Raw genomic sequence first — 56,224 nt, forward strand, 5'->3', positions numbered from 1 at the left:
AGGGCGATGCCGCTGAGATGGCCTTCATTGAGCTGCTCGGCGCCGAGCAGGAGCTGAACGAGAAGGCGCAGAAGCGCGCTGAGGTTCGCACGAAGAAGCGCGAAGAGCTCCAGAAGCAGCTTGAGGAGCAGAATGCCCAGGGTGGCGAAGAAGGCCAGGAGTCGTAAGACCTCCTGAATCACAATCGAAAAGGCGCACCTTCAGGGTGCGCCTTTCTCTTGCGTGATACGTTATTTCGCCACCAAAGGGTCTTCTCAAGGCGGCAAGTGTAAAGTAAAAGACGTGGCTGATACGAAATCCATTGCACTCTCCGAGAAGCAGTTCCAGATGATCTCCCGGGCCCTGGCTGATCCGCGCCGTTACGAGATCCTCCAGAAGCTGGGAAGCAAAGGGACCTGCGCCTGCGGTGATATCCGGGAGTGCATCCCAGTGACTGCGGCGACGCTCTCCCACCACATGAAGGAGCTGGAAAACGCCGGTCTCGTCGAGCCCGAACGCGACGGCAAGTTCGTTAACTACACCCTGCGACGCGAGGTTCTGAGCGCCTACCTGGAGAAGCTGGGCAGCATCTGATTCGTTGTCGGATGAGCCCCCTGTTCCTGTGGCGTCTGTGAATCTCTCGCGCTATGCTCATGAAGAGAAAGATTGGTAAGAGGTTCTTCCGGCATGGCGACGAAGCGTAAGAGCAAAGGGGCCTACATGATCTCGGCGGTTGCCGAGATGTACGAGATCCACCCGCAGACGCTTCGTCTCTATGAACGTGAGGGTCTTCTCAGGCCATCGCGCAGCGAAGGTAACACCCGTCTTTATACCGACGAAGACCTTGAGCGTCTGGAGTTCATCCTGAATCTTGCACGGGACCTTGGGGTGAACATCGCCGGGATCGCTATCATCCTTCAGATGCGCGAGCGCATGGAAGAGATGAATCGCCAGATGCAGGGCTTCGTCGATTACGTTCGCACGGAGATGTTGACCCACATCCAGCAGCAGGCTCCGACCCCAGGCCTGGTTCCCATGCGCCGTACCGTGGTTCCCCCGGCTACTCCGATCAAGAAACGATAGCCGGTCGAGATCTTCTGACGGACTCCCCAGTGCGATAAACTTACAGTTTGTGGGCGTTGAGATGAATCTATTGCTGCACATCCTGTTCTGGATCGCCGTTCTTGGCACCGTTACGTCTTCCATTTATTGCCTGATGGTGATTGCAGCTGCGATTCGTTTCGGCGTCCGCCGCCGCCGCGAAGAGCGCGCCGCGATGACGTCGACGTTTCTGCCCCCGGTCAGCGTCCTCAAGCCGCTGCACGGCACAGAGGACGGCATGGAGCAGAATCTCGAGACGTTCTTTCAGCAGAATTATCCGGAGTTCGAGTTGCTGTTCTGTGCCCGGCACGACAATGATGCCGGCCTGCAACTCGCACGCAAGGTCGCCGAGCGTTATCCGCATGTCGATGCGAAGTTTGTTACCTGTGGAGAGCCGACACCACAGTTTCACAACGCCAAGGTCTTTTCCCTGGCGAAGCTCAACTCTGTCGCACGTCACGACCTTTTCATCACCAGCGATGGCGACGCTCGGGTCACGCCGGACTATCTCCGCAAGATGGTGCAGAACCTGCGCGATCCGCACGTCGGACTGGCCTCAAGCATCTACCTGGGGACGGTGCACAAGGGAATGGCCGCAGGCCTGTCCTCGCATCTGGATGCCGTGGGGAAGAGCGTGGAGATGAGCTCCGGCGTCATCGTCGCCGATATGCTCGAAGGCACCAAGTTTGCCCTGGGAGTGACGATGGCGGTGCGCCGCCAGTCCTTCGCAGAGGTGGGCGGGTTTGAAGAGTTGGGTCAGTTCTATGCAGACGACTTCGTGCTGGGAAACCGCCTCGCCGAAAAGGGGACAGGAGTTCTGCTCGCGTCCCATGTAATCCGCCTTCTCGTAGAAGACACTCCGTTCGGTATTTCTTTCCGCAATCAGCTGCGCTGGATGCAGAGTACGCGCCGATCCCGCCCGTGGGGCCATCTCGGAACCGGCCTGACCTTCGCCCTGCCGTTCGGCCTGCTTGGATTGCTCTGGGGCGTGTTGAGCGGCCACGTTCTTCTTGGAATGCTCTGGCTGGTTGGCATGATTGCCAATCGCTGGCTCCAGGCCGGAGCCGTGCTTAGCGTGATGGGAGACTCCGGCTGGGCCTACAACACGCTGATCTACCCCCTGCGAGACCTGCTGGGCAGCATTCTCTGGCTTGGAAGCTATGGTGGCGACAGCTTCTACTATCGTGGCCGTACCTACCGTATGCGAAATGGCGGCCGTGTCGAAGACTCCCATACGGGCGCGGCTCACTAAGCAGCACAAGCCGGCTTCAGCGGTTAGCGAGAACAGTCTTTCCACCAGCGGCGGCGATAACGTGTGCCCCTCCAAAAGAGGAAAGATCCTGCATCCGCTTCTTCGGCGCATAGGTTAGTAGAAAGACACGCGAGGCCCCCGCCCAAAGCTTGCGAAGAGAGTCTTCACTCTCAAAGATCTGCGGAGCGTCCGGCCACAGTCCGCCGTACCAGAGGCCATTGACGTTGCCATTGATGAGGTGGACCTGATGCTTTGTATAGAAGATCAGAGAGGATCCGGAGGTCAATTCACCGTCGAGGATGATGGAGTCATTGGCCGTGAGTCCGGTGTTATTGATCGCCTCTGCAAGCTCCTTTGATCCGAGGATCGGATAAAAACGGGCAAGGCCTTCATGAGCCGCCAGCAAGGTAACGATCATCGCTCCGGCAAGAGTCATGTTTGCAGCGAACTTGCGCCTATTGCGGCGCAGCAGATAGCTTCCAGGCCCCATGGCTAACATGCTGATCGAGACGACTGCCAGCGGGCCCCGGAAAAGCCCCATCGCATCGCCTGTGAGATCGAAGATATGTCCGAGCGACAGATTGTAGAACTCAGGATTGGCGGCCAGCAGCGAAGCGATATCGGCTCCCGGCGAGGGATGTGGCGCCACCACGGCAAAGTATCCGGAGATCAGCGAGATCACCGTCGTGAAGGGGACAAGAAAGTAGAGCGACCAGCGTTGTGCGCTTTGACTCGCCGCATTCGCCGCTCCTTGCACAGGCACATCGGCGCGGCATAACAGGCCCGCAGCCATCAAGGCCAGAGCTGGAAGTGCCGGGAGATTGTAGTACTCCTGCCTGCTCGACAGCGTAAAGAAGAAGAGAACCGTTCCGGCCCATACGATAAGCGAGAGAGCTGCCTCACGGCGCCGTTCGTCTGCAGTCACGCGTTGGCGAAGATCGCGAAGAGAATCGCTGAGAGCAGGGAACAGGAACGCGGTCCACGGCATTACCCACAGAGCGCTCAGCAGCCAGAACAGAGGAATTGGAACCTGCCCGTAGTCATGCGGGATGCGCTTTCCCAGAAAACGGGCGATGTGCTCGTTGTAGAGATAAAACCAGGCCCAACCTCCGCGTGCCGGGAGGCCTAATCCTGTGGGAAGGGCGATTGCTGGAGTGCGAAGCGCGGCGAGGATATGCCACGGCGCCGCGATAAGTAAGAAGGCAGCCATGCTGGCCAGCAAATGGAGGCGCAGAAGAAGGCGAAGCCGACGTGTGATCAGGAGATAGAAGAACACGAAGCCGATTGGAAAGACCAGGCCGATCAATCCCTTGGTCAATACATTCAGCGCCATGACGGCAGCGAATGCCAGCGATGGTGCAAGTGCGGAGCGCCCCTCACGAATACGATCGAGCGCGATCAGGAAGAGGTGAACCGCAAGCGTCATCCATAGCGCAAGCAGGATGTCGGGGATGTAGAACCTCGTATAGAGATAGGGCCCAATGCTGGTCGCCATCGCCAGCGCCGCATAGAAGCCTCCACGGTCGGGCGCATGCGCAGGAGAGACTGAAGCGAAGAGCCGTATGCCCAGCGCATACACCGCGAGCAGAAGAGCCAGTACGCCAAGAGCAAGCGGAAGGCGTGCAGCCCAGTCATGCACCCCGAAGACATGCATGGAAGCTGCAGCCATCCAATACATCAGCGGAGGCTTATCGAAGAAGCGTACGCCATTGATATAAGGTGTCACGTAATCGTGACGCAGCATCATCTCGCGGGCAATCTCGATGTAGATCGAATCCACGTCATCGAGTAATCCAGGACGGAACAGGCCTCCCACCTGCAGTACCAGCCAGGCGGCGAAGATCATGGCAAGCGACCGCACACGCCAAAGCTGTGCTGAGGGTGTGGCCGTCGCGGCAACAGATGGACGCAGAGCCTGATCCGCTCTGGTCGTGGTGGAGGTTTCGGGCTGGGAGGACTGCTTCACAATGCCTTATTCACGAAAGACAGCAGAGTATGTGTGGATAAAAACCGTTAATCGCCCCGCGAGCAGGATCGCGGCATTCTATGACGAGCATGCGCTTAACGGTCGAGAGGACGGTCGGTAAACAGCGCTTTCCCCGACGCCTCCTTGAGCACAATTTTGTTGTTGCCAAGCAGCCGGTCCACGTCGTCCCGCTTTTCTAACGGTACGAAGAGAATCTTGCGCGTGCCTGTGCCCCACTGGTGTACGAGATCTTCTCCCGTAAGAAAGATCGGAGGCGCATCGGGGAAGGTTGAGCCGAAGAGCATCGACGTCGATCGGCCATCAACCAGGTACACCATACGCCCCAGGTAAAAGGCGATCGATGATCCATACGATTGATCGCCGTAGAGCATGATCTTGCTGTCGGTCCCGACTGCGTGATCGTTCTCCAGTTCGATGATGCGGTCAGCAAAGCTGGACGACGACAGCATGGGCGCAAACCGGATCAGTGCTATGTGAGCCGCAACCAGGAAGACCGTACTCGTAAGGGCAATTGCTGTCGTGGAAGCCAGATGACGTTGTCTCGAGCGGAGCAGCCACGCGATCGCCGGGCCAAAGGCAAGCGTGATCGCCGCAAGCGCAGCAGGCAGACGAAGCGCCGCAAAGCTTGGCCCCGTCAGGTCAAAGAAGTGCGACATGGAGAGGGTATAGTCACCAACTCCACGGTGAGCCAGCAGTTCACCGATGTCAGGAACAAACGGAAGAGCCCTCGAACTCCACAGCCCATATCCCAGCGCGATGGCCGCTGCAACGCCGATAACCGCGAAGATCCCATGCGCCACGACGATCCAGCGCCGCAGGTTGGCGTCTTCCTCATAACGGAGCTCCGCGCGATTCAGGGCCGCTGCCATCAATGCCAGCATGGCAAGATAGGCCGGGAAGGTGTAGTACTCCTGGTTGGTTGAGATGGAGAAAAACACGAGCACCAGCCAGGCATAGATCCCCAGCAACAGCGCGGAACGCGATGCAGCATCGGGAGCGTTGAACCGGCCGCGCTTTCTCCATGCCTGTATGACTGCGACGGGAGCGAACAGGCTCCAGGGGAAGAGCCATACAAGATGCAGGCTCCAGAAAAGATAGCCCGGCAGCTTGTTATAGTCCTTCGGATATCGCTTGCCCAGGAAGCGGAGGAAGTGCTCGTTGACAAAGTAAAACCAGAAGAAGCCGTGGCCGTTCATTCCTCCGGTGTTCCGCAGCCCGGCAAGAATGTGCCAGGGGGCCGCGATCAACAGAAAGAGTGCTAGCCCGCTGAAAGGCTTGAGCGCGCGCCATTGCCTGTAGCCACCCGTCAGTGCAAGGTAAACGATAGCAGTTCCACCGAAGAAGACCAGCACGACGAGACCCTTGGTGAGAACGCCGAGCGCGAGCGCAACCCATATGCCGTAGGCATAAAATTTTGAGGAGCGATTACCTTCGTCCAGCGCTCGCATCATGCAGTAGAGCGCGCCTGCAAGAAACAGCGACAGCAGAACTTCAGGGATGTAAACGCGGGTAAACAGAAAGACGCCAATTGAGGTCAATATGCCAAGGCCGGTGTAGAAGGCCGTCCTTGCACCCCAGGTGCGAAAGCTCCAGTGGTATCCAAGCAGGGCCAGGAGTAGAACACCGATCGCCTGCGGCAGATGGGCGGCGAAGGTGTTGAAGCCGAAGATGCGAAAGCTGATGGCGTCGAGCCAGTAAGGCAGGGGTGCCTTCTCGAGGTAACGGATTCCGTTCACCGTGAGGGTAACCATGTCACCCGTAGTGACCATGTGGCGCGCAGCGTTGGCGTGGGTGGCATCGGCATCATCCAGCAGGGGCGGAGCAAAGAGTGCCGAAAAGAAGATGACCAGCCAGAGGCCTGTTAGAAAGAGCAAGGCGTGCTTACGCTGAGGCCCGATTCCGGCAGAGCGGTTGGGGGATGTCGGCAGTGGAGAACTAATCGTAGGGCTGGTCATGGTTGAGCTTCTTCGTCTTACCTCCTTCAAGGATAAATGGAGCGCCGATTATCGTTGTCCCGACGGTCATTGGGGCTCCAACGGGGAGCGTGAACGGTAGATAGTTGTATCTTGGTGTCTGAGTATTTCTCTCCGGTGGGGGCGCAAGACAATCATGCCGACGTTTGCAGCCATTGATATCGGTTCGAACTCATGCCGTCTGAAGATTGCATCGGTCCATTTGCACCGGCTGAAGACCCTGTATGAAGACCGCGAGGTCACTCGCCTGGGGGAGAGCGTCTTTCAGACCGGTGTGATTTCGCCGGAGGCGATGGCCGCAACCATCCGCGCCCTCAAGCGCTTTCACAAGTCGGTTCAGCTGCACGTTGTGGATAAGGTACGCGTCGTCGCCACCAGCGCCATGCGTGATGCGCGCAACGCACAGGCCTTCATCGAGTGGGTGCGCTCAGCGACAGGATGGACGGTTGAGGTGATCTCCGGCCTGGAAGAGGGGAGGCTCATCCATCTCGGTGTGGTAACCCATGAAGTCGGTGCTCGTGGCCGTTGCGTCCTGATCGATCTGGGCGGAGGCAGCTGTGAGGTGACGCTCTCGGATGGTGGGCGAGTGAAGGCGATGGCTTCTCTGCCGTTAGGTGCCGTTCGCCTGCAGCAGGAGTTCCTGAAGAGCGATCCGCCTTCGCGCGAAGACATTGCCCGGCTAAAGCAGTACATCGAGCGGGAATTGAATAAGGCCGAACGCAGGTTCGGCTCGCTGCGGGCGTCGTTGGTCATCGCGACCTCAGGCACCGCCTCTGCATTGGCGGAGGCTAGTCTCGCTGGTCGCAGCAAAAAGACGACCGGCAAGGCTGCAGGAAAGAAGATAGTCGTCAAAGCTCCGGCGGCAAAAAAAACCGGGGTTGCGGCAACAACCAGCGAGATACGCGCGCTTGCCGACCGGCTCGCCAAGATGCGCGATGAACAGAGGGCTGCGATCGCGGGCATCGGTCCGCGGCGATCGGAGATTATCGTAGGCGGCGCCTTCGTGTATGCCAGCCTGATGGAGCGCTTTGCGCTGAAGTCGTTCCGCTATTCCTCCCTCGGCCTGCGCGATGGCATCCTTGCGCAGATGCTGGGCGATGTGGACCTTCGCGCATCCGTTCATCAGAAGATCGAAAATGAGCGCTGGGCCGGCGTCTTAGAGGTCTGCCGACGCTACGGCATCGAGAAAAAGCGCGTCGAGCCGGTGCGCCAGCATGTCGGAGAACTCTTCGATGCGCTCACTCGCGTGCATGAGCTTCCGCTGGAGTATCGCCTCTGGCTGCAGGCTGCGGCGATGATGCAGGACGTCGGCAAGTTCATGAACCACCAGGGCCATCACCGTCACACGCAGTACATCATCGCGAACTCTGAGATCTTCGGCTTCTCCCCAGAGCAACGCGCCGTCGTGAGCGCCTTGGCGCGCTACCTTGGCAAAACACGTCCTGACCCGATGGATCGCGTGCTGCGTGGGATCCCGGTCGAGGAGCATACAAATGTAGTGCGTGCGGTTGTCCTGCTTCGTCTCGCCGTCGCTCTCAATCAGGATCGCGCCAGCGCTGTCGTGAATCTGCGCTCCCACGTGTATCCCAAACGCGTGCTGCTCGAGCTTGTTCCCGGTCGCGGCGGTGCTGCACTTGAGGCCTGGTCTCTAAAAAAGGAAGCAGCTTACTTTCGGGAGATCTTTCGGCGTGAACTCTTCGTCGAGGTCGTGTAGAGAGCGCGCACCATTCGTGGATCGAGCAGCCATTGCATGCTCGCGGCCGGCCTCGCCATCGATACTCTTGCCACCGACCCCTTGCGCATGCGGATCAGCGGCATCGTCGAAGACGATGCCGGAACCAGGAGCTGGGCCAGGAACTGAGAGATATTCGGATTGTGGCCGACGACCAGAAGGTTTTCCTGCAGCCTGCACTCTGAGAGCAGTTTCTGGAAGTCACGAAAGCTGGCATCTGGTGCCAGCGCGTTCGACAGCAGGATCCTGCTCTCGTAGCCAGTCTCTGTCCCAATCAGCGACGCTGTTTGCACGCTGCGCTTGAGCGGGCTGGAGACGATCAGATCAAACTGAATCTTCAGCGCGTTGAGCGTCTGGGCCAGCAGAATGCAATGACGTTTGCCGTCCTTATCCAACGGCCGCTTTACATCCAGCAAAGGATTCGCGCGCCGTACGCCAGCTGATGCATGTCGAAGGATAAAGAGGTTCATCATTTCATTCTTTATTTTAGTCGACTCTTCCGACAGAGAAATGTTAATGCTGGGGCTTACCGGGTTCGTGATGAAAGACGCCAGGGTCAGGTTCATCCAGTGACGGTGCCGCGGGTTCCGGGTTCGGTATCGGGTCAGGTTGGACGATCTTGTCTGGAGGAGCTGTCAAAGGAGATCCGGCGAGGGAATCGTCTGCCGACAGGGGCGCAGGATAGATCGGCGCCAGAGGATCTGCGTTATAGATCATGCCGATGTGCCTGGGACGCTCCTCGACGAGAGGTTGCGAAGGCGGCGACGACTTTGCCGCAAAGGGGATTCGCGCTGCCTCGCGAAGGAAGGGAAGCGGATGCTGATGCACGAGCGACGCCTCGGCTCCACGCTGCCAGAAGCGAGTGAACATCATCAAAAGAATTCCTGCCTGTGCCACCAGAAACATGGGCCACGCCTGTGGTTTAGCGAGCATGTGAAACGCAATGCGGCTGAGCAGAAAGGCGCCAGCCCACCCGATGACGGCCAGCAGGAGAAAGACAGACCACGCCCGAGCGAAGTACCTGCGGAGCAGGTGGAATGCGGGGAGCAGCGTTCGTCGTACACGTCGATCCGAACGGCCGTCCGGTCGCCGTTCTGCACCGAGCTGCACTGTATAGGCCTCGACCAGATCGAAGTAGAGACGCACGACCGACGCAACTAGAAGCACAATCGCTGCACCACTCAGACGAAGGACAACAGCGCTGGAGCCGACAAAATGTTCCGAGACGAAGCTTGCCCAATGGCCCTGCAAGATCGCAAGCGGCCCGACGATCACCAGAAACGCTGCGACGGCGAGCAGAGCAACGCGCACAAAGCGCCAGAAGTAATTCACTCCCTGGCGTAGCAGGATGCTTAGATGAGCACGGGACCGCGTGAGGTAGCAGTAGAGCGTTCCCGGCACGAGGACGAGGGAGAGCAGTAGATAAGCCGGAATCGAACCGTGGCTTGCCAGCAGCGTTGCATGGCCGCTTGCCCCTTCGCTTACACTCAGCGCTGCATTGGCTGTTGTCGCGAGATCGAAACCTGATACCAGCCGCTGTGCTGCCAATGATTGATCGAGCAGGCTGGAGAGCGCGAACTTAAGCGGATAGCAGAAGACAATCGCAAGTAGGAGGCTGAACGCGTAGGCCCAAAGCAATGCGCCGGCTCGCCGAAGCGTGAGGCCGAGGCCGTAGATAAGAATGCTGCGGGTTCTTGCCATAAAGCCTCTCCGCTCCTTTCGCTAAACCAGCCACGCCACCAGCTGTTGGCCCCACTGCTGCACCGTGAGCCAGATCGCAGTCAGCTTGTTCGAGGGTACGGTGACGGGGTCCGCCGTCCAGCTGTTGTTGAACAGGTTGCGATCCAGCGGAACCTGGTGATCGGGATCGATCTCAACCGAAACGACCTTTGCTTACGCGTGTATCGATAGCTCATCCAGCGGTCTCTTCCATCCCAGTATTCTCTGAGCTTCGTTCCATCATCGAAGATGACCTCTGCTGTAACCGGAAAGAGGAAGTCCCCTTTGCGGCGAAGCGTAACCGTAGAGTTCCACTGCTTCTGCTTGCCTTCGTCCTGCGGCTCTGAAGTCACGCTGTCGATGGCGTAGTCCAGCACCTGCGTGCCGTATACGGCTTGATCGAGGAATGGTCGCAGGCTGGAGTTCACCGGAGGCAGAGACGATGTGTCGGGAATCCCGCTGCTGGTCAGAGGCGGTCGATCTTCCAGTGGCGAAGAGGATGGTGCTGTGGCGATGGCCTTGCCACGCTTCACCGCAACCTCTTCCATTGTGCGAAGAAAGTCCTCCGTCGTCGGATGCTTGAAGCGGAATCGCTGGAAGTACGTGCGCATGGCTTCTTCCATGGTGTCGCGTCCCAGCATTCCTTCCAGTGTCATGAGCAGGGTCGCCGACTTGCCGTAGGTCACTGCTCCATATGACAGGCTGTCGCGAAACTTCCATGCCCTCCGTGTCACTGGGTCGAAGTCTGGCGATAACAGATAGGACGCGCGCTGCAGCATCGCATCGCCGAGATTTGCGTAAGGCTGATTGACGACCGACGTACTCGCTCCTGCGATCGATCCCAATGTTGCGACTTCGGTGTAGCTGTTGATGCCTTCATCCAGCCACGCCTCCTCAAATTCGTTGCTCGCAACCATGCCATACCAGTACTGATGACCGAACTCGTGATTGACCGTCACCTCTGCAAGGTTGAAGATACCCGTCCACGAACCGTCTCCCGTGACGAGTGTGGGATACTCCATTCCCTCCATCTGAGATCCCGGCTCTGGGTCGACGACGGTGATGATCCTGTAGGGATATGGTCCATAGCGCCGTTCGAACTCGGCCAGCGACTTGCGCGTGATCTCGACGTAGCGGGAGGCGATCCCCGGATGCGCCGCCAGCGCGAGTACATGAATCTGCACAGGGCCCATGGCCGATACATAAATTGTGTCGGTAACCTTGAAGTGTGGACTGGCCGCAAAGGCGAAGTCGTGAATGTCTTCGCCGCGATAACTTAACGTACGCGTGCCGTCTGCATTCGTCTGCTGGCCCGTGGGAACGCCGCTGGCCCCGACGACATAGTTGCGCGGTACGGTAAGCCGGACATCGTAGGTTCCGAAGTCCGAGAAGAACTCCGTCGTCGCATGATACTGATGGCAGTTCCATGCACCATGCCAGAAGACGCCGACCTTCGGGAACCACTGTCCTCCCATGATGAAGTCACGCTTATAGCCGTTACGTGCAACCGACAGTGGAAACTGATCATGGAAGACCAGGTGAAAGGTCACGGAATCGTTCGGCGCCAGAGGCCGCGGCAGCGTGATCTCTGCGACCGTATGATCCTCCATGTTGCCGTCATCCGGTGCGGAGAAGCGTAACGTCGGCATCAGGTCGCCATAGCCGTCGGCATCGATATGCGAGACGGTGATACCGCCAATCTTCTCTCTGGGATAGTCGTCGCTGATCGAGTCGCGGGGGCCGCCACCGGCGCGCATCTCATAGGTAAAAGTGGACTGCGGACGAAAGGCGTTCAGGTAGAGGTGAAACGGAAATGTCGTCAGCGGGTGACCCGTCAGGTTGCGATAGGTAAGTGACTCTGTCGCATCCAGACTTTTCTTTTCCGTGTCCAGGCGTGCATCCATGGAATACATCACGACGCGCTCCGACAGAGGAGCACCATTCGGCGAGTTCGTCGCGATACTCAGTTGTGCTCGAAGCGTCAGAGGAGAAAGCGCGAAGATCGCGGCAACAATCCAGCGTCGCAACATAGTCTTCACCATCCAGTGCAGTCCATGTGATGCGAAAACTATATGCCAGGTCAATCAGTTATGCGAATAGTTTTGCCTTGTGGCACGATCTGCTCGGCGCTCCCAGCGCTCGGCAGAGAGGATGCCGCTTAATCGCCGTCTGTACTCCAGACGCACAAACCCGGAGGCCTCCAGCGCAGCGGCGTGATCCGGCAACTGCGTCACGGTGAGGCCTGTCAGAATTCGGAATGCAGCATACAGCCCACGCACGAGGGTCTTTGCGGGCAGCTGCATGGCTCCGTGTGGAATGCGAAACTCCGACACAATCCATTGCGCGCCGGCCTCGGTATTTCGAGAGGTAAGGGCCGTCAACTCGTCGACCTCCGCCTGCGAAAGGCAATCGAGAAAAAAATGGGTTGCGATTAGATCGTAGCGACGCTTGTCGGTGCGACAAAAGGACAACGCATCGCACTGCACCGTCTCCAGGCGATCGCCATACTCGGCGCAGCGTGTCCTCAATAGCCGTAGCATCGCCGCGCTGAGATCGACAGCCGTGACGTGGATTGCCGGATTCTGATGCAGCAGCCGCGAGACAAATCGTCCATCGCCATCGCCCAGCACCAGCGCTCTGCGCGCCTGTTTTGTCTCAGGCAAAAACGAAAACCGTGTGCGTTCGAGCACACGCCCCATCGTCAGATATTCGAGGATGCGGTATGGACGTGCAACGCGGTCAAAGTCTGGGGCAGGCGCTCTCATAAGCGCGTCGCCAGAAGAGCGGGAGTCAGCAACACCAGGTCTGCTGCAGCGCGAAGCGTGAGTGCATGGTGGTGGCTGCGGCGTTGATGCAGGATAAGCAGGCCGGCGGAGGAGATCGAGATTGCGGTACCGATCGGCCAGGGCGCCCGGTGATCGATCAACGCAATCAGGGTGCTTGCGATTGCGAGAATTGTGCAAAGGAGGTCCAGATGGCGAAGGGCTGCGACCGTGAGCGGATGCGCCGTGTCTTGCCACGTCTCGGGGTGCTCCCACGCATAGATAAACAGGCAGTTCAGGCTGCAGAGTGCAGCAAACAGAAGTGCAGGAGCCAGCAACGGGATGCGAAGACCAGGATTGCGCGCTACCGTCGGAATGAAGACCGCAGCCGCAAAGCAGACGCCGACGGCGATCTCCTTCGGAAGACGGTGCGCGCTTTGCGTCGCATGAATGACGACGAAATACCCGAACACCAGACCTCCCAGGATCAGGTAAAGCCGAATCGCATCTGTCGGAATCTGCGGCAGCACAATCGCGAGGATGACCGAGGCGACTGCTGTACCGATGAGAAAGTCCCGCCGATGGCGCTGATGAAAGTAGTGTCTCTCTTCCAGTTGGCTCTCTTCCGATCGTTGGACGTCCAGCAGCCTGTCTGCCACGTACAGCATCCATACGGCTGCTGCCATGGCCACAAGGGAACTGTCGGAGAGGTGGATGTGGTTGGCCCTTGCAATGAACCATGTCCAGAGAGTAGCCACGGTCGGCGCATCCAGCGAAAGCAGATGCCAGTACGCCAACGCCGATCTAGTCTTGCCGCCCACCCTCTTATTCTAGAGGCACGGCTCAAGCCGCTTCAGCTTTATGCGACGGGCTTGGACTGGATAAGCTCCGGTTCAGCTGCCACCCCCGAAGGAGGCTTCGGGGTTTCGTCGGAGACCGAGCTGGTGTGCTGCTGATACGCGCCCGCAGCCCAGAAGCTCGGATCGATATCCGGAAAGACATTGTCTCTGCGTTCAATAGCACTCAGCCGCTTCTCTTCTTCGTCCGTGATGGTGTCATTGTCCTCGAACGACTTCCAGATCGCCTTCACCTCGTTGAACTGATCGTTATGTGTGGTGAAGCGTGCCTCGGCATAATCGCGAGCGGCTCCGGTCGTGATCAGAAACTGCCAGTCAGAGGATTCCAGCAGAAGAAGTTCGCGGCAAAGCTGCTTCGCGATTCTGCTTCCCAGCGCAGACTCGCTCCACAATCCGGCCGTCGTGACCTCGCGAGTAAAAAGCTCTGCCGCATAGATGTGCGTGTACGTCCAGCTGGTGTCCGGATTCATCCAGACCTCATTGTGGCCGCCTGCGCCCCATGAACCTTCCGGCAGAGCAAAGAAGCCGGCGCGCGGATACATGTCCAGATACTCCCCGCACGAGATCATCTCAATTCCGGTGTCGTAATCATGCAGCGTGCGCGCAATCGCCTCCAGCCAGAGCGGGCCTTCGAACCACCAGTGACCAAATAACTCGGCATCGAAGGGAGCGCACAGGATGGGGGGAATCGCATCGTCGAAGCCAGACTTCAGTGCCTCGTAGACGAGATGCACAAAGTGCGAGGCGTGTGACTTGACCCTCTCTGCGGCCTCCTGCGGGTAATAGGGCAGCTTGTCGCCCATGTTGACCTTGGTGCCCGTCACGCGCCAGTAGCGATGGCCTCCCGGCCAGCGCTTCTTGTGGAAGTCGAGATAGACGCCGTCGCCGGGATAGCCGGTATCCCCGGACCACACTTGAATGCCCGTCCTGGGGTCGCGCGGAAAGACGGAGGTGGCATAACGCTTGTCGTACGGCCCATCCACGTAATACGGCTGGTAGAGCGAGCGGTGTCCGTTATGCGTCATCGCGACGGTCAACTCATCCGTTGGCACTTGACCATTCGATAACTCGTAGGGCGAAGGGACACGATGCCCCTTCTCGACCAGGTGCGTATCGACAAAGAAGAATTCAATATCGGATTCAGAAAGTGCCTGCTCGACGCCGATGCGGTCAAAGCCAGATGGTGCTGGCGAGCCGTCCGCCATGCCGACCGGATAGTTCCAGAATCCCGCCGGACGATAGCCGCACTCCGGTGCCCAGATGCCGCGAGGATGCTTACCCAGATGTCGCACGTGCGTCTGTACCGCGGTGCGAATCTGGGCGCGCACGCTCTCGTCGGTTCCCAGCAGCGGCATATAGCCGTGCGTCGCGCCGCAGGTGATGATGTCGATCAGGCCAATATCGTTGAAGTGCCGGAACCCGGCAATGATGTTGCTGTCCAGCGCGCGAAAGTCCTCGAGTGCCTGAGAGAAGAAGCGATGCCAGAATCGGGCCGTATCCGCCAGGTGAGCCTCGCCGGACTGCAGAAAGAAGGCTTCATCTTCACGCGCTGCAACGACCTTCCGCGTAAGGTACTTCGGAAACTCCGCGATGAAGACGGGGTGTGAAAGCTGCTCCAGCAGAATCGGCGAAAGATTCAGATTGCACTGGAAGCGGATTCCATCACGCTCCAGGTTGCCGAGCACTCGCAGCAGGGGAAGGTAGGTCTCGGCAGCTGCCTCGTGAAGCCACTCCATGCCATGCGGCCAGGTTCCATGATTCACAACATACGGCAGATGAGCGTGGAGCGTGAAGGTCAGGTAACCTGACGCACGCTTCGCCTTGGAAGAGGAGTTGTTCAAGATCCATACCTCAGACCGTTACCGGCCGGTAGAACTGCATTGATGCGATTGCACAATCTCTCTATGCGCTTCTGCTGGGTATGATGCAGGAACCTCAGTCTAGCACCGCTAAATGCTGTGCCAGAAAAACAAAAGATGACAGCAGGAACGTGCATTCCTGCTGTCATCTTTTTTGACTAAAGCCGTTTTTGTTCGGTTAGCGGTTACTGTGGCTGATTGTTGTCGGGCGGGTTCATCGGGCGCCGTCCGTTACCTGAGCCGCCTGTGCTCAAAGTGCTTGAGGTGGATGCCTTCACCGTAAGGGTGTTGTTGATCTTGAAGTTCACCAGGCTCTCCGAGGGAATCTTTACCTGTTCGCCGCGTGTGACTGTGTTTGCGCCGGCGCCGACACCGCCGCCTGCAACCGAACCGATGGCTGCTCCCTTTCCACCGCCCGCAAGAGCACCAATAATTGCACCAATCGCGGCGCCGCCACCTACCTTGGCCATCGTGTTCTTGCCGCGGCCCTTGCCTTCGACGGAATAGGGATCCGAGCTGACAGCCAGTGGCTCACCGCGTCGATCGATGCTGACCAGCTCAATCGTCAACAGGGAGTTTCCTTTGTAGTGAGCGGCTTCCTGTACTGCGGATACGCGGCCACTTACTGTCGTGCCCTGCCGGATGGCAACCAGTCCATCGGCCATGATGTCGGTCGCCACGGTGCCCGAGAAGGACTGGCCCTGCTGCGTGGTGCCGCTGTCCAGCGTCTGCGTGAGGCGGACGGGGATCGTCGTGCCGGAGGGAATCGTCACTGTCCTGAATGCTGGCGGAGGCGGAGGCGGTGGGGGAGCCACTGGAACCGGCGCAGGAGCCGGTAGCGGAGCTGGCGCCGGGGCCTCAGCGATGGCAGGATGGCGTTCCACCGGGGCAGGCTTGGCCTTCTTCTCGACAACGTGCTTCGGCTTTACTTCTTTCTTCGGCGCCCGCTCTTCCACCGGAGGCGGCGCTACCGGAGCGGGTGCCGCTGCAACAGCCGGAGCGACGGTCAGGTTGTTGACGACGGTCTTGATGCCTGCGACCTGGGCCACATCGGCCGCCGCCAGCGAGCGGGCTGCGTCGTTGCTGACGTTTCCGTTCAGCGTGACGATTCCATTCTGCACCGCAGTCTGGATCTGCTCCGTGCTCAGGGCACTGTCGGAAGAAAGGCGGCTCTGAACCGCGGAGGTCAGGGAGGCGTCATCTGCCACAGGAGGCTTGCTGCTCTTGCAGCCGGCGATGCTAAGTGTGGCTGCGAGCGCAGTTATGGCAACAAGGTGGCGTGGGGAAAAGGATTCTGGCATGGTCATGTACTTGTTCTCTTTCCGGCTGCGGTCGCTCATGGAACTCCTTGTGAGTTCAGAGGGATACGATGTGATGCGAGTGTAGATGATGGCCACCCCAATGAAGTCGCATTTTGTCGCGCCGAGCACAAGATGGCCCAACTATAGGACGGCAAAAGTAGCGCCAGGGAAGCCGCCCATTTGCGGACTCTGTCACGGACGTTCCCGGCTGTCAGTCGGCGCGCAACCCAATCGATCAGAGGGGCATCCACATTTAGTTAGAACGTGCTGCGTCATTTGGATGAAACACGAAGGCCCGACAACGAATTCGGTCCCGGGAACACAATCCATCGGCGTGGACTGGCATACGTAAAGATTGGCGCCGTCTGCTGGTAAAGTTGCAGTGCGACCGCTCTTCTGCAAAGCTTAAGTTGCAGAAGAAACAATAGAAAGGGCGATACCATTCGCTCGACGACCCGAAGGAGATACGACATGGCTGACAACGATAACGGCGCGAGCGGACTGGGATGGTTTCTCGCAGGTTTGGGTCTTGGTGCGCTGGTAGGTGTTCTCTACGCGCCCAAGGCCGGTAAAGAGACACGTGACGATCTGCGGGCGAGTGCGCTCGAGGCCAAAGACAAGGCCTCGGCCTATGCCGCACAGGGTCGTGAGCGTGCTACCGAATATGCCGCGCAGGGCCGCGAGCAGATCAACGAGTACGCCGATCGAGGACGCGAGTACTACGACCGTGGACGCACACAGTGGTCGGAGTATGTTGAGAAGGGCAAGGGACTGATCCAGGATCAGCAGGGGAAGATCTCCTCAGCAATCGATGCTGGCAAGCAGGCCTACACCAGCGCGACTCAGGAGACATCTTCCTAAGCTGCACCACCGTGTCCGGGGTCCGGACGTACATGCAGCACCCCGGACAGCTGGGCAGTTTCAGGAGGAGTTCCCATGATGATTCTTGGACTTTGGTTGCAGGAGGCAGGTTCGATCTCTGCCGGAAACTCGCGCCTGTTGATGTTCTTCGTCGGTATGGTCGCTTTCGCCATGCTCGTGCAGGCGGTTGTGGTCGTCATCGCGGCAATCGGCGCCGCCAAGGCGCGTAGCCGTGTGATCGCCATCGTGGAAGAGGTCCGCTCTAAGACCATGCCGGTGCTCGACAGCGCACAGGAAATGGTCAACGATCTTCATCCCAAGGTCCGCATCATCGCGGAAAACCTGGTCGAGACCAGCCACGTTGTTCGTTCCAAGGCTCAGGAGTTCGACGCCACCATCTCCGACGTCAATCTGCGGGCACGCGCACAGACTGAGCGTATGGATGATATGGTCTCTTCCGTCCTGGATAGCACGGTTGGCATTGCCTCAACGATTCAGAGAAGCGTGACCGCTCCCGTTCGTGAATTTAATGGGCTGATGTCCGGCCTGAAGGCGGGAATCGATACGCTGGTTGGACGAGGCAGAAACGGCAACCGTCCTCGCGACGACCAGGATGAGTAGGACGGGCACCGCCAGCTAGACGATCCAGCCTCCGCCTACAACCTCGTCATCCTGGTAGAACACTGCAGACTGCCCCGGCGTAATCGCGCGCTGGGGCTCGTCGAACTGCGCATGGACCAGGTCTCCCCCGGTGCCCGTAAGTGTCGCCGCCGCCGGCGTATGGCGATGCCGGATCTTCGCGGTGACGCGAAGCTCTTCTCCCTCACCAAGACCGGCGATCGAGATCCAGTTCAGCCGGTTTGCTGTCAGATCGCGTGACATCAGACCCTCGTCCGCTCCCACTGTCACCTGGTGCGAATCAGGGTGAATCGCGAGTACATACAGCGGATTTGGTGCGCTGATTCCGATGCCCTTGCGCTGACCGACCGTAAAGCTGTGAATGCCCTGGTGATGCCCGATGACCTCACCGGCCGGCGTCACCAGATCACCGGAGAGATCGGGCATCTCCTCGCCCTGTTCGTCGAGGTAGGCCTTCAGGAAGGCACTGTAGTCGCCGTTCGGGATGAAGCAGATCTCCTGCGAGTCGGGCTTCTGGGCCAGCGCCAGCCCGGCATCCGCCGCTCGCTGCCGTACCTGGGGCTTCACCATCTCGCCTAACGGAAAGAGCGTGCGCGAGAGCTGCTCCTGGGTGAGGCCGAAGAGAAAGTAAGTCTGGTCCTTCGACTTGTCTTCCGGACGCGAGAGAATCCATCGCTTACGCGCTTCGTCGTAGCGGTTGCGCGCATAGTGGCCCGTTGCGATGCGCTCGGCGCCGATCTGCCGCGCTGTCAGCAGCAGCTGATCGAACTTCAGATGGTTGTTGCACAGTGTGCAGGGAATCGGTGTACGACCGGCAAGGTATTCGTCGACGAACGGCCGCACCACATCAGCCTCGAACCGCTCCTGCTGGTTCACGACGTAGTAGGGAATGCCGATCTGCTCGGCGACCGCTCGCGCGTCGTAGACGTCGTCGATCGAGCAGCAGCGCCCCTGGACCGCCTCGGGCATGCCTTCGTGCCCGGCGAGCCGGCGCTGATTCCACAGCTGCAGCGTCAGGCCGACGACCGGATGCCCTTCGGCGCGCAGCATCGCCGCGACTGCCGAGGAATCAACTCCTCCCGACATGGCGACTGCGATCGTGCTGTTCGTCTCGACGGCCATCCTCATCTCCACACTCTATTTTCGCAGAGTTTGACGCCGATCGTGCAGTTTGCAGCGTATCTCTCCTGTCTTGTTCGGCTTCCGCGTGTGTCCGGTTTGGCTTCGGCGCATCGAATGGGATAGAAGGGTGATGATGAAGATTCTGACGGCAGAAGAGATGGGAGCGGCCGACCGCCGCACCGCTGAGCAGGCAGGCATTCCAATGGCGCAGCTGATGGATGCTGCAGGCACTGCGGTCGCCGCCTTTTGCCTGCGCCGTTTCCCGGATGTCAGGAGCATCGTCGCTCTCTGCGGGAAGGGCAATAACGGCGGTGATGGTGTGGTCGCGGCGCGTGTGCTGGCTGCAAGAGGAATCACTGCGCGCGTCGTCCTGCTGGGCAGCTCCGCTGATGTGAAAGGCGATGCCGCAGGTGCGCTCGATCAACTCCGCCGTGAGACGCCGCAGGTTGCGATTACGGAGGTCTTCACGGAAGAGGAGCTTGCTGCGGCGATTCATGCGCAGCCTGCGGATCTCCTGCTCGACGCCGTGGTGGGAACCGGCTTCAAGCCGCCGCTGCGTGGACTGGCCGAGGCTGCCCGCAAGCTGATTGCGGAGATGGCTACACCGGTCGTCTCGGTCGATCTTCCCAGCGGCTGGAACGCGGACTCTCTGGAGCAGACAGGCGATGGAGCCTATCGCTCCAACGCTGTCGTCACCTTTACCGCTCCCAAGCGAGCCCATATCTTCGGCTATCTCACGCCTGGTCCCGTCGTCGTTGCGCCTATCGGTTCGCCGGATTCGGTTGTGCTCTCGGGCGCGAATCTTTACTGGACCGGATCGTCCAAGACAATCGCTGAGAAGCCGCGCGATGCCAACTCGAACAAAGGTAAATACGGACACGTTCTGCTGATCGGCGGAAGCTATGGAACGGCGGGCGCACCATCGATGTCGTCGCTAGCGGCCATGCGTACAGGCGCTGGACTGGTCACGGCGGCGGTGCCGAAGTCGGTGGTCGATCTGGTGGCAGGCATCGCGCCGGAGCTGATGGTCAAGCCGCTCGAGGAAGGTCCGGAAGGTGCCATTGCACTCTCGAATGTTCAGGGTGCCCAGCTGGAGAAGCTGATCGAACGAATGTCGGTGCTGGCCATCGGCCCGGGCCTCTCGCAGAGAGGCGAGGCCTCTGCTGCCGTGCGTGAATTGATTGCCAGGACGAAGCTGCCTGCTGTCATCGATGCTGACGGCCTCAATGCATTTGCAGGCGCGACCGATCTGCTCGACGGCAGCGGCCGCACGCTCGTGCTGACGCCGCATCCCGGCGAGATGGCTCGTCTGGCTGGAATGACAGTGAAGGAAGTTGAGGCCGATCGCATTGGTTTGGCGAGGAGCTTTGCGACCAAGCACAAACTGACGCTGGTGCTCAAAGGCTGGCGAACGCTGGTGGCTCATCCTGACGGCAGCATCGGCGTCAACACGACCGGCAACCCCGCGATGTCGAAGGGCGGCAGCGGCGATATTCTGACAGGCATCGTTGCGGCGATGCTGGCACAGTTTCCCGACGATGTTGCCAGGGCGGTGGAGACCGCGGTTTATCTGCATGGCCTGGCGGCGGACTTTGCCGCCCGCGAGATGGACGAGCACACGGTGCTGGCGACCGATACGGTGGCACATCTGTCGAACGGGTTTCGCTACCGTGTCCGCGATGAAGATAACCTCACATGGCTGTGTGGCCTTCGCTAGAGAAAGAGGAGAGCAGTTGACGACGTATAACCGAGAGAAGCGATTCAAGACGCGCAGCGTGGCCGGAACCCTGGCACTGGGCGAAAAGATCTCTGAGATCCTGTCCCCCACGCCGAAGCTGGTGGTGTTGCGCGGCGAGGTGGGCGCTGGCAAGACGACCCTGGTGAAGGGTATTGCCGAGGCGCTGGGAGCCGCGACCGAAGAAGACGTTACCAGCCCGACCTTTACGCTGGTGCATGAGTACCAGGGGCGTAAGGTGAAGCTCTACCATCTTGATCTTTACCGGCTGGAGACGGAGCGCGAGATCGAGGCGCTGGGCATCGATGAGATGGCCGCCGATCCCAATGCGCTAGTCCTCGTTGAGTGGGGCGAGCGCTTCGAGAGCATCGCCTCGCGTGCGGATGCTGAGATCGCCATGGAGCACGGCGAGGACAATGAGCGTTCGATGATGGTGCGCTGGCGCTAGGCTCTCAGGCGAGCTTTCCGCGGCCGGTATAGCGATAGAGGGCGCATAGCTCGTCGCCTGTGGAGCCGTATTCGGCCTGTTGGGCGATGGCTTCGAGATCGGCTGCGTGATCTTCTGGCGTCATGGGCACGGAGCCCTGCCAGAGCAGGTGGAAGGCAGGATGCTTCTCCAGCATGGAGCCGTGTTCGGCGTTGACGTAGAGCAGATCGACTGTGCCGGGATGCGCGGCGAAGGCCGCCTCGATGCGACGGAGAAAGAGCTTCATCACCGGCGCCTCGAAGGGATGAAAAAGAAAGACCACCGTCGGCGTCGTGGGCAGCTCGAAGCTGAGTGCATCTTCCAGAACGATGCGAGTCGGAGCGATGGTTCCGGCGGTCGGGTCAGCCTTGTGCGTTCGTTTCCAGAGGGCAACATTGGCTTCGGCTATCTTCGCCATCGCCGGGTTGAGCTCAACGCCGATAACCTGGCGGAAGGGAAGCTCGCTGGCCAGCATCACGGCGCGTCCCTTGCCTGCTCCGACGTCGAGGAAGGTGTAGTCGGTGATGTGAGCCGGTGGGTCGGTTCGACGCCAGTGATCGACGAGTGTGCGCAGGATGGAGGGCGCGACGCCGTAGTAGGCGGTGACGTGCTCGTCGTTCTCATGGCCGGTGACGAGATCGCTGGCCGGAACCAGACCGCTGGTATCGGTGCCATGCATCTGGTCGAAGGGGTGAATCGGTGTTGCCGTTGCTATGAGCAGATCGCGGGGGCGAATCGGCTGCACCTTGGCGGTCGTCTTTGTGGCGGTCTTCGCCTTGGGTGCCTTGGCCATGATTTAGCGAATCTGCACGAGGCCGGGATTGCCGTCGAGGCCAAGCGTGCGTCGGCCTGCGGGGGTGATGTCGCGTGGGGTCCAGGGAGGTTCGGTGACGATGCGGACGGTTGTCTCACCTGCCTCTTCGAGTCCGGCGAGACGGTTGGCGATCTGGGCCTGGAGCTGAGCCTGCGCGTCGTCCGTCGGGCTGGTCGCGGTGAGGGCGATGGCGATGCGATGCTTCTGCGGGACGCCGCGAATGCCTGCGCCGGGCGCGTCAGGATCGGGCGCGACGGCGATGGAGCGAATGAGGCCGAGGTCGACGACGTTGCAGGGAAGCGCGGGATCGTAGCAGTCGCGCAGGGCAGTAAGGATGTCGTCTTCCGTGAGCATTCCAGATCTGATGATAGCTGCTAGAGTGGCGGAATGAAGATTCTGAAGAACAGTGAACGTGCCACAGGCAAGGGACCAGCGGACTGGTTTACCGGCGGGGTCTGGATTGAACCGGTGGTAAGCCCGGAGGCTCCGTCGCGCCTTCAGGCGGCTTATGTGACGTTTACGCCGGGGGCGCGGACGAACTGGCATACGCATCCGGTCAGCCAGATCCTCAATGTTGTCTCCGGCTTTGGGTGGGTGCAGCTGGAGGGGGAGCCTGCAAAGCGGATCGCTCCGGGCGACGTCGTGGTAATCGGGCCGGGGGAGAATCACTGGCACGGCGCCGATGCCGGCCGGGCGCTGGTTCACCTGGCGATGCAGGAGCAGGATGAAGCCGGCAGTGTGGTGAGCTGGGGACGTCCGGTCAGCGATGAGGAGTATGCCGCGGTGAGGTAGTCCTCCCGTGGTTTTTGTCAAAGTCTTCTATCCAAAAGGGATATTCAGGCGGTTACCTTGACGGAGGTAGTTCGTTCTTCCTGCAGGCGGAGCCTTTTGCTGCCCTGATTTGTCAAGTGCGGCCGCCTGGTTAGAACGCCTGTTTGCAGTTGGCCTGTGAGCGGCCTGGAGCATTGGGGAGCGCATCGAGTTAAAGTGAAATCGCTGGAGACAGGGTCTCCAGCGACGGGGATGCAGCCCTGCTTAGTGCTTGCGCTCTACGAGATAGCTGGCCAGCGCTTTGAGCGGGTCGGCTTTTTCTGCGAAGGGCGAGAGGGCGGCGAAGGCGTCTGCGATCAGCTCTTCTGCGTCCTGAATGGAGCGGTCGATGCCGAAGACGGCTGGCCAGGTGGCCTTGATGCTGGCGGTGTCCTTGCCTGCGGTCTTGCCCAGTTCTTCGGAGCTCTGCGTCATGTCGAGGACGTCATCGACGATCTGAAAGGCGAGACCGGCCTTTTCGCCGAAGGTGCGGAGGCGTCCGATGGCGTCGGCGTGAAAGTCGTGGTCGATCTGCGCGAGGCCGAGAATGCCGCCGGAGACGATGCTGGTGGTGATCAGGGCACCGGTCTTGGCGCGGTGGATGGATTCGACCAGCTCGGCGGTGGGCGGGACGCCTTCGGATTCGATATCAACGACCTGGCCGCCGATCATGCCGGGAGGAAGAGGGCTGTTTGGGCCGACGCCGGTGCCGATGGCCAGCGAGATCTCGCGCAGGATGGAGACCGTAGTCGACGGGGGCGCGGGAAGCTGGGCGAGGGTCTGGAAGGCGAGGGTCTGGAGGGCGTCGCCTGCGAGGATGGCGATGGCCTCGCCGAAGACGACGTGGCAGGTGGGCTTGCCGCGGCGCAGGTCGTCATTATCGAGCGCCGGAAGATCGTCGTGAATGAGCGAGTAGGTGTGGATCATCTCCAGAGCGGAGCCGAGTTCAGCGGCCCCCTGGGGAAGTTCGCCCGTGCCTGCGACCATGCGGGCGGCCTCCATCGCAAGGATGGGGCGAAGGCGCTTGCCACCAGCGAAGGTGGAGTGGCGCATGGCGCGATGGATGGAGTGCGGCAGGGTGTCGGGCGAGGGAAGCAGGCGTTCCAGCGCGGCATCGGTGATCTCGACGCCGGTCTGAAGGATGTTCTGTACGGAGACGTTCATCTGAACTTCGATGATAAATCAGGGCAACGAGCTGAGGATGCGGACCTCGGCCGGCTCTTCGGGAAAAACGATGCCGGAAGCGCGCGCGTTGCGCACGATGATCATCGTGAGGGCGAGCAAACAGAGCGTGCTGAGAAGATAGCCGAGGTTCTGGTCCGGTGGCGTGGTGTAGACGAGCCTGATGTGCGATGGTCCGGCAGGCAGCGGGAGAGCGATGAGTCCGTCGTCACGATGGAGGCGCGTGGTGATGGTCTGCCCGTTGCGCGTGATCGTCCAGGCGGGATAGTCGCGCAGGTTGAGGACGAGGATGGCCGGTGCGGTGGGAGCGAGATCGAGGCGGCTCGGCGCGGGCGATGAGACGGAGCCGGGCGGCGGTGCGCTGCTGGCGGAGGAAGCCAGCCAGTAGGCAGGGTTTGTCTTCGCGAGGACGTCGTTGTCGCCGGTGACGGGGGTGTACTCGTCGGTGGGGTCGGTGCCTGGGTTGGCGGACTGGAAGATGGCGAGGCGCTCGGCCAGGGTGTCTTCCGGGTAGCAGATCTGGTGGAAGGCGGCATATGCCGGAAGTGTGAAGGCGATGGCGGCGAGTGCTGCGAGAGCTCCTGTGCGCTCGCGGAGGTGTGAGGCCGCGAGCGCGACTCCGAAGGCGAAGACGACCGCGACGATGGCGAGCAGACGCCAGGGGAACTGCAGGAAGCGCAGCTGCGGCAGCCCGTTCCAGAGCGGCTCTGAGAGAGGAGTGAGCATGAAGGCGATGAGGAGCGTCAGAGCGAGCAGAAGAGGGAGAAGCTCGGAGGCGTTTATCTGGCGGGAGCGTCTCGATAAGAGCGCTTGAGGATTGCTCTTGTCTTTCCGCAGGTAGAGAGCGAGAAGGATAGTGGTGGTGAGCGCGATCACCACGAGAGCGAGGATTGACGCGGTGCGGAGGACGGTGTCGTGGTCGGGATCGGTGGTGTGGCGGAAGAGAAAGTTGTCGTGTGGGCTAAGGCCGGGAAGGATGGCCATGGAGATCTGCACGAAGTGGCGTTCGTAGACGGCGGGGATGATGTAGAAGGCTGCGAGCCCGAGCCCAAGCAGAACCCCCGCGATGGACCGCAGGATTAAGCCTTGCGGCAAGGGAGTCTTGCGGAGGCGGGCGAAAACGATTCGCAGCAGCATGATCGCTGCAGCGGCATAGCAGCCCATGACCGCGGCGGGCGCGTTGGTCAGCCAGAGCAGAGCGATGGGGACCGCGATGGAGCGGATGCTGGTGCGTTCGCGCAGTACGGCGTGAAGCAGCAGGGGAAGCCACGCGGCGGCCAGTAGTTCGGCGTAGGCGGTGCGCTCGTAGACGGTATAGAGCGTGTAGGGGTTGGTGATGTAGATCGCTGCCGCGAGCAGGGCGGCATTAGCCGTGGCGAAGCCTCGCACAGCATGATGCAGCGCGAAGCCGGCGGCGGTGAGCGCGATCCAGGTGAAGACGATGGGTGTCCAGGGCCAGGGCAGGAGCAGGCCGAGCAGGCCGCCGAGGGTCCATGAGAGCGGAGGGTAGAAGACGAAGCGCGGTTCGCCCGCGTTCCATGCGGGGGTGTACGCCCAGTGCGGATGAAGGGTGCCGTGGGCGAACTGACGCGCGGCCTCGAACCAGCTGATGATGTGGAAGTCGAAGTCGTGCCCGCAGGAGCAGCCGCGAAGCAGCAGCGGCAGGACGGCGAGGAACGCAGCTAGCGGAAGCAGGACGTAGTGTCGTCGATCAGATGGCATGAAGGCTTAAAGAGCAGACAGTACAACAGAAAAATGGAGCAGAACCTTGTTTTTGAGAGTGCCCGAGGTTGTTGCCTGTTGTCCAGTTTGCGTCGGCATCGGCAGGAACCAATAGCAGACGCCACACGCTGGAAGCTTCTGCTATTGGCACGATGAGCGGGGCAGGCTGAGCCTACTGCGGGTTGAGGGTAAGGATGTGGCGTGTGGCGGCGTTGGTGGCTCCGACGCTGAAGGGCATGGGGAAGGTCGCTCCGTGGTACCAGGCAGGCCATTGGTCGAGAAACCAGGGGCTGGAAGGATTGCCGGACTGACCGAGGACGATGTTCAGGGTGGAGTCGTCGAGGCTGGAGAGGTCGGCGGTAAAGCGTTCGGAGGGGCCAAAGGTCCGGCCAACCTGTTTGATGGTGCTGTTATCACCGCTCTGCGGTTGTACGCCGGTGCCGGTTCGCATCCCGATGAGATAGCGCAGGATGCGCGACTGGCTGTAGACGGGGTGCTCGATGTCGACCGGGTGCGCGGGGCCGTACTTCCAGCGGCTGAGGTCGAAGGGAGCCTTCTGATCGCGGAGACCGCGATCGACGACGGAGGTCAGCAGCTCATCCCAGTTGGCGTAGCCACGAGGGAGCCAGCGCGGAGGGGTGTGCATGATGATCTGCTCGGCGGCATAGCTTTTTTCACCCCAGGTGTAGAGGGAGGCCTCGTTCGAGGGATGGGCGGTGTTTTTGGGGATCGAGTCAGAGGCGGAGACGGTGGGACGCAGCAGGGGATCGAGGATCAGCTCCCAGAGCGCGCTGCGTGCGGCGACGACGATGGAGGGCGCTGCGGCATCGGTGTCGACCGAGCCGTTCCACTTGCGCAGGAGGTCGGCGGCCTGGTGCAGGCGGCGATCCTTGGTGGTGGAGTGGTCGATGGCGTAGGCGAGTCGCTGCGCGATGACGTGATCGAGGTCGGAGTAGACGTCGGTCTGCAGCGAGAGCATGTCGGCCTGCGAGAGGTGGCTGCGCGAGGAGAGCACCTTCCAGATGCGTTCGTTGCGATAGGGCGCGGCCCAGTCGAGGGTGAGGGTGTAGGGGTAGTTGTCCGGGGTGACGCGCGCGTTGGCGGTGGCGATGACACCGCCGGAGGGGTCGAAGGACTGCGGCAGGGCGACGAACGGAATGTAGCCGAGCCAGTCGTAGTGGCCGGACACGGCATCGACCGGAACGGGACTGATCGGAGTGGCCGGCGCGGAGGTCGTGGCGAGGGGCACCTGCCTGGTGTCCGTTGCGGGCGTGGCAGGGAGGCCTGCCGGTGCGGGTGCAGGAGCGGCGATGGTGGGAGGGATCTGCGGAACCGCGGGCTTATCGGGATTGCCGCGGATGGGGATGCGCCCGACGGCGTGATAGCCGATGTGGCCCTGATCGTCGGCGTAGACGACGTTCTGCGCGGGACCGCCGAAGTTGGCGAAGGCCTGGAGGAAGGTGGGCCAGTCGGAGGCGGCGTTGATGTCGTACAGCGGTGCGGAGAGAACCTGGGGGTCGTAGATGGTCCAGCGCAGCGCGAGCTGGCGGCGCTCGGAGGGCATCAGCGGGGAGACGATGGGGGTAAGAAGACCGCCGTGCTGCGTTGCAGAGACGTCGAGCACGACGTCGGGTTTGCCGCGTACATGAATCGTCTCGGTCTGATGCAGGACGGGGTGCCAGGAGCCGTCGGCGGACTGGTACTCGGTGGAGCTGCCGCTGCCGCGGAGGTGTTCGATGAAGACATCCTGCACGTCGGCGCCAAGGTTGGTGAAGCCCCAGGCGACGTGAGCGTTGTGTCCGACGATGATGAAAGGGACGCCGGGGAGGGAGACGCCCGCGGCGTGAAAGTCGTCGCCGGGGATCATGGCCTGCAGATCGGCCTCGTACCAGATGCCGGGCAGAGAGTGGCTCAGGTGCATGTCGTTCGACAGCATCGGCTTTCCGGTTGCGGTGCGGGAGCCTGAGACGGTCCAGTTGTTGGAGCCTGCGCGGCAGCCGTCGCAGAGGGGAGCGAGGGCGCGGCTGAGGCTGAGGAGATCAGCAGAAGATGCTGTGCCTGGACGAGGATTGCGGGGGGCTCGCAGCGACGACTGCGACTCGTCGAGAGGGATGTCGGGCAGCTCCTGCGGCGCGGTGAGATCAACTTCGGGCTGGGTCGGAGGATGATCGCGCCAGGAGCCGACGGGATAGAGATCGGCGAGCAGGTCAGGCGTCAGCTGCGCAGCGAGAGACTCGCGATTGAGCTTGGTGGTGAAGTTGTTGGTGAGGTCCTGAAACATGACGAGGCCGACGAGCAGGCTGTCGCGGGCGTTCCAGGGTGCGGGGTCGTAGTGGAGAAGGCGGAATTCGAGGGGGAGATGGCCGTGCTGGACCTGGATGGAGGCGTTGACGCCGCGTGCGTAGACCTCGAGATAGTGGCGCTGGTCGGCGGGAATCTGACTGATGGCACGATCGGCGGTGCCGCGAAGCTGCAGGACGCGTTGGATGCGGTCGTGTTGCAGCATGGAGCTGCCGAGCACCTCGGCAAGATCGCCGGCAGCGTGGCGGCGAAGCAGGTCCATCTGGAAGAGGCGGTCCTGTGCGGTGACGAAGCCCTGAGCGAAGACGAGATCGTCGAGCGACGAGGCGCGGATATGCGGCACGCCGTGAGCGTCGCGCTGCACGGTGACGGGGGAGGAGAGCCCGGAGATGGAGAGCTGCCCGTCGATCTGCGGGAGCGCGATGTTGAGAGCGTGCTGTGCCCAGCGGCGGGCCCCGACGAAGGCGGTCAGCAGCAGGATGATGAGAATCGAGACAGAGATGGTCGCGGTCTTGGCGAAGCTTCCTGAGAGGCGGGAGGCGCGGGGTGTTTCTGTTGCGGGACGGCGGGGCATCAGAGTCGGTTCCGGGGTCTGTTCGGGGAAGGTCATCGCGTACGCAAAGTCTAAATGGTGGAGGGGATGTCGTTGAGCAATTGGCCGAAAGGTAGCGGCCCTCTGTTTATTTTGTTTTACTAAGGCGCAGGGGGGAGGGAACTCGTGGAATCGGTCGCAAGCCTGCATGTTATGGAGAGGGTCGTTCTGCTGTTGCTGGTGCTGGTCGCTTTTTTCGCGGTCATGGCGGCACGGCTGAAGATTCCCTATCCCATCGTTCTGGTTCTTTGCGGGGCTGGGTCTGAGCCTTGTTCCGCACATGCCGCGGATTCCGCTGGACCCGAACCTGGTCTTCATCATCTTTCTTCCCCCGCTGCTCTATTCGGCGGCGTGGACGGTCTCGTGGAGAGACTTTCGCCGGAATCTGCTGATCATCGGTCTGCTCGCCGTAGGGCTGGTGGGATTTACCGTCTGGGGCGTCGCGGAGTTTTCGGATCGCTTTATCTCAGCTCTCGATTGGAAGGCTGGATTTCTGCTGGGCGCGGTGCTGGCGACGACGGACGCGATTGCGGCGACGTCGGTGGCGAAGTCGCTGGGGCTGCCGCGACGGATCGTCGACATCCTGGAGGGCGAGAGCCTGCTGAATGATGCCACGGGTCTGCTGGCGCTGGAGATGGGCATCGGGCTGCTGCAGTCGGGCGATCTGCCCACGGTGCAGGCCGGGCTGGCAAAACTGGTCTACCTGATCGTGGGAGGACTGGGAATCGGCCTGCTGATGGGGCTGCTGGTGGTCTGGTTTGAGCGGTTCGTGGATAACGGACCGATTGAACTGGTGCTGAGCCTGATTATGCCGTATGCAGCCTACCTGGCGGGAGAAGAGGCGAAGGCGTCCGGTGTGCTGGCTGTTGTCGCCTGCGGTTTATACGTCAGCCGGCAGAGTCCGAAGATGTTTTCGCCCAGCGTTCGCATCCAGGTGGTGGGTGCGTGGCAGGCGCTGACGTTTGCGCTGAACGGCATCGTGTTCCTGTTGATCGGTCTACAGATGCCGTATGTGCTGGCGGGGATCAAGGGCGGATATCACATGGTCACGCTGGTGGGATACGGCTTGATCTTCAGTGTGACGCTGATCATTCTGCGCATGGTGTGGATTGCACCGTCGGTGTGGCTGACGAACCTGGTGCACCGCATGAAGGGGCATCCTGACGATATCAATCAACGTGAGACGTTCGTGATTGGATGGACGGGAATGCGTGGCGTTATTGCACTGGCTGCTGCGGTCTCCGTGCCGGAGGTGATTAATGGGCAGGAGTTCGGGGCGCGCAACCTGATTGTCTTCCTGACCTTTTCGGTGATCCTGGTGACGCTGGTGCTGCAGGGGCTTACGTTGCCCTCGTTGATTCGAGCGCTGGGGCTGGCGGGTGAATCCGGGATGGAGCCGGAGGAGCGGGAGGCGCGGCTGATGGCTCTGAAGGAGGCGGTCGGTTATCTGGAAGAGGGTCGGCGCGGCAAGGGAGAGGCCTATTTCCATGCCTACGATGACCTGATCGACCGTTATGAGCATCGGCTGGCCGGGCTGCAGGAAGAGGATTCGGAACAGGGAGCGACGAAGGCCCAGGTCTATCAGGAGCTGGTGCATGCGGCGCGCGGCGCGCTGGAGGCCGAGCGCAGGACGATTATCCGGCTGCGGGACGAGGGTGCCATCTCTGACGATGTGCTGCGCAAGATGGAGCGCATCCTCGACCTGGAAGAAAGCAAATACCAGATCAGCTAGGGAGCTGCCGTGTCCTCGTTCGTGGGCTTTGGCACTGGCATATGTGCGCTGTAACCCTTTTCGCCGGCAGGCTGGGTGAAGTGTACGACGACAGCTAACAGCAGGAGAACAGGAAGGCAGAGGATGCTACCCTCCGGCCCGGTTGCACCTCCGCTGAAGAGTGGCGCGCCGACGGGATGCGTGGCGAGCAGGCGATGGCCGATCATGGTGCCGCTGTCGGCGACGCCGAAGAGGAAGGACTGTCCGTAGTCCCATGCGGCGTGCATGCCGATCGCCCACCAGAGCGAGCCGGTGCGCCACAGGCTGAAGCAGAACAGAAGAGATGCGAATCCGGCGCAGACGAGGCCAAAGGGGCTTTCGCCGGGGTTGGAGCCGTGGACGGCGCCGAAGCCGAAGGAGACGAGGACGGCCGCTGCCCAGAAGCCCACGGCGTTGGCGTTGAGATTGACCGAGAGGCTCCGAGCCAGCGCTGCGACGCTACGAGCGAGGGTGTACTGCAGATAGCCGCGGAAGAGGTACTCCTCGAAGAAGCCGATGGCGAGGAAGCCGGGGATCCAGAGCAGAGCGTACCGGAACGCCGTGGCTCCGGCGAGCAGGTGCTGGTCGATGATGAGAAGGCCGGCCTTCAGCAGGACGAGGACGAGCAGCGTGATGGCGACGAGTCCAGCGACGAGACCGCTGATGAGGTGCTTCAGCTTGTCGCTGCCGCCGAGTCCGAAGAGGCCGATGGAGCGCTTCTCGATGAGGGCCATGATCCAGGTGGTGACAGCGATCGCGAGCAGGCCGACGAGTTCCACGAGTAAGACCTGGTGTGGATCAGGTGCCGTATGCGCAAGATGCGAGCCGATCAGGTGACTGTGATGGAGCAGGGAGCTCAGCGCGGCATAGAGAATGAAGAAAAATACGGCAGCGAGGAGCAGGCCCCAGCCCGCTCGAAGTCCGTAGGGGCCGAAGAGAATCGAGGATGAAGCGGGTGTGGTTGAGTTGTCTCCGCCGGTCGGATCAGTAAACAAGGGCCCTTCCTTTGTCTGCGGCGGAAGCCGTTGCCTTGAGAATAAACGAGCGCGTCGCGGGGCATATTCACGCGAAGGCGTGGGGTATCCTAAATCCTTCAGGGAAGCGAGCGGAGAACCTGTCGCTGCCTGAAGTCAGGAGAGTCACAGGGTTTGGATCTCAAAGTCTTCTATCACGACAAGTGCTTCGATGGAGCCTGCTCGGCTTCGGTGTTTACACGGTTTCATCGCGAGTGCGTGAAGACGGCGTCGAACTTTTCCTACCAGGGGCTGGTGCATCGCGCCGGTGCATTGTTTGAGGAGAGCGACTTCATCGATGGCGAGAATGCGATCGTCGACTTTAAGTACTCGGCTTCGAAGAAGGTGACGTGGTGGTTCGACCATCACCTGAGCGCGTTTATGACGCCGGAGGATCATGCCGACTTTGAGCGTGGGCAGGCGGACGGCTCGGAGTCGATGCGGAAGTTCTACGATCCGAAGTATGTCTCCTGCACGAGCTTTATCGCGCACATCGGCAAGACGAAGTTCGGCTTCGACGTGGAGCCGCTGGCGGAGCTGATTAAGTGGGCCGACATCGTCGACGGTGCGCGGTACGAGAGCGCGAAGGCTGCGGTGGAGATGGAAGCTCCGGCGATGAAGCTGACGGCGGTGATCGAAAGCACGCCGGACGAGACGCTGGGCAAGCGGCTGATTCCGCTGCTGACGGAGATGTCTCTGCAACAGGTGCTCGATCAGCCGTTTGTGCAGGTGCTGCTCGACCCGCTGATGGAACGCCACTGGGCGGGTGTGGAGCTGATCAAGTCTCGCGCCTCGCTGGAGAAGGGCGTGATCACCTTCGACATTACGGATCATCCGACAGAGGGGTACAACAAGTTCATTCCCTACTACCTGTTCCCGGAGGGGACGTACAACGTGGGGCTGAGCAGGTCATCGTTCCGCAATAAGGTATCGGTGGGCACAAACCCGTGGACGAAGCTTCCGGCAGAGAAGCTGGCGAACGTGGCGGAGATCTGCGAGCGCTATGGCGGCGGCGGACATGCCCGCGTGGGCGCGGTGAGCTTCCCGCCGGATCGCGAGGATCAGGCGCGGAAGGCCGCGGCTGAGATTGCGGACGAACTGAGAGCTCGAGAGATCTAGAAAGCCCGTTGCCCGGGCAACGCTGGGATTACAGACGGCCTCTGAAATTATGGAGGGTCGCGATGAATCCTGTGATCTGGGGAATTGGAGTCGTTCTGCTTCTGGGCTTCCTCTTTGCTGTCACTGTGGGCAAGATCAAGTGGCGGCGGTCAGAGCTCGATCCTCAACCAGGCGCCCTGCCGGGCAACAAGGGCCGGGTTAGCGGCGGCGACGACTAAACAACGTTCAGGCATATGCCAAAAGCGGTCAGCCGGGGTGTGTCCCGGCTGGCCACTTTACTTTCGAAACAGCCACAGCAAGGCGATATAGAAGAACACGATGCCACAATAAAGGGTCATCGGGAAGACGACGGCTGCGTGTGGTTTCGTGACCCAGAGACGATGTATTGCGAAGAACGCCCCGGAAGAGATGGCAAGGAGGACTGCAAGATGCAGCCATATCCCTGCGTTTCTCTTCCGGGGCGTCATCGTAGCTATTCCGAGCGATCTTCGTTAGGGCTTCAGCTTGGTGAAGAGATTCAGCTTGCTGATGTCGTTGAAGATGACCATCGCGGCAAAGACCAGGATGCAGACGAAGGCGACCTGGTAGACGCGCTCCTTCAGCTGCTGGTTGAGATCACGCCGCAGGACGGATTCGACGAGGAGGAAGACGATCATTCCGCCATCGAGGATTGGGATCGGGAGCAGGTTGAAGATGCCGAGGTTGATGGAGATATACGCCATCAGGCCGATGATGGGCATCCAGCCGGGCATGGATGCAGCCTGGTGAATCTGCTGGCCGATGCCGATGGGACCGGAGAGCGACTTCACCGAGACCTGACGGGTGAACATGCGCTTGAGGACCTCGATGATCAGCAGCGAGCCCTTCTTGTTGTAGTCCCATGAGGCGGCAAGCGCCTGGGTGAAGGGAAGCCGCTCGACCTTGACGGGCGGCTGCACGGGACGGAAGCCCAGTTGGTAATACTTCGTGCCGTCGCCGGCATCGCCGAGCACGGGGGTGATGTTTATGGGGAGCATCTTACCGTTGCGGTCGATGATGAGCGAGACAGGCTTACCGGCGGTGTCCTGGAGGTAGGCGAGCAGTGCGGGAACGGAGTGCAGCTGAAGTCCGTCGATGGACTCGATTTTATCTCCGGGCTGCATACCGGCCCGGGCAGCGGGGAGTTTGTCTTCGCCGGAGAGGCTGAAGACCTGCACGGCACCATTCTGCATCTTGGGGATGAGACCGAGCTGATCGAGCGAGAAGTTGTCCGGGCCGTTTTTGGCGGCGATAAGCATCTTCGTGTCGACGCGCTTGCCGTCATGGACGAACGAGAACGCGATGGTCTGGTTGATGTTGAGCAGGGAGCGGATGGCTACCTGGTCCCAGGTGGGTTTCTCGACGGTGTCGTAGTGAACGATCAGGTCGCCGGAGTGGATGCCAGTGTTGGCTGCCGGGGTGTTGGGCGCGATGTAGTCGGTCTGCGCCGGGCCGGAGACGTACTCCTGGACCTCGTTGTGCAGCATGGAGACGCCGGTCATCAGCGCAAGAGCGAGGACGAAGTTGGCGAACGGGCCAGCCAGGGCGACGAGGATGCGCTGCCAACGCGGGTGGGCGTTGAAGTCGCCGGGATCGGTGGGCGCTTCGCCTGGATTGTCGCCGGACATCTTGACGTAGCCGCCAAGCGGAAGCAGCGAGAGGCGGTAGTCGGTATCTCCGCGGCGGAAGCCGAAGAGGCGCTTGCCAAAGCCGATGGAGAAGACTTCAACGCGAATACCGCAGAGCTTCGCGACGGCGAAGTGACCGAATTCGTGCACAAGAACCATGATGCCGAGCACGATGCCAAGCTGAATGATGGTGGACATAAAGAAGAGTCAGGACCTCGTTCGCGATGCTGGTGCGGGTTATCGTACACCAGCAAGCTGGCTGGCGATTAGATTCCGTGCCGTGGCCCGGGCAGCAAGATCTGCATCCAGAACCTCGTTGATAGACGAGGGATGACCAGCGGGCGTTTCGCTCAGCACTTGCTCTATTGTACGGGGGATGCCGAGGAAGGGGATGCGACCTTCGAGGAAGGCGGCGACGGCGATCTCATCTGCCGCATTGAGGGCGATGCAGGCGTTTCCGCCGGTGGCCGCAGCCTCGTAGGCGAGGCGGAGGCAGGGGAAGCGGTTGAGGTCGGGCGCGGAGAAGTCCAGCTGGCTCAGCGTGGCGAGGTCGAATTTAAGACCTGGGGCCGGGGTGGCGTCGACCCGCTCGGGGTAGGCCAGAGCGTAGAGGATGGGCAGTCGCATGTCGGTGACAGAGATCTGCGCGAGGATGCTGCCATCGATGAACTCCACCATGGAGTGAACGGTGGACTGCGGATGGATGGTGACGCGAACCTGGCTGGGCGGGAGCGAGAAGAGGCGGCAGGCCTCGATGACCTCGAAGCCCTTGTTCATCATGGTGGCCGAGTCGATGGTGATGCGCTGGCCCATGACCCAGGTGGGGTGCTTGAGAGCCTGGGCGGGAGTGATGTGCTCGAAGTCGGCCAGCGGGGTGTTGCGGAAGGGGCCTCCGGAGGCGGTCAGCCAGACCTGCTGCACCTCGCGGGCCTGGCCGCCGCGCATGCACTGGTGGACGGCGTTGTGCTCGGAGTCGATGGGCAGCAGGGCGACATTGTTCTGCTGTGCTGCGGCGATGATGAGCTCGCCTGCGGCGACGAGGCACTCCTTGTTGGCGAGGCCGATGGTCTTGCCGGCCTGAACGGCGGCGTAGGTCGCTTCGAGTCCGGCGACGCCGACGATGGCGGAGACGACGAAATCAACCTCGGGCAGGGTCGCAACGTGGACGGTACCCGCAGTGCCGTAGACGACCTCGATGCCGGTGATGCCCTCGGTCTTCAGACGCTGCTCGAGCTGAGCGGCAAGCTGCTCGGTGGCGATGGAGATGACTTGCGGACGCCAGCGCTGGCACTGCGCGAAGGCGACATCAACGTTCTGTCCGGCGGCAAGAGCGATGGGTTGGTAGCGGTCGGGGAAGGATTCGCAGATGGAGAGCGTCGAGGTGCCGATGGAGCCGGTCGAACCGAGTATGGCGAGCTTTTTCACGAAATCTATTTTCTCAGACTTGAAGCGGCTAGAAGCGGCCGAGGCCGAGGTAGTCCTTGATGACGAGGGTGAACCAGAGGACGGGGGCGGCGAGCAGCAGGGCGTCGATGCGATCGAGGATACCGCCGTGGCCGGGCAGCATGGTGCCGGAGTCCTTGACGCCGGCGCCGCGCTTGACGGCGGACTCGAGCAGGTCGCCGAGCTGAGCCGCGACGTTGAGAATGGCGGCCAGAACGAGCGTCTGCCATACGGGTTCGGTGATGTGCAGGATCAGGTTGCCGCGCGCGGTGAGGACGTCGCCGACCCAGATGACGATGCCAGCAGCGGCCATGCTACCGAGGATGGAGGCGATGCTGCCCTCCCAGGTCTTGCCGGGACTGAGGCGCGGAGCGAGCTTGTGCTTGCCGATGGCCTTGCCGACGTAGAGCGCGGCGATGTCGCCGCACCAGACGCAGACCATCAGGAAGAGCACGAGCGCAGGGCCGTCCTCCTTCTTCCAGAGCAGGGGAACCAGCGAGAGGGGGTAGGCGATCCAGATGAGGCCGAAGAGGCCTTGCGCGGTGTCCGGGAGAACTTGAAGCAGGGGCGCGCGGAAGCCATTCCAGGCAAAGAGGATCAGTGTCAGCCCGCTGAGGACGGGGAGCTGGGCGTCGACCGGGAAGTTGGGCAGGGTGACGACGAAGGCGATCGCGGAGGCGATGGCCATCCACCAGACCGGAATGCGGAGGTGGGCGCCGTGGGCCTCGGCACCGACGGCGGCGAGCTTCAGATATTCGTAGGCGGCCAGCTCGGCCACAATAGCGGCGGCGAGCGTGATCATCCATAACTGTCCAAAGAAGATAAGGCCGAAGACGGCAGCAATGAGAACGATGGCGGTGAGGATTCGCTTCATGGAGATCCAGACAAGTATATCCAGTTGAGGGGAGGGACGATTTAGTATCTTGACAGTTCAAGATATATCTTGATATTGTTTTCCTCAATGGAGGAAGTAAATATGAGAAACAAACATTTCAATGGCTTTCGCGGAGGATGCGATCCACGTGAAGCTGAACTGATGGATTTTGGCCGAATGGCCGGTGCCCGTGAGCGGCTGATGGCTCGTTTTGAGGATTTTGGCCGGGGACGTCATGGTGGACGCGGCGGACGCGGATTTGGCGCAGGCCCGTGGGGCGGACGCATGTTCGGCGGTCAGGATCTGCGCTACGTGATTCTGCAGCTGATCTCGGAGAAGCCGAGCCACGGCTACGAGATCATCAAGTCGATCCAGGAGCGGATGGGTGGCAACTATGCTCCCGAGCCCGGGGATCGTCTACCCGATGCTGACCATGCTGGAGGAGATGGGATACGCGAGCGTGGCCCAGGAGGGGACGAGGAAGCTGTACTCGATCACAGAGGATGGCGCAAAGGCTCTGGCTGAGAATAAGGCTGTTGTCGATGCGATCTTCGCCCGGATGCAGCAGTCGCGTACGGAGTTTGCCAGTCAGAGGCCGCAGCAGATCGAGCGTGCCGTGGAGAACCTTCGCATGGCATTACGTATGAAGATGGGATCGCTGACGACGGAGCAGATTCACGCCGTGACGGACATCATCGACGCCGCAGCCAAGCAGATCGAGAGGATCTAGATGAACTCCTATCGTTATCGCGTGACTGTACAGAAGATCGCCGATGCCAAGGGAGAGCCGGTGAAGGGCGAGAGCATGAGCTTCGAGGCCGTCAACCATGACGACATCCTGGCAATTGCCGAGCGGGCGACGTCGAGGATGACGTTCGACGCAGACCTGGCCCGTCAGATGGCGATTGGTCTGAAGCTCTTCGCCGAGGTGGCGCTGATCCGCAAGGATGATCCGATGTTCGCGAACATTCGTCCGGCGATCCGTGACTTCATCATGCAGCTGAAGCAGACTCCGGAGAAAGAAAAGGCTGGAGTGGGTGGATTACTGTGAAGCGCAGGAGCCAGGAGGTTTCTCGCCTGGGCTTCGCCGGCAAGGATGAATTTATGGATGCCAACGACTAGAGCCGTGGATCCTGGGATCGCATCCTGGGGATGCACGGCTTCTTTACTTGAAGGAATGTGATTCTAGCGGCGGGTGAGCTCGCGCGGGGGAGCCAGCTCGTTGGCGATCTCGCTTTCGAGCTCGGCGACGGGCTGCAGCGAGTCGATCTTCTCGTCAGAGTTATCGTTGAGGCCGCCGAAACGGCGGTCTCGGCGCTGGTAATCGGCGAGGGCTTCGAGCAGGTGAATGCCGCGGAAGTCAGGCCAGAGCCGGTCGGTGATGAAGATCTCCGAGTAGGCGATCTGCCAGAGAAGAAAGTTGGAGATGCGCTGCTCGCCCGAGGTGCGGATGATGAGATCCGGATCGGGCATGTCGGCGGTATAGAGCGCCTTGGAGATGGTCGACTCGCCGAGCGAGTCGAGGGCGCCGGCACCGAGCAGATCTTCGACCGAGCAGCCGCGGTCGTGAGCCTCGGTGGTGAGATCGGTGAGGATGCGGCGGACGGCATCGACGATCTCGGTCCGCGCGCCGTAGTTGAGTGCGAGGGTGAGAGTGGTGCCGGTGTTCTTCGCCGTCGACTCCATCGCCCACTGCATCGTGTCCTGAACCTCCTGTGGGAGGTCGTAGGTGCGGCCGATGTAGTGCGTGCGGACGTTGTTATCGTTCATCCGCTTGACGTTGCCGATGAGGTAGTTCTTCAGCAGCTTCATCAGGAAGCTGACCTCGGTCTTGGGGCGGCGAAGATTGTTTTCGAGCGAAAAGGCGTAGAGGGTGAGGAAGGGGAGATTGATGCGCGATGCCGTTTCGACGACGTACTGCACGCTTTCGGCTCCCTGCTGATGGCCAAGGAAGCGCTTCAGGGCACGTTTACCGGCCCAGCGGCCGTTGCCGTCCATGATGATGGCAATATGTTCGGGAATGCGCGACGGATCCAGCTGCCGGTAAACGGCCTGTTCTTCATGGGTTAGCTCGTGAACGCGGCTGGGGGTCTGTAACGGCAAAACTCTACCTCTCAAAGCAAGACGCTAGCACACCGGGAGGGGCTTCGCAACGAAGAGGCAGCTGTGGGGAAAGCATTCCTGTGCGGAGAGTGCCGCACCTTGTGCGCTGAATGGCCAAGGTACGGCACCAAAGGAGGTTACAACGTTACAGTGTCTTCCTAAGCCGAGCGGCGGCGGCCGGCGGCCAGCTCGCGCACGTGATTCAGGAAGATGGAACGCTGCAGGCTGTCGAGTTCCGAGACGTAGGCTGCAATCTCGGCGAGGAAGGGATCGTTCATCAGAACGGCCGTCTCGTCACGATGGCGAGTGTTGGGGTCGCGGAGCAGGGTGGAGATGTCCACCTGTAGCGCCTTGGCCAGTCGGTCCAGGGACGAGAGGGTCGGCATCGCCTTACCATTCTCGATCTTGGAGATATAGGTCCGGGGCACGTTCATGCGCGCGGCGAGCTGACGCTGCGACAGGTTGCGGACGTGGCGCAGATCGCGCACAGCACTCGCAACCTGCAGGCCGTCTGACGAAGGCGCTGCCTGAGGAACAATAGCCAGTGGGGCCACAACCGGCTCGGGTTCTTCAACCTCGAGCGATTTGTGGCAGCGGCGGCACAGCGAATTTACTGTGCGGAACTGAACCAGGCTGCAGTGGTCGCAGCGCAGAACCTCACGCTGCTCGACGGGTGCCATCATGGTTGCCATAGGTTGTCTTTTCGCGGGCGGGCCCAGAGCAAGGAACCGCAGCACACGTCCGATAACGGACTAATGTGATGTGCCTAGAGTGACACTGGGTTACCAGATAGTCAAGAGAATCCCGTTGAATATTGGCACAAAAACCGGTAAAAGCCGGAAAGGAATCAGACTAGTAACTTGGAGAGAGGCGCTTTCTAGGTCATAGCGCCTAGGAAGCCGGTAAATGGGGGAGAGCGAATGGCATCAGGATTTAGCCGAGATGCGGCAATGGCGTTGCTGGAAGAGTGGACGAAGGGCGAGTCGCTGCGCAAGCACGGGCTGGCGGTTTCAGTGTGTACGGAGAGCTATGGAAGGCGCGAGGCAGAGAAGCTGGGACTGGCGGGCGCAGAGGCAGATGCGTTTGCGGAGCAGTATGCATCTGCCGGGCTGCTGCACGACATGGACTATGAGCGGCATCCATCGCTGGAAGAGCACCCGTTTGTCGGCGTGAAGCACCTGCGCGAGCTGGGCTGGCCGGAGCCTGTGCTGAATGCAATTCTTGCGCACGCGGATTATTCGGGCGTGGCGCGAGAGTCGCACCTGGAGCGTGCCCTGTTTGCGTGCGATGAGCTGGCGGGATTTCTGACGGCGTGCGCGCTGGTGAAGCCTACGAAGTCGATCATGGATGTTGAAGTCGCGGGCGTGAAGAAGAAGATGAAGGACAAGGCGTTTGCGCGTGCGGTGAAGCGTGAGGATATGACGCTGGGGGCGGAGTTGTTGGGGATTCCGCTGGAGGAGCATGTGGGGAATTGTCTGAAGGCGATGCAGGAGCGGGCGGGGGAGTTGGGGCTGGTCGGAATTAGCAGCTAGATTCAATGCGCTCTGAAACTATCTTCGAGATGCCGGCAGTCGCAAGAGCTGTCGTTGTCTCCTCGATAGATCCTGGCAGATCCACTCCGCGCGTGGCATCTTCGATGACGATGCACTCGAAGCCTGCGGCGGTGCCATCGATGGCGGAGAAGCGGACGCAGAAGTCGTAGGCTAGGCCGCAGAGGAAGAGGCGCTGGAGGCCGCGTTCGCGCAGGTAGCTGGCGAGGCCGGTGGGTGTGGTGTGGTCGTCTTCGAGAAAGGCGGAGTAGCTGTCGATCTCGCGGCGGAAGCCTTTGCGCAGGATGAGTTCGGCGTGCGGGATCGAGAGGCCGGGGTGTAGGTCGGCTCCGGGTGTGCCTTGGACGCAGTGATCGGGCCAGAGGGTCTGGGTGCCGTAGGCGACCTCTGTGGTCTCGAAAGGGCGCTTGCCGGGGTGGGATGAGGCGAAGGAGATGTGACCGGCGGGGTGCCAGTCCTGGGTGAGGATGACGTGCTCGAAGCGCTGCGCGAGGCGGTTGATGATGGGGACGATGGCGTCTCCGCCGGTGACGGCTAGAGCTCCGCCAACTCCATCGACGGGTGGGCAGAAGTCGTTCTGGACGTCGATGACGAGGAGGGCGTCGGTGGATTGGATCTTCATCAAACACAGTTTGGCATACGGCATCGTGGCCAGCAGGTGCATATGGGGCGGCGATCAGCGCGGAGCGGTGTGTGGGGGCTGGTTGCTGCCGCCTGAGGTGTTCTGGATGGTGCTGATCTTGATGTCGGTCTGTTTGCAGCCTTTGTCTTTGCAGATGCCTGTGATCCAGACTTCGCCGTCGCCAAACATGGCTCCGCGATAGCTGACGAAGAGGTCATCGTACTTCTGCTTCGCGATGATATCGGCGATGTGCGGCGTGATGATGTTGTTGTATTGCGCGATGAAGACCTCTGGAGTCCGAATATGGATGACATTTTTTGTATTCGGATTGATGTCGATGGGATACCTGATGAGTGGGGCTATGGCCGATGGGTCATGTTTCTGTGCGGCCTGTTGCAGGGAGGTCATGAGCTCGTGAAACTTTACCGGGTCGCCGACGTTGTCGGCGATGGATTGGTCGGTGGCCGGGGATGCGGCTGCGGTTTCAGGTGCAGGAGCCGCAGGAGTGGGTGCGGCAGCGACCGGTGTCTCCTGCGGCTTTGGAGCAGCTGGAGATTTGGAGCAGCCTGCAAAGGGGAATGCAGTGATCAGAGCCAGGGCGGTTAGAGCTGTCTTGTTCCTCATTCTTCTCCTTTGAGACAGCGTACACGTGGCGATGTGTCGGCGTGAAAACTGACGGACGCGCTGATGATGGCTAAGATGTTATGCTGGCGAGTCTTTCGTGGATGGTGTCATGCCTGATGAAGCGAAGTCTGAGGGTGCTCTCGAGTCGAAGCTGGATGTGAGGTCACCGCGATTTGTTACGAATCGCGGGGCAATGCTGGCCTTGCTGGGCGGTATGCAGGAGCAGGAGACGGCGATTCGTCAGGGCGGTGGGACGAAGGCCATCGAAGCGCAGCGGGCGAAGGGAAGACTGACGGCGCGGGAGCGGGTCGCGCTGCTGCTGGATGAGGGCACGGAGCTTACAGAACTGGGACTGTGGGCGGCGCATGGGATGTATGAGGAGTTCGGCGGCGCTCCGGGTGCGGGTGTTGTGACGGGTCTGGGGCACGTGAGCGGACGGCTGTGCATGATCGTCGCCAACGATGCGACGGTGAAGGCGGGCGCGTTCTTCCCGATGACGGCGAAGAAGGTGCTGCGGGCGCAGACGATTGCGTTGGAGAACAGGATTCCGACGCTGTACCTGGTGGATTCGGCGGGGGTGTTTCTGCCGCTGCAGGAGGACGTGTTTCCCGATCAGGATGACTTCGGCCGTGTGTTTCGCAATAACGCGGTGATGAGCTCGCTGGGGGTGCCGCAGATCACGGCGATTATGGGGATGTGTGTGGCGGGCGGGGCGTATCTGCCGGTGATGACGGATACGGTGCTGATGACGGAGGGCTCGGGGCTGTTTCTGGCGGGGCCTTCGCTGGTGCAGGCGGCGATCGGGCAGAGGACGGACGCCGAGGAGTTGGGCGGCGCGGCGATGCATGCGGAGATCTCGGGCACGGTGGACTTCAGGGAGCCGAACGATCATCTATGTATTGCGCGGCTGCGGTCGCTGGTGGGGAAGATTGGGGAGCGGCCCGGTGCACCGTTCAGTGTGGTGGCGTATGACGCGGCGAAGGATGCACCTCGATTTGCTGCTGAAGATTTGTATGGGTTGATGGACCCTGATCCGGCGAAGGCGGCGACGAATGTGTACGACATGCGCGATGTGATTGCGCGGATCGTGGATCGCTCGGAGTTCGATGAGTATAAGGCGGAGTTTGGGCGGACGGTGATCTGCGGCTATGCGCGGATCGGCGGCCGTGCGGTGGGGATCGTCGCGAACCAGAAGGTGCATCAACAGCAGACGGTGGCGATGGGGCCGCAGGCAGGAACAAAGCGCACGGAGTTCGGCGGCGTGATCTATACGGAGAGCGCACAGAAGGCGGCGCGCTTCATCATGGATTGCAATCAGAGTCTGGTGCCGCTGGTGTTTCTGCACGACGTGAACGGCTTTATGGTGGGCAAGGATGCGGAGTGGAGCGGGATCATTCGCGCGGGAGCGAAGATGGTTTCGGCTGTGAGCACGAGCGTGGTGCCGAAGATTACGGTGATCGTGGGCGGCAGCTTTGGCGCGGGGCATTATGCGATGTGCGGCAAGGCGTACGATCCGAGGTTTATCTTCGCGTGGCCGACGGCGCGGTATGCGGTGATGAGTGGAGCTTCGGCGGCGAACACGCTGGTTGAGGTGCGCGTGAAGCAGATGGAGCGCGGCGGGAAACATCTGTCGGAGGAGGAGAAGCAGGCGATCTACGCTGAGATTAAGGCGACGTACGATGCGCAGGCCGATCCTCGATATGGCGCGGCGCGGATGTGGGTGGATGGGATTATTGATCCGGCGAAGACGCGCGAGGTTCTGATGACGGCGCTGGAGGCTTGTGCGCTGAATTCGGAGGTGGCGCGGTTTAATCCGGGGGTATTGCAGACGTGACACGAGGCAAAGACAACGCCGGAATTCTTCGTTAGGCTCAATGTGACGAGAGGAGTTTCTGTTGAGCAACGTAGTGAAGATTATCGAGTGCCCGCGGGATGCGTGGCAGGGGCTTCCGGTTCATATTCCGGCTGAGGTCAAGGCCGATTACATGCGTGTGCTGATTGCCGCCGGGTTCAAGCATATCGATGCGGTGAGCTTTGTGTCGGCGGCGGCGGTGCCGCAGATGGCGGACTCGGAGAAGGTGCTGGACTATCTTGATCCGCCCGATGATGTCGAAGTGATCGGGATCGTGGTGAATGCGAAGGGCGCGGAGAGGGCGATCAAGACGGGGTCGGTGCAGACGCTGGGGTTTCCTTATTCGATTTCGCCGGGGTTCCTGCAGCGAAACCAGAATCAGACGCCGGAGGAATCGCTTGAGGCGCTGGAGCGTGTGGGCGAGATGGCCTACAAGGCGGGTCTGGATGTTGTTGCGTATATCTCGATGGCGTTTGGAAATCCTTATGGCGATGCGTGGTCGATCGACGAGATTGTGGACGCATGCGATCTGCTGATCGATTCGGGTGTGCGGCAGATTTCGCTGGCGGACACGGTAGGCATGGCGACGCCGAAGATCGTCAGTGATGTTGTGAGCGATGTGATGGCGGTGCATGACAGTATCGAGATCGGCGTCCATCTGCATGCGCGGTATGAGGGGCGCGGGAGTTGGTGCGTGCGGCGTATAACGCGGGATGCAGGCGGTTCGATGCGGCGATTGGCGGATTGGGAGGGTGTCCGTTTGCGCAGGATGTGCTGCTTGGCAACCTTCCGACGGAGATGTTGCTGGAGGAGCTGAAGGCTTTGGGCGCGGAGCTTCCGGAGATGCGTCCTCTGGAAGGCCTTGAGTCCGCCAGTGCGGAGATCGCTCGCAAATATGGAGCGAAGGTGCAGTAGAGATGCAGTTGCGCTAGGATTCATGCGAAGTCGATCGCGGGGCACAGATCGAAGAGCGAGGGCAGATGAGCTACAAGACGATCCTGGTAACGGAAGACGACGGCGTAAAGACGATCATGCTGAACCGGCCCGCGCGTCGGAATGCGATGACGCCGGAGATGCAGGATGAGTTGATTGCTGCTCTTGAGAGGGCCGCGACGGGACACTGCCGTGTGGTGGTGATTACGGGAGCCGGTGAGGCGTTTTGTGCCGGGCTCGACCTGCAGCATCTGCAGGCGATATCGGACAAGTCGCAGGCCGAGCATGTGGCGGATGCGGAACGCCTGACGCGACTGTTTCGCACCTTGTATGAACTGCCCAAGCCGACGATTGCCGTGGTGCAGGGTGCCGCGGTTGCAGGCGGTACCGGACTGGCGACGATCTGTGACTTTACACTGGCCGCGCATGGGGTGAAGTTTGGATTCACCGAGGTGAAGATTGGCTTCGTACCCGCACTGGTCTCTGCGTTTCTGGCGCTGCAGATCGGCGATAAGCGGGCGAAGGGACTGCTGCTGACCGGGCGGCTGTTCTCCTCGGAAGAGGCGGAGCAGATGGGGTTGGTCAACGAAGTGGTTGCGGCGGAAGAACTGGCCGAGCGTGCTGGCGTGCTGGCGGCGCAGCTGAAGGCGAACAGCCCGCAGTCGATGGCAGCGACTAAGAAGCTGATGGCAAAGCAGAACGAGGCGTGGCTGGACGCGGCGCTTACGCATGCGATGACTGCCAACGCCGAAGGGCGCGGGATGCATGATTTTCGTGAGGGGGTTGCGGCTTTTCTGGAAAAACGTCCCCCGGTATGGGGTCGGTAGCGACTCCTCCTTTCGGGGCGTGCATCTTCGATAGACTGGACGGATGATCCAAACAGAAGAGAAGAAGCCGGTCGTCAGTCAGTCGCGCGTTCGCGTGCGCTATGCCGAGACCGACCAGATGGGCGTGGTCTACCATGCAAACTATCTTGTGTGGTTTGAGATCGGGCGTGTCGATTTCATTCGCACGCTGGGCCTGGACTATCGAACCATGGAGCGTGAAGACGGCGTAGGGATTGCTGTCGTCGATGTCTCTGTGCGGTACAAATCTCCGGCGCGGTACGACGAGGAGCTGGTCATCGAGACGCGGCTGCTGGCGGCGCGCGGGCCAGTGATCAAGTTCGCTTACAGGATTGTTCGATCTGATGATGCCGTGCTGTTGTGTGAGGGCGAGACGGTTCACGTGGTTGTGGACCGGCAGATGAAAAAAGCGCCTCTTCCAGAGAAATACGCGAAACGTTTTACCGAAGTGCTCATCAGATAGATGCTCGTCGAAATGATGGCGCTGTGAACTGCGGCGCGAGAGGTGGAAGAGATGGCTACTGCGAAGAAGGTTGCGTTGATCTCCGGTGCGAACAAAGGGATCGGTCTTGAGACGGCACGTCAGCTGGGCAAACAGGGAATCACGGTTCTCATCGGGGCCCGTGATCTTGCGAAGGGCGAGTCTGCGGCCGAGGCTTTGAAGAAGGAAGGCATCGATGCCGAAGCCGTGAAGTTCGATGTCGTCGATGCTGCTGACATCAAGGCTGCTGCGGAGAAGGTGGAGAAGGAGTACGGCAAGCTCGACATCCTGATCAACAATGCGGGCGTGATGTTTGAGCCGATCGGCGGCAACAATGCGACGGCAGTGTCCGACGATGTTCTGCGCAAGACCTTCGATACGAACTTCTTCTCGGTGATCGACGTGACGAATGCGTTTCTTCCCCTGCTGGAGAAGAGCGACGCCGGGCGCATTGTGAACGTCTCGAGCATTCTTGGGTCACTGACGCTGCATGCGACGGAAGGTTCGCCGATTTATGAGGCGAAGGCATTGGCGTATGACTCGTCGAAGACGGCGCTGAACTCGTACACGGTACATCTGGCGCATGCGCTGAAGGGGACGAAGATCAAGGTGAACTCCGCCCATCCGGGATGGGTGAAGACGGATCTGGGTACGGACGCTGCTCCTATGGATGTGGTCGATGGCGCGAAGACCGAGGTGGAACTGGCGACGATCGGTCCCGATGGGCCGAATGGCGGTTTCTTTCATCTGGGAGAAGCGATCAGCTGGTAAGCAGATCGCGCGGCCTGGTGTGGTCGCGAATGAATTGCACTGTCGTTTCAAGCGGCGTACCGGGGCCAAAGATGGCCGCGACGCCGCTTTCTTTCATGCGTGGGATGTCTTCCTCCCGGGATGGTGCCGCCGAGGACGAGGAGGATGTCTCCGGCATGCTGCTCGCGGAGGAGGTTTGCGATTCGCGGGACGATGGCATTATGCGCGCCGGAGAGAATCGAGAGTCCGATGCAGTCGACGTCCTCCTGGATGGCGGCGGTGACGATCATCTCCGGCGTCTGCCGCAGGCCGGTGTAGATGACCTCCATGCCTGCGTCGCGCAGGGCACGAGCGATGACCTTGGCGCCGCGGTCATGGCCGTCGAGGCCTGGCTTTGCGACGAGCACGCGGATGGGAGCATTCGTCATGCGAGCGAAGTATACGCGGCAAAGTCGAAGCGCGTCATGGATGTTGTGATGGGAGTGGAGCACCGGCCGGTACGAATGCGATGCGGTTCGGAGCATTGGCGATGTCGACGACTGAGCGGAAGACGAGACGGTCGATGCGGGTCGTCTTGGGATAGTTGATGCGATCCGCAGTGTCGTTTTCGGTGTGATAGTCGGGGTGAAGGCCGGTCTGGAATTCGACCTGGGGAATGTGCAGAGGCGCGAACCAGAAGTGATCGCTGCGCGACCAGAGAGAATCGGGATCGACGGTGTCCATCTTGTAATCGAGCTTCAGATGCTCAGGCTTGTTTTCGCGATCGATGACGGCGCGCAGGCCGGGGTTATAGCGCGTGCCCAGTACGTTGACCATGTTGCGATTCTGATCGGGAGGAACAGGCCAGTTCGCATCGTTTTCGTCGCGGCCGATCATGTCGAGATTGATAGTGGCGACGGTCCTGGCGAGTGGTATCAGGGGATGAGTCACGTAGAAGTAAGAACCGAGAAAGATGCGCTCCTCAGCGTCGTAGGAGATGAAGAGGATGCTGCGCTTGGGGTGAATATTGCCGAGGGTTAGAGCGCGGGCGACGCTTAGGATTCCGCTGACGCCGGAGGCGTTGTCGTCGGCGCCGTGGTAGATGTGGCCGCCGGACTCGCCCATGTGGTCGTGGTGCGCGGTGAGGATGATGGTCTCTGCTTTGAGCCTGGGGTCGGAGCCTTCGAGCATCGCAACGACGTTGCGGCCTTTGTGCGATTCGATTTCAGTAAAGGCCTTATTGAGACAGGCGCTGCCCTGGGGCAGATCGAACGACTGCGGCTGCAGGGAGTGATCGATGGCGGCCTGCAGCGTGTCGGCGGTCTTGCCGCCGGGAGAGAGAAGCTGGTCGGCTACGTCACGCTTGACGAGGAAGGTCGGGATGTCCCACATCTCCCCAGCGAGGGCATAGGACGTCGTCACGGCGGGTCGAGGCGACGTGGGAGGAATGGGCTTGACGTTGCGGGGGACGCGATCCTGCACGATGAGCAGACCGGCAGCACCGCGTCGGCGCAGCTCCTCGAGCTTCTGCCAGTTGAAGGCGTGATAGCTGTCGAGCGTTCCCATCATCTTCGCGGAGGGATCGTTGGCCTGCGGCTCACGGAGGAAGATGATGGCGATCTTGCCCTTCACGTCAATGTTGGCGAAGTCGTTGTAGCCGTACTCGGGAGCATCGATGCCGTATCCAGCGAAGACAAGGCGGCCACAGCTGTTTGTGTTGCGAATGCTCTGGCGGACAGTCTGAAAGTCCGAGCCGAATGCAAAGGCCTTCTTTGTTCCGCCAATGGTGGCTTCGAGAGTGGTGTGCCCGTGATCGACGTTGCCGGTCAGGATCTCCATCTCCTGAAAGTAGGTGCCGTTATCGCCGATAGGTTTCAGGCCAAGCCTGAGGAACTCAGACGCGATGAAGTCCGTGGCGATGCGATCTTCATGACTGGTTGAGTTGCGTCCGGCCAACGCGTCGGAGGCGAGGAAGGTGATGTCGGCGCGGATGTCCTGTTCGCGGATGAGGTCAGCTGCGCGGTCGATTGCCGGAGGGGAGGCGGCATTCTGTGCGAAGAGGTTGAGCGAAAGCAGGCAGAGGGCAGTCGTCGTCTGAAGCAGGCGCATAGAGTGAGGCTAACGCCTGCGGGCGATCTGCCAGGCCTTGGAGTACTTCCAGCTGGTGTAGGTCGAGTGATACAGGTGCAGCAGGAGACCCTCGCGTCCGTCCCGGAAGCCGCCGCGGAAGACGAAGTTCCACAGGAAGGTGAAGGACGGAATGACGAAGATGTTGTGGATGAAGGCGTAGAGCGACCGCCCGGTCTTTCCCTTTTCGAGCAAGATCTGGGCGCCGAGGGTGCTGTAGCGGTCCATGTGCTCGATGTAGCTTTCGATGGTGGGATAGGCGTGGTGAATGAGGTCGTGCTCGAGGGTCTCCAGGCGGCCTTCAAAGGCCATCGTCTCGTGGACGGGCCGCTCCGTGAAGCGTGCCGAGGGAGCGAAGTTGGCGGAGTATTTGCGGAAGAGGCGCAGCTTGGGATCGGGATAGTAGCCGCCGTACCGCATCCAGCGCCCAAGGAAGAGATTGCGGCGGCGCAGCATGTAGGCATCGGCATCCGGCGTGCCTTTGAGCAGCATGGCGATCTCGCGCTGCAGCTCGGGCGTCAGCTCTTCATCGGCGTCGAGCGAGAGCACCCATTCGCCGGTACATTTTTCGATGGCAGAGTTTTTCTGCTGGGCGAAGCCCTTCCAGGGCTCGAAGATGACCGTGGCGCCGTATTCCCGGGCGATCTCGAGGGTGCGATCGGTGGAACCGGAGTCGACGACGATGACCTCGTCCGCAAATTGCACGCTGGCGAGTGTGCGCGGAAGGTTCTGCTCTTCGTTGAGGGTGATGATGGCGACCGAGAGGCGGGGGCGCTCGGTGATGGGGTGCGAATTGTAGACAGTCTCTGTCTTCAGATCATCCTGCCGTGAATCGGGTGCAACGAACATGCCAGTCCGCCTGGCCTCGGCTATGCCGGGGCAATAGAGGGATTGTGCCACATCCACAGCAAATGTCGAGTCTTTGTCATAAAAGAAGCATTCCCCATTTGGAGGATGGCTTCCGTCAGGAGAGGGAGATGCTATTGTCGCCGAGGTGCTCACGCAGCAGCCGCTGGGTGAGGATCAGCAGATCTTCGCCGGTTTTTGGGAGGCGGAAGACTTTTCCGGCCTCGTCCCAGTCGAGCTTGAAGCTGGTGGTGAGCGCCGAGATCCAGATCTGGCGGACAGGGGTGTTGGGGGTGAAGACGAACTTGCTGTTGTCCTGCTCGAAGACGACGTTGAGGACGCCGTTCTTTTCTTCGGTTTCAAAGGGGATCTCGTCGGCGTCGCTCTGGTCCTCGGCGCGGATCAGGGACTGCTTCAGGGATTCGAGGGCGCGATCGCATTCGCGGCGGAAGGTGACTTCATCGAGCATGGGTTTAGTTTAGCCGGTTGCGGGGAGTCCCCACCAGCCGTGACTTCGGTAGAATTACTGGAACAAACGAGCCGGGACATTCGATTCGGGCCATCGAGAAGAAGCAACGGGATAGAAGGAGCAATTTTTTGCGCAGGACTCTATTACTGTTGACCGTGCTCGGTCTCTCTTCCTTTTCTGCCGTCGCACAGACAAATGCCGTGCCGCCGCCGGATGAGCAGGAGAATTTCCTCAAAAAGTTCGGTAAGGACTGGCAGGCCCGGGCGACGAAGACGCAGGCCGATCAGCCGAAGTGGGCGGTCCCGATGTACTCGTCCTTTCCCATGCTGGCGCAGGTCTTTCGGCTCGATTATGTCCGTCAGCGTGTCGACGGTGGCTCCGACAACTGGAATATCGGTGGCCACAAGGGCTTCAACTTCATCCCGTTCGCCCGCACGCAGGTGGACGTCTTCTTTCCCGGCTATATTCTGCACGGAGCCGATCATTCGCAGGACGGCTTCGGTGACACGACCGTTGTGGGGAAGTACCGTTTTCTGTCAGCCAACGAGAAGCACGGCAACTATGCCTTGAGCGGCGCTCTTAGCGTCTCCATGCCCTCGGGCAGCTACAAGAACGGCGCGCCGAGCACGGTTCTGACGCCTTCGGTGATCGGCGGCAAGGGATTCGGCAAGCTGGCTCTCTTCAGTAGCGTGGGCGTGGCGCTGCCGACCTCGGGCACAGCGACCTCCGGCCGCACGATTCACTGGAACAGCGTGGCGCAGTACAAGGCGGGGAAGTACTTCACGCCGGAGCTGGAGCTGAACTCGAGCACATGGACGGGTGGCACGCGCGACGGCAAGACGCAGATGTTCCTGTCGCCGGGCCTGCTGAGCAAGTTTCCGCTGCGTCCGAAGGATCCGACGAGTCGCCTCAGCCTGATTCTTGGCGTTGGGTTTCAGGCGGCTGTGACGAGCTATCACACCTACAACCACGGGCTGGCGATTACGACGCGCTTTGGGTTTTAGAGTACGGCGGGTTTAGCGGACGGCGTACTTCAGGTGGCCCTGCTGCCAGGGAACGGCGGTGCGGGCGTTGAGATCGAAGACCACTTTGCCTGCTCGAACGGTCATCTCAGGTACGATCCGTTCGGTTCCGTCGACCTTGCCTCCGGCGAGGTCGGCGTAGCCGAAGTGCCCGTGGTCGACGCGTAGGACGGCGATGTCTGCGACGGAGCCAACGGCGATCTGCCCCAGCTCCGGGTGGCCGATCTCGGTTGCCGGATTGGTGGTTGATTCGCGTATGACCTCGCTGAAGGGAACTCCGAGCGCGAGGATCTTGTTCATGACGTTGGGCAGGTTGATCATCACACCGGTGGCGGAGTCCACGTGGAGGTCGGTGGAGATGGAGTCAGGGAAGAATCCACCCTTCACCATCGGCTCGGCGAGCGCGAAGTTGAAGGAGCCGCCGCCGTGGCCGACGTCGAATTTAATTCCGCGACGGCGGGCATCGAGCATATACGGCGCAGGCTTGCCTTCGGGGGTGAGCAGGGGAGCGGGCATCCGGAAGACATGCGTGCTGATATCTCCCGGGCGCAGGATGGTGGCGATCATCGTTTCGTAAGACTTGTTGTCGAACCAGCCGAAGTCGACCATCACGGGAAGATGGCTGCGGTTACCGGCGGCGACGGCTTTCTGGACGGAGATGAAGTTTGGCTGCTGCCAGTGCGCGGTCTTAATGCCGACGATGACATCGCGGTTCTGCTCGATGGTTTTTGAGAGCGCATCGAGATCCATGTCGTGTTCGTTTTGCTCGGCGACGTCGTCGCTATTGGCCATGCCGGCGCCGACGATGTTGATGAAGGCGAAGAGGCGCGTCTTGGTGTTGTCGATCACTCGGCGACGGAACTCGGGGAAGTCGCGCCAGCCGGAGGAGCCGGCGTCGGCCATTGTGGTGACGCCGTTGGGCGTGGCCATGACGTCAGCAGGCACAGAGAGATCGCCGTTGCCCCAGGCATCGTGGCGGAGGCCGGTAAAGACATGCACATGGATGTCAACGAGGCCGGGCGTCACGTAGAGGCCTGCAACGTCGACGTTATGCTTCGCCGCGCTGGCGGGAATGGAGGACTCGATTGCGGCGATCTTTCCTGCGTGAATGGCGACGTCCCGTTCGCCGTCGATATTGTTCTTCGGATCGATCACGTGGCCGTGGTGAAGCACGAGATCATACTGCTGGGCCTGGACTGCGGTGGCACAGAGGAAGACAAACGAAAGGAGACGAAGCATCTTCGAAGTATAGCGAAGCCGCGTGCCGCGGCTTAAACGCAAAGCGAGGAAGCCGTTGGGCCTCCTCGCTGAGGTCTGCTTGGGTTGCAGCGTTAGAAGGGGATATCGTCGTCGGTGATGCCCTGATCGGCGTAGTCCGGCTGCGAAGCCGGAGGACGCTGATCGTAGCTGGCGGTGTTGGAGCGGGAGGAGCCGCCGCCGGAGCTGGCACCAGAGCCTTCGCCACGCCCGGGGCCGCCGCCAAGCAGGCTCATCTCGTTGATCAGGATCTCGGTCCGGTACTTCTTCTGGCCGCTCTCCTTGTCGTCCCAGGAGCGGGTTTGAATCTTGCCTTCGACGTAGAGCTGCGTGCCCTTCTTCACATAGTCGCGAATGATCTCAGCGGTGCGGCTGAAGGCGACGAGGTTGTGCCACTCGGTCTTGTCCTGCCAGTTGCCCTGCTGGTCCTTCTGGCGGTCGGCGGTCGCGAGCGAGAAGCTGGCGATGGTCATGCCGCCTGCGGTGGAACGGATCTCGGGGTCCTTTCCGACGTTGCCGAGGAGAATTACTTTGTTGACGCCTTTTGCCATGGGGTACTCCGGTTTTTTCAGTCTCGAAGGTTGAGGATAGCAGAATCGACCCTGCGGATTAGCGGCGACGATCTGCGTAGAGCTTCATCAGGGCCAGCAGCAGCGAGAGCGTGCCCGTGGGCAGGCATCCCATGGCGATCACCAGCGCCAGCCATCCGCCATTGGTGTGAGGTCCCATGCGGCTGACGCCGCCGAAGAAGAGGAAGATGGAGCCGGCGCAGATGACGCCTGTGCCGAAGATTCCGATGCCGGTGCGAAGAAGTTTTCGTGTGTCTGGTTGCATGTGGAAGCCGTGCGGGTTAGTGGATTGCAGACTGCATCCAGTAGACGATGACCCCGGTGACTGAGACGTAGAGCCAGATGGGATAGGTATAGCGAGCCAGCCGGCGGTGAGCGGGAAAACGTCCGGTCAGAGAGAGAAAGAAAGTGATCAGAATCATCGGCAGCGCGATGACAGAGAGAAGAATGTGCGAGAGCAGAAGCTTCCAGTAGAAGGGCCACCAGGGACTCAGGCGGTCGAATCGCGTCTCGCCGTGCAGGGTGAAGTTTGCCAGGTAGCAGACGAGGAAGATGCTGGAAAAGAAGAACGCGGCGAACATGGCGGCGCGATGCGCGGGGATGTTGCGGGCGCGGATGTAGCGATAGCCTAAGAGCAGGGCGACGGTCGAGAGCGCATTCAGCACCGCATTGACCAGGGGAAGCGAACGAAGCTGGGTTCCTGCGACGTCGGTCGGGGTGTGGAAGTAGACCAGCCAGCAGATAAAGGCACTGGCGACGGCGCTCACCACGATGATTGCTGCGATGATCGACGGCGGAGTGCGGACCGTGTTGGAGGGCAGGGCAGAGGAGTCGTTCATGGGCATCAGAAGAGCAGACGTCCTTTGGCGTCAAGCATCAATGCAGCCATCAGCAGGGGCAGGTAGATCACCGACGCCTTGAGCAGATCGCGAGCATAGGCCCGGGACTCCGGAGCATTTGGCGTACGGACGATGCGTGCGAAGCGGATCGTGTACCAAAGGTAGCCCAGCGACAGGATGGTCGCCGTGACGGCGTAGATGTGGCCGGTCACGCCCAGCCAGGTAGGCCAGGTGCTGATCGGAACCATCAGGACGGCGTAGAAGAGCGACTGAATGACCGTGGAGCGTGCCGCGAAGCTGACGTCAGGCTGTGTTGGCGTGAGCCGGATTCCGGCTGCGGCGTAGTCGTCGCGATACATCCAGCCGATGGCCATGAAGTGCGGAAACTGCCAGACGAAGAGGATGGCAAAGAGCGCGACGGCGGGCCATTCGATGATGCCGCGGATGGCGGTCCAGCCGATGAGCGGCGGCAGCGCTCCGGGGAACGCCCCGATGAAGGTGTTCACGACGGTGATGCGCTTGAGCGGGGTATAGATGCAGACATATCCCACGGCGGTGAGCAGGGTGAGCGTCCCGGTGAGGAGGTTGGTGACCTGCGCAAGGTAGAGTGAGCCGAGAAAGATGGCGGCGAAGCCGAGGATCAGACCATGGGCCAGCGAGATGCGGCCAGCGGCCATCGGCCTGTCCGACGTGCGGCGCATCAGGGCGTCGGTGCGGCGCTCGAGGGCCTGATTCAGCGCGCTCGAACCGGCGGTCACGACAGCTATGCCGGCCAAGGCCTGCAGCATCCCGAAATGAAAGGGACTGATCCCGCTGGCAAGCGAACCAAGGTAATAGCCTGCTCCGGCGGTGATGACCACCATGACGGAGACACGGACTTTGAAGAGGGCTGCGTAGTCGGCAAAGAGGCCGCGCTCTGCTACGGACTTCTTCGCAGAGAGGCTTGCCGGTGATGTTGCGGATTGCGCCACGATGTAAGGATATCGCGAATGACGCGATGGGCGTTTATCGACGCAGCTGGGCGAGAAGCGCCTCGGCGGTGGGCAGGGTGTTTAACACGTCCGGAGCCGTGAGCCAGGCGCGGCGCAGCTGGGTGATGCCGAAGCGAATCTGGTCGAGTTCGCCGGTCGAGTGCGCATCGGTGTTCACCGCGATCCTGCATCCGTGCTCCCTGGCGAGGCGGAGATGAAGATCGGTGAGATCTGAGCGCGCGGGGCTTGCGTTGTGTTCGACGGCGACGCCAAGTTCGGCGGCACGTTTGAGCACGGTGTCGATGTGAAGAGCGTAGGGATCGCGCTTGAGCACCTTGCGTCCGGTGGGATGGCCGAGGATGTCGACGTTGGGGTTTTCCATGGCACGCAGGATGCGCTCGGTCATCTGCTCGATGGGCTGATCGAAGCGGCTGTGGACGCTGGCGACGACGACATCCATCTCGGCCAGTGTCTCGTCGGAGAGATCCAGCTCTCCTTCGCCGAGGATGTCGACCTCCACACCAGCCAGAATGCGGATGCGTCCGTTCATCTCGGCGTCGATCTCGCGAATGCGCCTGATGTGGGCCAGCGCGCGCTTGTCGTCCATGCCGTTGGTCATGGCGAGATTCTTGGAGTGGTCGGTGATGGCGATGTACTTCAGGCCGCGATCTGCGGCGGCCTCGGCCATCTCGCGGATCGTGTTCGAGCCGTCGGTCTCGACGGTGTGCATGTGCAGGTCGCCGCGGATGTCTGTCAACGTAATCAACTGCGGGAGGGTGTGTGCGGCTGCCGCTTCCAGCTCGCCGCCGTTCTCCCGCAGCTCCGGCGGAATGTAATCGAGGTCGAGGGCACGGTAGATTGCCTCTTCGGTCTCGGCGGCGACGATGGTGTTGTCTTCCACGCGCAGCAGGGCATATTCGTTCAGCGTCAGGCCACGCTTGATGGCACGTTGCCGCAGAGCGACGTTGTGCATCTTCGAGCCGGTGAAGTATTGCAGCGCGGCGCCGTAGCTGGCACGCGGCAGCAGGCGTACATCCACCTGGAGCTGGTTGCGCAGCGTGAAGCTGACCTTGTTCTGGCCGCGGGCGAGCAGTTTGTCGATCAGTGGGAGATTCGCGACATGCTCCACGGCGGCGGCGACGACGTTGGGCTCGCAGGCGGGACCGGTCACCAGCAGGTCGAGGTCGCCCACGGTCTCGCGGCCGCGACGCAGGGAGCCTGCCGGGGTGATCTCGTCGATACCGGGGAACTCACGGATAAGCGCGGAGATGCGCTCGGCGTGTTCGTGTGCGTGATCGACGCGGAAGCGCGATGAATTTTTGCGGTAATCCTCGATGCCTTTGAGGAGCTTGGTGGTGAATTTTTCTCCCATGCGGGGGAGCTTGTTGAGGTGGCCTGCCTTGGCCGCTTCTTCGAGAGCGTCAATGTCGGCGACTTGAAGCGCGGACCAGATCAGAGCAACCGTCTTTGGTCCCATACCGGGCAGACGCAGCAGTTCGAGCATCGATGGCTTGTACCGCGTGAGCAGCTCTTCCCGCAGGGGAAGGGTGCCGGTGTTGACGATGTCAACGATGTTCGACGCCATGCCCTTGCCGATACCGGCGATAGCAAGCAACTGCTTGGGATCTTCTGCGAGCGTGACGAGTTGCGTCGTCTGCTGTTCAACGGCCTCGGCGGCACGACGATACGAGCGGATGCGGAACGGATCAGCGGCGTCTATCTCGAGCAGAGCCGCTGTCTCGTCCAGCAAGCGTGCGATGGTGATGTTATCCAT

55 protein-coding genes and 1 pseudogene (1 of these 56 cut by a window edge) are annotated in these 56,224 nt (G+C 60.9%); 22 read left to right on the plus strand and 34 right to left on the minus strand.

Translation table 11 applies throughout. The annotated features are described in order from the left end of the window. The 4 genes and pseudogenes from rplQ to PW789_RS06225 form a co-directional block, all read left to right on the plus strand. Nucleotides 1–38 (plus strand): annotated as a pseudogene (gene rplQ, locus PW789_RS06210) (50S ribosomal protein L17) (its annotated part extends 310 nt beyond the left edge of the window); the annotation flags it as partial. Nucleotides 39–282: 244 nt separating this feature from the next. Further along, nucleotides 283–573 carry a helix-turn-helix transcriptional regulator gene (locus tag PW789_RS06215; protein ID WP_299373043.1) on the plus strand — a complete coding sequence of 97 codons (291 nt, stop codon included), beginning with the start codon at nucleotides 283–285 and terminating at the stop codon, nucleotides 571–573. A gap of 93 nt (nucleotides 574–666) precedes the next feature. Further along, nucleotides 667–1,062, plus strand: coding sequence for a helix-turn-helix transcriptional regulator (locus tag PW789_RS06220; RefSeq protein ID WP_299373046.1), 396 nt, complete (start codon nucleotides 667–669; stop codon nucleotides 1,060–1,062). A 61-nt stretch (nucleotides 1,063–1,123) separates the two neighbouring features. Next, nucleotides 1,124–2,332: a glycosyltransferase gene (locus tag PW789_RS06225; RefSeq protein ID WP_299373049.1), complete on the plus strand. Its 1,209-nt coding sequence runs from the start codon at nucleotides 1,124–1,126 to the stop codon at nucleotides 2,330–2,332. A gap of 16 nt (nucleotides 2,333–2,348) precedes the next feature. Here PW789_RS06225 and PW789_RS06230 read toward each other — a convergent pair whose 3' ends face one another. Then, nucleotides 2,349–4,298, minus strand: coding sequence for a glycosyltransferase family 39 protein (locus tag PW789_RS06230; protein ID WP_299373052.1), 1,950 nt, complete (start codon nucleotides 4,296–4,298; stop codon nucleotides 2,349–2,351). A 95-nt stretch (nucleotides 4,299–4,393) separates the two neighbouring features. Next, a complete protein-coding gene (locus PW789_RS06235) occupies nucleotides 4,394–6,274 on the minus strand; it encodes a glycosyltransferase family 39 protein (RefSeq protein WP_299373055.1) in 1,881 nt (626 codons plus the stop codon). Nucleotides 6,275–6,428: 154 nt separating this feature from the next. Between PW789_RS06235 and PW789_RS06240 the strand changes: the two genes are divergently transcribed. Next, on the plus strand, nucleotides 6,429–8,006 hold the full coding sequence (locus tag PW789_RS06240; RefSeq protein WP_299373059.1) for a Ppx/GppA phosphatase family protein: 1,578 nt from the start codon (nucleotides 6,429–6,431) through the stop codon (nucleotides 8,004–8,006). On the opposite strand, the gene PW789_RS06245 is transcribed toward PW789_RS06240, so the two are convergent. From PW789_RS06245 to PW789_RS06275, 7 genes are all read right to left on the minus strand, one after another. After that, nucleotides 7,958–8,497: a histidine phosphatase family protein gene (locus PW789_RS06245; RefSeq protein ID WP_367182484.1), complete on the minus strand. Its 540-nt coding sequence runs from the start codon at nucleotides 8,495–8,497 to the stop codon at nucleotides 7,958–7,960. The genes PW789_RS06240 and PW789_RS06245 overlap by 49 nt on opposite strands. Nucleotides 8,498–8,537: 40 nt before the next feature. After that, a complete protein-coding gene (locus PW789_RS06250; RefSeq protein ID WP_299373061.1) occupies nucleotides 8,538–9,725 on the minus strand; it encodes a hypothetical protein in 1,188 nt (395 codons plus the stop codon). Between the two features lie 80 nt (nucleotides 9,726–9,805). Beyond that, the gene (locus PW789_RS06255; RefSeq protein ID WP_299373063.1) at nucleotides 9,806–11,773 is read right to left on the minus strand and encodes a M1 family metallopeptidase; all 1,968 of its coding nucleotides are present in this window, start codon (nucleotides 11,771–11,773) and stop codon (nucleotides 9,806–9,808) included. A gap of 54 nt (nucleotides 11,774–11,827) precedes the next feature. Continuing rightward, nucleotides 11,828–12,508 (minus strand): class I SAM-dependent methyltransferase, encoded by a 681-nt coding sequence (locus PW789_RS06260; protein ID WP_299373065.1) that lies wholly within the window; start codon nucleotides 12,506–12,508, stop codon nucleotides 11,828–11,830. After that, on the minus strand, nucleotides 12,505–13,326 hold the full coding sequence (locus PW789_RS06265; protein WP_299373067.1) for a hypothetical protein: 822 nt from the start codon (nucleotides 13,324–13,326) through the stop codon (nucleotides 12,505–12,507). Before PW789_RS06265 ends, PW789_RS06260 begins: the two co-directional genes overlap by 4 nt. A 38-nt stretch (nucleotides 13,327–13,364) precedes the next feature. Next, a complete protein-coding gene (locus PW789_RS06270) occupies nucleotides 13,365–15,203 on the minus strand; it encodes a 1,4-alpha-glucan branching protein domain-containing protein (protein WP_299373069.1) in 1,839 nt (612 codons plus the stop codon). Between the two features lie 203 nt (nucleotides 15,204–15,406). Beyond that, the gene (locus tag PW789_RS06275; protein ID WP_299373071.1) at nucleotides 15,407–16,561 is read right to left on the minus strand and encodes a BON domain-containing protein; all 1,155 of its coding nucleotides are present in this window, start codon (nucleotides 16,559–16,561) and stop codon (nucleotides 15,407–15,409) included. Between the two features lie 432 nt (nucleotides 16,562–16,993). Between PW789_RS06275 and PW789_RS06280 the strand changes: the two genes are divergently transcribed. Further along, nucleotides 16,994–17,383, plus strand: coding sequence for a YtxH domain-containing protein (locus tag PW789_RS06280; RefSeq protein WP_299373073.1), 390 nt, complete (start codon nucleotides 16,994–16,996; stop codon nucleotides 17,381–17,383). A 75-nt stretch (nucleotides 17,384–17,458) separates the two neighbouring features. Then, on the plus strand, nucleotides 17,459–18,004 hold the full coding sequence (locus PW789_RS06285; RefSeq protein WP_299373074.1) for a hypothetical protein: 546 nt from the start codon (nucleotides 17,459–17,461) through the stop codon (nucleotides 18,002–18,004). A gap of 15 nt (nucleotides 18,005–18,019) precedes the next feature. Here the strand turns inward: PW789_RS06285 and mnmA are convergent, their stop codons facing one another. Continuing rightward, a complete protein-coding gene (gene mnmA, locus PW789_RS06290; RefSeq protein ID WP_299373076.1) occupies nucleotides 18,020–19,150 on the minus strand; it encodes a tRNA 2-thiouridine(34) synthase MnmA in 1,131 nt (376 codons plus the stop codon). A gap of 124 nt (nucleotides 19,151–19,274) precedes the next feature. Here mnmA and PW789_RS06295 point away from each other — a divergent pair, with 124 nt between their 5' ends. Together PW789_RS06295 and tsaE are read left to right on the plus strand one after the other, a co-directional pair. Next, the gene (locus PW789_RS06295) at nucleotides 19,275–20,861 is read left to right on the plus strand and encodes an NAD(P)H-hydrate dehydratase (RefSeq protein ID WP_367182485.1); all 1,587 of its coding nucleotides are present in this window, start codon (nucleotides 19,275–19,277) and stop codon (nucleotides 20,859–20,861) included. 16 nt (nucleotides 20,862–20,877) lie between these two features. After that, complete coding sequence (gene tsaE / locus PW789_RS06300; protein WP_299373077.1) at nucleotides 20,878–21,327, plus strand: tRNA (adenosine(37)-N6)-threonylcarbamoyltransferase complex ATPase subunit type 1 TsaE; 450 nt, start codon at nucleotides 20,878–20,880, stop codon at nucleotides 21,325–21,327. 4 nt (nucleotides 21,328–21,331) lie between these two features. Here tsaE and PW789_RS06305 read toward each other — a convergent pair whose 3' ends face one another. Together PW789_RS06305 and PW789_RS06310 are read right to left on the minus strand one after the other, a co-directional pair. Further along, nucleotides 21,332–22,138: a class I SAM-dependent methyltransferase gene (locus tag PW789_RS06305; protein ID WP_299373078.1), complete on the minus strand. Its 807-nt coding sequence runs from the start codon at nucleotides 22,136–22,138 to the stop codon at nucleotides 21,332–21,334. Nucleotides 22,139–22,141: 3 nt separating this feature from the next. Further along, nucleotides 22,142–22,513, minus strand: coding sequence for an iron-sulfur cluster assembly protein (locus tag PW789_RS06310; protein ID WP_299373080.1), 372 nt, complete (start codon nucleotides 22,511–22,513; stop codon nucleotides 22,142–22,144). Between the two features lie 33 nt (nucleotides 22,514–22,546). Between PW789_RS06310 and PW789_RS06315 the strand changes: the two genes are divergently transcribed. After that, entirely contained in the window at nucleotides 22,547–22,951 is a 405-nt protein-coding gene (locus PW789_RS06315) for a cupin domain-containing protein (protein WP_299373082.1), read from the plus strand. Between the two features lie 243 nt (nucleotides 22,952–23,194). Here the strand turns inward: PW789_RS06315 and PW789_RS06320 are convergent, their stop codons facing one another. The 3 genes from PW789_RS06320 to PW789_RS06330 form a co-directional block, all read right to left on the minus strand. Then, complete coding sequence (locus tag PW789_RS06320; RefSeq protein WP_299373084.1) at nucleotides 23,195–24,133, minus strand: polyprenyl synthetase family protein; 939 nt, start codon at nucleotides 24,131–24,133, stop codon at nucleotides 23,195–23,197. 18 nt (nucleotides 24,134–24,151) lie between these two features. Then, on the minus strand, nucleotides 24,152–25,873 hold the full coding sequence (locus PW789_RS06325; protein ID WP_299373086.1) for a hypothetical protein: 1,722 nt from the start codon (nucleotides 25,871–25,873) through the stop codon (nucleotides 24,152–24,154). A gap of 172 nt (nucleotides 25,874–26,045) precedes the next feature. Then, a complete protein-coding gene (locus PW789_RS06330) occupies nucleotides 26,046–28,748 on the minus strand; it encodes a penicillin acylase family protein (protein ID WP_299373088.1) in 2,703 nt (900 codons plus the stop codon). A gap of 298 nt (nucleotides 28,749–29,046) precedes the next feature. On the opposite strand from PW789_RS06330, the gene PW789_RS06335 reads away from it, so the two are divergent. Further along, nucleotides 29,047–30,498 (plus strand): Na+/H+ antiporter, encoded by a 1,452-nt coding sequence (locus tag PW789_RS06335; RefSeq protein WP_299373091.1) that lies wholly within the window; start codon nucleotides 29,047–29,049, stop codon nucleotides 30,496–30,498. Here the strand turns inward: PW789_RS06335 and PW789_RS06340 are convergent. Continuing rightward, entirely contained in the window at nucleotides 30,495–31,511 is a 1,017-nt protein-coding gene (locus PW789_RS06340; RefSeq protein WP_299373094.1) for a CPBP family intramembrane glutamic endopeptidase, read from the minus strand. The genes PW789_RS06335 and PW789_RS06340 overlap by 4 nt on opposite strands. Nucleotides 31,512–31,664: 153 nt before the next feature. On the opposite strand from PW789_RS06340, the gene PW789_RS06345 reads away from it, so the two are divergent. Together PW789_RS06345 and PW789_RS06350 are read left to right on the plus strand one after the other, a co-directional pair. Continuing rightward, nucleotides 31,665–32,648 (plus strand): DHH family phosphoesterase, encoded by a 984-nt coding sequence (locus tag PW789_RS06345; RefSeq protein WP_299373097.1) that lies wholly within the window; start codon nucleotides 31,665–31,667, stop codon nucleotides 32,646–32,648. A 62-nt stretch (nucleotides 32,649–32,710) separates the two neighbouring features. Continuing rightward, on the plus strand, nucleotides 32,711–32,866 hold the full coding sequence (locus PW789_RS06350; RefSeq protein ID WP_299373099.1) for a hypothetical protein: 156 nt from the start codon (nucleotides 32,711–32,713) through the stop codon (nucleotides 32,864–32,866). Between the two features lie 273 nt (nucleotides 32,867–33,139). Here PW789_RS06350 and rseP read toward each other — a convergent pair whose 3' ends face one another. From rseP to PW789_RS06370, 4 genes are all read right to left on the minus strand, one after another. Further along, entirely contained in the window at nucleotides 33,140–34,492 is a 1,353-nt protein-coding gene (gene rseP, locus PW789_RS06355) for an RIP metalloprotease RseP (protein ID WP_299373102.1), read from the minus strand. Nucleotides 34,493–34,531: 39 nt separating this feature from the next. Then, complete coding sequence (locus PW789_RS06360) at nucleotides 34,532–35,719, minus strand: 1-deoxy-D-xylulose-5-phosphate reductoisomerase (RefSeq protein ID WP_299373105.1); 1,188 nt, start codon at nucleotides 35,717–35,719, stop codon at nucleotides 34,532–34,534. A 28-nt stretch (nucleotides 35,720–35,747) separates the two neighbouring features. Beyond that, the gene (locus PW789_RS06365) at nucleotides 35,748–36,611 is read right to left on the minus strand and encodes a phosphatidate cytidylyltransferase (RefSeq protein ID WP_299373108.1); all 864 of its coding nucleotides are present in this window, start codon (nucleotides 36,609–36,611) and stop codon (nucleotides 35,748–35,750) included. A gap of 84 nt (nucleotides 36,612–36,695) precedes the next feature. Further along, nucleotides 36,696–36,959, minus strand: a complete 264-nt coding sequence (locus tag PW789_RS06370; protein ID WP_299373111.1) for a hypothetical protein — start codon at nucleotides 36,957–36,959, stop codon at nucleotides 36,696–36,698. 46 nt (nucleotides 36,960–37,005) lie between these two features. On the opposite strand from PW789_RS06370, the gene PW789_RS06375 reads away from it, so the two are divergent. Next, the gene (locus tag PW789_RS06375; protein WP_299373546.1) at nucleotides 37,006–37,341 is read left to right on the plus strand and encodes a PadR family transcriptional regulator; all 336 of its coding nucleotides are present in this window, start codon (nucleotides 37,006–37,008) and stop codon (nucleotides 37,339–37,341) included. Continuing rightward, nucleotides 37,342–37,662, plus strand: a complete 321-nt coding sequence (locus tag PW789_RS06380; RefSeq protein ID WP_299373114.1) for a DUF3861 domain-containing protein — start codon at nucleotides 37,342–37,344, stop codon at nucleotides 37,660–37,662. A 134-nt stretch (nucleotides 37,663–37,796) separates the two neighbouring features. Here the strand turns inward: PW789_RS06380 and PW789_RS06385 are convergent, their stop codons facing one another. Both PW789_RS06385 and PW789_RS06390 read right to left on the minus strand, forming a co-directional pair. Further along, nucleotides 37,797–38,714: an isoprenyl transferase gene (locus PW789_RS06385; protein WP_299373117.1), complete on the minus strand. Its 918-nt coding sequence runs from the start codon at nucleotides 38,712–38,714 to the stop codon at nucleotides 37,797–37,799. A gap of 158 nt (nucleotides 38,715–38,872) precedes the next feature. Then, the gene (locus PW789_RS06390) at nucleotides 38,873–39,406 is read right to left on the minus strand and encodes a helix-turn-helix transcriptional regulator (protein ID WP_299373120.1); all 534 of its coding nucleotides are present in this window, start codon (nucleotides 39,404–39,406) and stop codon (nucleotides 38,873–38,875) included. A gap of 228 nt (nucleotides 39,407–39,634) precedes the next feature. On the opposite strand from PW789_RS06390, the gene PW789_RS06395 reads away from it, so the two are divergent. Beyond that, entirely contained in the window at nucleotides 39,635–40,246 is a 612-nt protein-coding gene (locus tag PW789_RS06395; RefSeq protein WP_299373123.1) for an HD domain-containing protein, read from the plus strand. Here PW789_RS06395 and pncA read toward each other — a convergent pair. Then, nucleotides 40,236–40,886, minus strand: coding sequence for a bifunctional nicotinamidase/pyrazinamidase (gene pncA / locus PW789_RS06400; protein WP_299373126.1), 651 nt, complete (start codon nucleotides 40,884–40,886; stop codon nucleotides 40,236–40,238). The genes PW789_RS06395 and pncA overlap by 11 nt on opposite strands. Before the next feature lie 54 nt (nucleotides 40,887–40,940). Further along, on the minus strand, nucleotides 40,941–41,510 hold the full coding sequence (locus PW789_RS06405) for a hypothetical protein (protein ID WP_299373129.1): 570 nt from the start codon (nucleotides 41,508–41,510) through the stop codon (nucleotides 40,941–40,943). A gap of 109 nt (nucleotides 41,511–41,619) precedes the next feature. On the opposite strand from PW789_RS06405, the gene PW789_RS06410 reads away from it, so the two are divergent. The 5 genes from PW789_RS06410 to PW789_RS06430 all read left to right on the plus strand — a co-directional run bounded on the left by PW789_RS06410 (nucleotide 41,620) and on the right by PW789_RS06430 (nucleotide 46,392). Beyond that, on the plus strand, nucleotides 41,620–43,344 hold the full coding sequence (locus PW789_RS06410) for an acyl-CoA carboxylase subunit beta (RefSeq protein ID WP_299373132.1): 1,725 nt from the start codon (nucleotides 41,620–41,622) through the stop codon (nucleotides 43,342–43,344). Nucleotides 43,345–43,405: 61 nt separating this feature from the next. Then, nucleotides 43,406–44,179: a hydroxymethylglutaryl-CoA lyase gene (locus tag PW789_RS06415; protein WP_299373135.1), complete on the plus strand. Its 774-nt coding sequence runs from the start codon at nucleotides 43,406–43,408 to the stop codon at nucleotides 44,177–44,179. A 163-nt stretch (nucleotides 44,180–44,342) separates the two neighbouring features. Further along, nucleotides 44,343–45,122 (plus strand): enoyl-CoA hydratase-related protein, encoded by a 780-nt coding sequence (locus PW789_RS06420; RefSeq protein WP_299373138.1) that lies wholly within the window; start codon nucleotides 44,343–44,345, stop codon nucleotides 45,120–45,122. Nucleotides 45,123–45,165: 43 nt separating this feature from the next. Further along, on the plus strand, nucleotides 45,166–45,603 hold the full coding sequence (locus PW789_RS06425; RefSeq protein WP_299373141.1) for a thioesterase family protein: 438 nt from the start codon (nucleotides 45,166–45,168) through the stop codon (nucleotides 45,601–45,603). A gap of 51 nt (nucleotides 45,604–45,654) precedes the next feature. Then, the gene (locus PW789_RS06430) at nucleotides 45,655–46,392 is read left to right on the plus strand and encodes an SDR family oxidoreductase (protein ID WP_299373144.1); all 738 of its coding nucleotides are present in this window, start codon (nucleotides 45,655–45,657) and stop codon (nucleotides 46,390–46,392) included. Between the two features lie 47 nt (nucleotides 46,393–46,439). Here PW789_RS06430 and PW789_RS06435 read toward each other — a convergent pair whose 3' ends face one another. From PW789_RS06435 to cyaY, 4 genes are all read right to left on the minus strand, one after another. Next, complete coding sequence (locus tag PW789_RS06435; protein WP_299373147.1) at nucleotides 46,440–46,799, minus strand: cobalamin B12-binding domain-containing protein; 360 nt, start codon at nucleotides 46,797–46,799, stop codon at nucleotides 46,440–46,442. 34 nt (nucleotides 46,800–46,833) lie between these two features. Further along, the gene (locus PW789_RS06440; protein ID WP_299373150.1) at nucleotides 46,834–48,459 is read right to left on the minus strand and encodes a M28 family peptidase; all 1,626 of its coding nucleotides are present in this window, start codon (nucleotides 48,457–48,459) and stop codon (nucleotides 46,834–46,836) included. A gap of 9 nt (nucleotides 48,460–48,468) precedes the next feature. After that, nucleotides 48,469–49,326, minus strand: a complete 858-nt coding sequence (locus tag PW789_RS06445; RefSeq protein WP_299373153.1) for a glycosyltransferase family 2 protein — start codon at nucleotides 49,324–49,326, stop codon at nucleotides 48,469–48,471. 115 nt (nucleotides 49,327–49,441) lie between these two features. Beyond that, nucleotides 49,442–49,792, minus strand: coding sequence for an iron donor protein CyaY (gene cyaY / locus PW789_RS06450; protein ID WP_299373156.1), 351 nt, complete (start codon nucleotides 49,790–49,792; stop codon nucleotides 49,442–49,444). A 128-nt stretch (nucleotides 49,793–49,920) separates the two neighbouring features. On the opposite strand from cyaY, the gene PW789_RS06455 reads away from it, so the two are divergent. Further along, the gene (locus PW789_RS06455) at nucleotides 49,921–50,796 is read left to right on the plus strand and encodes a hypothetical protein (protein WP_299373159.1); all 876 of its coding nucleotides are present in this window, start codon (nucleotides 49,921–49,923) and stop codon (nucleotides 50,794–50,796) included. 12 nt (nucleotides 50,797–50,808) lie between these two features. On the opposite strand, the gene PW789_RS06460 is transcribed toward PW789_RS06455, so the two are convergent. From PW789_RS06460 to polX, 6 genes are all read right to left on the minus strand, one after another. Next, entirely contained in the window at nucleotides 50,809–52,053 is a 1,245-nt protein-coding gene (locus PW789_RS06460) for an amidohydrolase/deacetylase family metallohydrolase (protein WP_299373162.1), read from the minus strand. Between the two features lie 92 nt (nucleotides 52,054–52,145). Continuing rightward, complete coding sequence (locus PW789_RS06465) at nucleotides 52,146–52,622, minus strand: single-stranded DNA-binding protein (protein WP_299373165.1); 477 nt, start codon at nucleotides 52,620–52,622, stop codon at nucleotides 52,146–52,148. A gap of 58 nt (nucleotides 52,623–52,680) precedes the next feature. Further along, nucleotides 52,681–52,905, minus strand: a complete 225-nt coding sequence (locus PW789_RS06470) for a hypothetical protein (RefSeq protein WP_299373168.1) — start codon at nucleotides 52,903–52,905, stop codon at nucleotides 52,681–52,683. Nucleotides 52,906–52,921: 16 nt separating this feature from the next. Further along, nucleotides 52,922–53,479, minus strand: a complete 558-nt coding sequence (locus tag PW789_RS06475) for a DUF420 domain-containing protein (protein WP_299373171.1) — start codon at nucleotides 53,477–53,479, stop codon at nucleotides 52,922–52,924. 5 nt (nucleotides 53,480–53,484) lie between these two features. Then, nucleotides 53,485–54,450: a heme o synthase gene (cyoE, locus tag PW789_RS06480; protein ID WP_299373174.1), complete on the minus strand. Its 966-nt coding sequence runs from the start codon at nucleotides 54,448–54,450 to the stop codon at nucleotides 53,485–53,487. 34 nt (nucleotides 54,451–54,484) lie between these two features. After that, nucleotides 54,485–56,224, minus strand: coding sequence for a DNA polymerase/3'-5' exonuclease PolX (polX, locus tag PW789_RS06485; protein ID WP_299373550.1), 1,740 nt, complete (start codon nucleotides 56,222–56,224; stop codon nucleotides 54,485–54,487).

It is taken from the genome of Edaphobacter sp. (genome assembly GCF_028283685.1).
In the GTDB taxonomy this organism is placed as follows: Bacteria; Acidobacteriota; Terriglobia; order Terriglobales; family Acidobacteriaceae; genus Edaphobacter.

Coding starts and splice junctions, on each gene's coding strand:
- PW789_RS06220 (WP_299373046.1), top strand. CDS start 667: ATGGCGACGAAGCGTAAGAGCAAAGGGGCCTACATGATCTCGGCGGTT.
- PW789_RS06225 (WP_299373049.1), top strand. CDS start 1,124: ATGAATCTATTGCTGCACATCCTGTTCTGGATCGCCGTTCTTGGCACC.
- PW789_RS06235 (WP_299373055.1), bottom strand. CDS start 6,274: ATGACCAGCCCTACGATTAGTTCTCCACTGCCGACATCCCCCAACCGC.
- PW789_RS06240 (WP_299373059.1), top strand. CDS start 6,429: ATGCCGACGTTTGCAGCCATTGATATCGGTTCGAACTCATGCCGTCTG.
- PW789_RS06245 (WP_367182484.1), bottom strand. CDS start 8,497: ATGATGAACCTCTTTATCCTTCGACATGCATCAGCTGGCGTACGGCGC.
- PW789_RS06250 (WP_299373061.1), bottom strand. CDS start 9,725: ATGGCAAGAACCCGCAGCATTCTTATCTACGGCCTCGGCCTCACGCTT.
- PW789_RS06255 (WP_299373063.1), bottom strand. CDS start 11,773: ATGTTGCGACGCTGGATTGTTGCCGCGATCTTCGCGCTTTCTCCTCTG.
- PW789_RS06260 (WP_299373065.1), bottom strand. CDS start 12,508: ATGAGAGCGCCTGCCCCAGACTTTGACCGCGTTGCACGTCCATACCGC.
- PW789_RS06275 (WP_299373071.1), bottom strand. CDS start 16,561: ATGAGCGACCGCAGCCGGAAAGAGAACAAGTACATGACCATGCCAGAA.
- PW789_RS06280 (WP_299373073.1), top strand. CDS start 16,994: ATGGCTGACAACGATAACGGCGCGAGCGGACTGGGATGGTTTCTCGCA.
- PW789_RS06285 (WP_299373074.1), top strand. CDS start 17,459: ATGATGATTCTTGGACTTTGGTTGCAGGAGGCAGGTTCGATCTCTGCC.
- mnmA (WP_299373076.1), bottom strand. CDS start 19,150: ATGAGGATGGCCGTCGAGACGAACAGCACGATCGCAGTCGCCATGTCG.
- PW789_RS06295 (WP_367182485.1), top strand. CDS start 19,275: ATGATGAAGATTCTGACGGCAGAAGAGATGGGAGCGGCCGACCGCCGC.
- PW789_RS06305 (WP_299373078.1), bottom strand. CDS start 22,138: ATGGCCAAGGCACCCAAGGCGAAGACCGCCACAAAGACGACCGCCAAG.
- PW789_RS06310 (WP_299373080.1), bottom strand. CDS start 22,513: ATGCTCACGGAAGACGACATCCTTACTGCCCTGCGCGACTGCTACGAT.
- PW789_RS06315 (WP_299373082.1), top strand. CDS start 22,547: ATGAAGATTCTGAAGAACAGTGAACGTGCCACAGGCAAGGGACCAGCG.
- PW789_RS06320 (WP_299373084.1), bottom strand. CDS start 24,133: ATGAACGTCTCCGTACAGAACATCCTTCAGACCGGCGTCGAGATCACC.
- PW789_RS06325 (WP_299373086.1), bottom strand. CDS start 25,873: ATGCCATCTGATCGACGACACTACGTCCTGCTTCCGCTAGCTGCGTTC.
- PW789_RS06330 (WP_299373088.1), bottom strand. CDS start 28,748: ATGCCCCGCCGTCCCGCAACAGAAACACCCCGCGCCTCCCGCCTCTCA.
- PW789_RS06335 (WP_299373091.1), top strand. CDS start 29,047: ATGCCGCGGATTCCGCTGGACCCGAACCTGGTCTTCATCATCTTTCTT.
- PW789_RS06350 (WP_299373099.1), top strand. CDS start 32,711: ATGAATCCTGTGATCTGGGGAATTGGAGTCGTTCTGCTTCTGGGCTTC.
- rseP (WP_299373102.1), bottom strand. CDS start 34,492: ATGTCCACCATCATTCAGCTTGGCATCGTGCTCGGCATCATGGTTCTT.
- PW789_RS06365 (WP_299373108.1), bottom strand. CDS start 36,611: ATGAAGCGAATCCTCACCGCCATCGTTCTCATTGCTGCCGTCTTCGGC.
- PW789_RS06375 (WP_299373546.1), top strand. CDS start 37,006: ATGCTCCCGAGCCCGGGGATCGTCTACCCGATGCTGACCATGCTGGAG.
- PW789_RS06380 (WP_299373114.1), top strand. CDS start 37,342: ATGAACTCCTATCGTTATCGCGTGACTGTACAGAAGATCGCCGATGCC.
- PW789_RS06390 (WP_299373120.1), bottom strand. CDS start 39,406: ATGGCAACCATGATGGCACCCGTCGAGCAGCGTGAGGTTCTGCGCTGC.
- PW789_RS06395 (WP_299373123.1), top strand. CDS start 39,635: ATGGCATCAGGATTTAGCCGAGATGCGGCAATGGCGTTGCTGGAAGAG.
- pncA (WP_299373126.1), bottom strand. CDS start 40,886: ATGAAGATCCAATCCACCGACGCCCTCCTCGTCATCGACGTCCAGAAC.
- PW789_RS06405 (WP_299373129.1), bottom strand. CDS start 41,510: ATGAGGAACAAGACAGCTCTAACCGCCCTGGCTCTGATCACTGCATTC.
- PW789_RS06410 (WP_299373132.1), top strand. CDS start 41,620: ATGCCTGATGAAGCGAAGTCTGAGGGTGCTCTCGAGTCGAAGCTGGAT.
- PW789_RS06420 (WP_299373138.1), top strand. CDS start 44,343: ATGAGCTACAAGACGATCCTGGTAACGGAAGACGACGGCGTAAAGACG.
- PW789_RS06425 (WP_299373141.1), top strand. CDS start 45,166: ATGATCCAAACAGAAGAGAAGAAGCCGGTCGTCAGTCAGTCGCGCGTT.
- PW789_RS06430 (WP_299373144.1), top strand. CDS start 45,655: ATGGCTACTGCGAAGAAGGTTGCGTTGATCTCCGGTGCGAACAAAGGG.
- PW789_RS06435 (WP_299373147.1), bottom strand. CDS start 46,799: ATGACGAATGCTCCCATCCGCGTGCTCGTCGCAAAGCCAGGCCTCGAC.
- PW789_RS06440 (WP_299373150.1), bottom strand. CDS start 48,459: ATGCGCCTGCTTCAGACGACGACTGCCCTCTGCCTGCTTTCGCTCAAC.
- PW789_RS06445 (WP_299373153.1), bottom strand. CDS start 49,326: ATGTTCGTTGCACCCGATTCACGGCAGGATGATCTGAAGACAGAGACT.
- cyaY (WP_299373156.1), bottom strand. CDS start 49,792: ATGCTCGATGAAGTCACCTTCCGCCGCGAATGCGATCGCGCCCTCGAA.
- PW789_RS06460 (WP_299373162.1), bottom strand. CDS start 52,053: ATGCTTCGTCTCCTTTCGTTTGTCTTCCTCTGTGCCACCGCAGTCCAG.
- PW789_RS06465 (WP_299373165.1), bottom strand. CDS start 52,622: ATGGCAAAAGGCGTCAACAAAGTAATTCTCCTCGGCAACGTCGGAAAG.
- PW789_RS06470 (WP_299373168.1), bottom strand. CDS start 52,905: ATGCAACCAGACACACGAAAACTTCTTCGCACCGGCATCGGAATCTTC.
- PW789_RS06475 (WP_299373171.1), bottom strand. CDS start 53,479: ATGAACGACTCCTCTGCCCTGCCCTCCAACACGGTCCGCACTCCGCCG.
- polX (WP_299373550.1), bottom strand. CDS start 56,224: ATGGATAACATCACCATCGCACGCTTGCTGGACGAGACAGCGGCTCTG.